A 57,671-nucleotide genomic window follows, 5' to 3' on the forward strand; every position below is an offset into this window, starting at 1 on the left:
GTAACATGGGAATTTGAGCATGCTGATACTCTTCGTAACGATAAATAGCCAGAGCCCAAAAATGTGGAGGTGTCCATATAAAAATAATTAATACCAGCAATAAAGCTTGAGGATCCAATTGATTTGTCACAGCAGTCCAACCCAGCAACGGTGGTGCAGCTCCAGCTAATCCACCGATGACTATGTTTTGGGAGGTGGCTCTTTTTAAGTAACCTGTATAAATACCAGCATAGCCTATGAGGGTAATAAACGTAAGGCACGCAGTGAGTTGATTTACAAATATCACCAAAATTGTCAGCCCAAGAGTACCCATGATTAAAGCAAACCATAAAGCTTGCTTTACAGAAACCTGTCCACTCGCTACAGGTCTTTTTTTGGTTCTGGCCATAATGGCATCAATTCGTTTATCTACCAAATGATTAATTGCAGCCGCACTTCCTGCACACAGTCCAATACCAAGCAGAGAAAAAATCAGCAGCGACATACTAACCCAGCCAGGAGCAGCCAGATACATTCCGACAACTACCGTCAATAACATAAGTAGTACAACTCGAGGTTTGCATAACTCAAGGTAATCACGCCAAGTAGCTGACGAAGATTGAACTACATGCTCAGCGTGCATCATTTTGCCCCTTACGCGTTAAATGCAGCGTACTAAATAAGGTTGCCAGTAATAGCGCAGCAACCCCATTATGGGCTACAGCAACACTAATTGGCAGTAAATAAATTACATTTAAAATTCCTAAAGTAAATTGAACCAATACTAATAAAGACAACACTACAGCTGCGGTTTTAAGATAATTAAAGCTGCTTCTGCATAGAATCAATAAGGAGAGTACCAGAATATAAACTGCGGTTATTATTGCCCCTAATCGGTGGATAAATTGAATTGTTACTCTTACATCATGATCGAGTACCCCTCCTTGATAATTAGCTCCCACTGGCGAAAATAAATTAAATCCTTCTGCGAAATGTAGATCAGGTAACCATTCACCATTACACATAGGGAATCCAATACATGAGATCCCAGCATAATTTGAACTAACCCAACCGCCTAATGCGATTTGCAAGAACACAATAAGCACCCCGATTCGTAACCAAGGACGCCATTGTGATAAATCATGTCCCTTTATTGAGCTAATTTGTAATCGAAAACGACTTAAGCATGCAACGATCAGCATACCGCCTAAAAGGTGTCCCATAACGACTACTGGTAACAACTTCAAGGTTACTGTCCACATCCCCAAAGCAGCTTGAAAGAAAACTAAGATAATTAGTGCAGCGGGCAAATGCCAAGACAAATTGTTACCCTGCAAACGCTTGCGTGCTACATAAAAACCTATAAAAAAAATTAACAAAGCTAAAGAACCAGCAGCATAACGATGAGCCATCTCCGTCCATGCCTTTCTAGATTCGATGGGAATTTGTGGGTATTGAGTTTGTGCAGCCTGCAATTTGTCCGTAGCACTTGGAAGAACCATCTGGCCATAACAACCAGGCCAATCCGGACAACCTAAGCCTGCATCACTCAAGCGCGTATATGCCCCGAGCATAACTACGAATAAAGACAAAAGCACAGCAAATGACACTACATACCGTAATAATTTATTCTGCATTAGATTAATCACTCTTTTCTGTTGTATTGAGCAATAACTTCAAATCTTTGTATACATCATTAGGGTTTACCTGAGATGCATAACTGAGTATTAAATAATTACCTGGATCAGCTATAAATACTTTATTTTCAGGCAAGAAAGCCTCTTTATTAAATTGATCTGCAGATAATTTTGCCACTTTAAAATCTATTTCCTTTAAATAGGCTTGTTGCTTTGGTGATAAGGGAGGTGCTTTATCACTGAGAAGAAGCCATTGATCCACCTGGTATAATTTGCGTCCTAACGCCAGACGAATTCGAGCGAGTATATCGAGCTGCTTCATACACTCTTGATCACAAGCCTCTGAACTCCAAAAGACGATACGCCATTTGGATTTTCCTTCCAAGGCATTCACCATTATTGGTGGATTCAGCAATGTCCCTTTATTAACCCGAGTAGCGCCCAACCAAGAAGGATGCTGGTAAAATAAATAAGCCGCTACGCCGGGGGTGACGAATATTACAACCAACAACACTAAAATATAATATTTACTGGCTTGTTTTTTCATTTTTTTTCTTCAGATTTAAGGCTACAAATATAATAAGTATTACCAATGCCATAGCAAACCACTGCAAAGCATAAGCTAAATGCCGCTGCGGAGGCATGGATACCGTTTCCCATTCACGCACAAATCCATTTGTGTCTTGCTTGTCGAGGCGAATAATAAACGGAGCGACTGATTTTTGCAAAACTTGGCTGATCAATTGATCATCTACACGCTCCAAAATGATCGTATTATTCCCTTTTTCTTCTATAGCCGGCCCTAAAACCCATTGATTTTTACTGGGAAAATAGACTGTTCCTTGTAATTCGATTATTCCTTTGGGGATTTGAATGTTTGGAAGAATTCGCCGTGTCAGTTCACCATGAACCCATCCGCGATCAATTACAATTATAGATCCATCGGACAATTGGAAGGGAGATAAAACATCGTAACCAAATTGATGTTTGTAATGTTGATTATCCAATAAAAATATTTGCGGCAGATAATGACCTTTTAAGGAGAGTCGTTCATATTGCACTGGCAGTTCTTTCTTTACCGCCCAAGGAACTGGGTTTTGCTTCTCTTGGTTTTTTTGTGCCACAATCATTTTTGTTTTTTCATCTGCACGATGGATTTGCCAGAACCCAAGGCGAACGAATAAAGAAAAAACTAGGATTGCCAGAATTGACATCGGCCAGCTTGGGGTGAAACGAAATTTAAAACAGGTTAAACTAGGCATCATTAATTAATTGTTTAAATGTTAGTCATAATTTGACGGCAATTTCGGGAGTATAACAAATGATCACTAAAATTATCATCATCTGTGTAATGATTATCATTGCTGGGTCTTTGGCAAGTGGTCTTATCTTCCTAATTCGAGACCCAGGAAACTCCAAACGTACCGTTAAAGCATTAACGATAAGAATAAGTATTTCAGTAGGTTTATTTATATTTTTATTAATTGCTTTTAAACTGGGTTTAATTAAGCCTCATGGCATTTGATTGGAAGGATAAATTATGCGTATTGTATTAATCAGTTTCCTATTTCTGTGTCAGTGCATCCATGCAGACACCATAAAAAATTACATGAGTATCGCTGATAATATTCCTCAGATGGAAGTTAAAGCAGATCCTCAAGCGCAAGCATGGGCTCGCTCTGCTCGCCATGTCTTAACAATAACGTGCGAAAGTATTGCAGAAACGATGATTCAAGCCAATGAAGTCGCAAAAAATCAAGGAAATCCTATTTTTTGCTTGCCACCAGGGGTACAGCTTAGTGCATTTACGCTTTGTGAATTGATTCAGCAGACATATAAAGAAATCTCAAGCCAGCAAAGTGATAAAGATTCCATGACCGTTTCTCAAGTAGCCTGGTTAGGAGCAAGTAAACACTATCCTTGTCAACAAAATACAGCGGCAAAAAATGAAATGCTTCATGTTTCCGCAGCGCTTGGACAACCCTCCTCACAAAAATAATAAGCCCTTCTTTTTACATGAGTAAGGATTAATTCGCATTGATTTAATCCTTATTCAAAATATTAATTACTAATGTCGCGAATTTCTCTGAGATAACTTAACAAACTGTGCTTTTTTTAACACCCCTCCAAAACTTCTTTCAAAGTTGGACGCCCTAGGGTTTTCATTACTTTTAAATTTTAAAAAAATAATGATATATATCATAAAGATTAGCCAACTTGCTGTACGTGAAAGGATAAAATATGATTCCTCCAAACAAGCCAGAAAATGAGGCGGAACGCTTAGCAACACTTTATAAATTACACATACTCGATACCGAGAAAGAGGAACGTTTCGATAGAGTAACGCGTATTGCATGCAAACTTTTTGAGGTCCCTATTTCGGTCATCTCATTTTTGGAATCTGAGCGTCAATGGATGAAATCCACGCAAGGATTTGACATAAAGGAGGCCAAGAGAAGAACATCATTTTGTGGTCATGTTATTCTTTCTGATGAAATTATGGTGGTCGAAGATGCAACCAAAGATGAACGATTTTATGATAATCCTTTTGTTCTTGGAAAACCAAATTTCAGATTTTATTTAGGCTGTCCTTTAAAAGTCAAAGGCTATAATGTGGGGGTAATTTGTCTAATCGATGACAAACCTCGAGCAAAAAGCGAAGTCGATGAAAATGTGGTTCACGATCTTGCTGAAATGGTGGAAATGGATCTGGAGCAATTACAGATTTCCATAACTGATGAATTAACAGGTTTATCTAATCGGAGGGGATTTTTAAAATTAGCCGGCTACTTATTTGAGAAATGTCAACGTGAAAATCAAATGTTTACCCTATTATTTTTTGATTTAGATAAATTCAAATTAATAAATGATCAATTTGGACATGCGGAAGGTGACAAAGTGTTAAAAATTTTCGCGAATGCTCTTCTCCAAAATTTTCGGTATCATGATGTTATAGGACGTTTAGGCGGTGATGAATTTTGTATATTTTGTTCGGGATTGAACCAAAACGATGTATCTGCAATTATTGACCGCTTAAAAAGCGTTTTAAAATGTGCACAATCCTCTAATTATAAGATTGAATTCAGTGCGGGGAGCATACAATATGATGCCAATAAACATCGAACCCTGAAGGATATGCTTGATCTAGCTGATTCTAAAATGTATGCAACTAAAAAAAGTAAGTGAAGTGGCATCAATGCACATCGATTGTTAAGAATGTTCCTTAATCTTTGGGCAAACTAGCCAAACAAAGGCCAAGATGCCCTTTGATAAATCAACTTAATTAAGCTTCAAGCATGTTAATTATCGCATTATTAATGTCAGGATATACACTAATTACAACAGCAGCTACTAACATAGCTACTCCTACATAACGAAATAGATAAGCGTTCCTGTGGGAAATTAATAAACCCACACCAACTCCAACGCCTAACAATAGAAGAGAGGAAAATAATGTGCCTAGAATAAATAAGGGCAAATTATATACACCCACCCCACCTGAAGTCATCATTTCATTACCTTGGAATATAGTAAACAGAGCAACTAAACCTATGGTTAGAAGTAGTGAGACGCTCGGACGCAAAGAAAGCAACCCCGCACACACAATAAGAGATGCCAGGATACCATACTCTAACAAAGGTATAGACACTCCAGAAAGGTTTAATATCCCACCTAATACCATAGCAACAGCAAATATCAAAGGTATGCTCCACAAAGCTCGTCCACCAATTTGTGCCGCAATTAGCCCCACTGCCAACGTAAATAACATGTGGTCTACCCCATGAATGGGCATACTCAAACCTTGGACAAAAGGTTCATTTCTCATAAATTCAGCATGATGTGCAAACGCTAACGATGGAACACAAAAAACCAAAAAGATGCCAAAAATTGTGCACCATGAACTGCATTTAATTTTCAACATTTCAATTCTCCCTTTCCCCAAAAAAAAAATTTATAATTTAGTATAGTCCATCCGTGAGCATATAATAAAATTAGTGATTGAAGATTATGACAATAATCTTAATTAAGGATTGTATGAATTGTGTACAAATGATTTAAATAGGTCTGCACTTAGTTGATAAAATCTTTTATAAATCCCCTCATCCGTTTTTTAATCATCGAGAAAATTGCTTATGAATAATTAAGTAGACTTTTTCTTTCAAGCCTGGACTCTATTGAGTTGATCCAGGCTAAAAGCAATTGACCTCATATTATTTACTAAATTCTTCAAATGCTTCTAAAGCTTCTGCAGCATACATTAAAGATGGACCCCCACCCATGTAAACTGCCATACCTAAAGTTTCCAAGAACTCTTGGCGTGTTGTTTGTAATTTAATTAAAGCTTGCGCATGAAATCCTATGCAACCATCACATTGTTTCGCAACAGCCAGAGCCATAGCAATTAATTCTTTAGTTTTTTTATCGAGTACACCGTCTTTAGTTGCTGCTTGCGCAAGAGCTGAGAATCCAGACATTACTTCTGGCATTTCTTTACGCATTTTGGCTAATTGAGTACTAATATCTTTGGTAACCTGAGAATATTTATCTGACATTTAAAAAAGCTCCTTTTAGTAATCACTCATTCTCTCTATCATTTTCTTTGTTATTCACCAACAAACAAGTCAATGTTTCGTTTGAGTAATTATTTTATTAATGAATGCCGAAAAGGCACTCTAAGGTCTATTTATATTTCTACCCCAATTGGCGAAATGTAAACAGACCCTAAATTTACCGCATAACTCTGATTAGAAAAAGATTATTGATTAAGAAACAGCTCGATTTAACGTTTCTTTCGCTAAAGTCAGGCGACGCTCAACCTCACCTAACTCTGCTTTTAAATGCAAAATTGCACTGGAATTATGGCTATGTCGAAGGTGCTCCAAAGCTTTACTCATCGCATGTTGTTGCTCTAAAAGCGTATTAATTTCAAATTCAAGATCATTGATCCATTGTTGTCTAGTACTCAACATTTTTATGCCAAAGGAAACGTTTTCTCCTGACTTTTTTTTGCCTTGATGCATTTGACATAAGACAACCAAGATGTTTATTTTTTGTCTAATTCGCTCTGCCAAATATAAAGCACTCCGCTTGTTTTGTTGTTTGGATAATGCATGAATGTCCGCTTTAATTTCTGCGATACAGGCTACACCATTTGCTTCTTTATCTAAACGAAATACCCCTCTGGGTAGGCGATGAATGGAGAAAAAGGAACCCAGCTCGTTAATTTTCCATTCCAATTCAGGTAATCGTGCCATTAACTGGCTCAGCAATTCATTAGATTCTGTAATGTCCATGGTGCTTTGTCCTTACATCTCCCTTCACAGAGGCCAGGAAATTCTGCAAAAATCTTAATCTGGAACAGCCGCATCCAATATTGGTGTTTTTCCTCGCAACCAGGAACTTACAAATGGTGGTGAACACATGAGAATTAAACCACCAATTAATGTCAACTCGTAGCGTGCCATACCACCTACATTAATTCCTTCTGGTGGAATAAAACTCACGGCTAAAGTAGCACATACACCCACAATACCTACACCCGCTACAAATAACATACCTATTATACCGCCAGGAATTGCAAATGGTCGAGGATGGTGGGGCTCAGCAATCCGCAATTTAATTGCTGCGGCAAACATAATAAAATACATCAGCATATACAATTGAGCAGCTAAAGCAGTTAGCAACCAATAAGATCCATTCACACTAGGCATAAATAAGAATAAACCTGACAGAACAGTGACAATGCTGGCCTGAGTGAAGAGCATTACAATCGGTGCACCTTTTTCATTCGTACGTTGGAAATATTCAGGTAAATTACCGTCTTCTGCAGCAACCAATAATCCTTTTGTGGGGGCAATTATCCAGTTACTCACACCACCAAGCCCACCTAAAACCAACATTACAGCGACTACAGGCATCATCCAATACATGTGATAACTGGAAAAAAATGCTTCAAATGCTTGCATAATTCCTGCTACTAAATTGATGTCCTTGCCGGGCAAAACAATTGCAATAGCCAAAGAACCTAGAATTAGGGTACTTAAAATAATTCCTACTGAGTAAATTAATACTTTGGGAAAAGCATGTTGTGGATTATCTACATCATTTGCATGAACGGTAGCGATTTCAATACCACAAAAAGACATGATGATCGCAGTTAAAGAGACCCACATAGACTTATCAGCTAAATGAGGTACGATACTTGGAGTATCAAATTGAATTTGCAACGGATTACCCTGGGTAACCCAAAAAGCCCCAAGGCCAATAATCAACGACATGGGTAATAATAAACCTGCAAGAGAACACAGATTACTGAATACAGCTGAAGATTTCATTCCCCGCAAATTTAATATCGTAGCTCCCCAAAATGAACTAACGATTACTGCCCAAAGAAAATAAGGATTACTTGTCAATGCAGGATTAATTAAATAACCAATAGTGCCTGCGACGAAAGATAATATCGTTGGGTACCAAATTACATTTTCTATCCATTGCAACCAAATGGCTAAAAAACCCATCTTTTTCCCAAACGCTTGTTTAACCCAAATGTAAATCCCTCCTTGTTTGGCCCACCCTGAAGCCAATTCTGCTGAAACCAAAGCAGTTGGGATTAGAAAAAATAAAGCACCTAAAACAAAATAAAAAATTAATTGACTGCCAAATAAGGCCGTAGCAGGCAAATTTCGTATACTATCCACAGAACCAACTGTTATCATAGTCAGACTGAAAATTGTCAGTGAATGTTTTTTCTCGATCATCGCATTCCTTCAGTGCAGTTTTGGGGCGTGCAGAAGCTACATTATATTAAAAATTAGCTTAAGGAACCCTTAATAATCGGGCAATAATTAAACAAAATGTTCCTTGATTTTATTTACTAGCCCATAGATTTTTAGCTTGCTCTGTAAAATAGCATGATTTAATAAGAAAATCTCTGCATTTTTTCCTGTCTTAATGTACCAAATTATTAGCTCAAGCCAGAAAAGCGAACACACTCAATTCCCGTTTTAAAATAAAAAATAAAAAGTTCTAAAATACTTACCACACACCGAGAGATTGAATAAAGAGAAACGACCTAATTAAAACAATAATTATTAACTAATATTAAAATTAGATCATGGATGGGAGAGTTTCATATCCTAGCTTCTCTGTGCTATAGTTCCTATTTTTTTCGGGTAATAGATCATGTTTGAAACCTTAACCGAACGGTTGACCCGCTCCTTCAAAAGTCTACGAGGGCAGAGTCGATTAACTGAAGATAATGTACAACAGGCTCTGCGTGAGGTCAGGATGTCACTGCTGGAAGCAGACGTCGCCTTACCTGTCATTAAAGAATTTATCGAAGAAGTAAAACAAAAAGCTTTAGGACAGACAGTCTTAACTGAGTTAAATCCCGATCAGGCTTTTGTTAAAATCGTTCATGATGAATTAATTCATATCATGGGTGATGAACGTGCTGAGCTTAACTTTAAAACTCAACCCCCAGCTGTATTCCTAATGGCAGGATTACAAGGCTCAGGAAAAACGACCAGTACTGCGAAACTCGCACGATACTTAAAAGAATCTGAAAACAAAAAAGTAATGGTGGCCAGCGTCGACGTTTATCGACCCGCTGCAATACAACAGCTCAAAATATTAGCAGAACAAATAGATGTCACTTTCTTTCCCGCAGAAGCCAACGAGCAACCACTAAGTATTGCTAAAAAAGCGCTTGATACCGCAAAAAAACAATATATGGATGTATTGTTGATTGATACTGCAGGTCGTCTGCACATCGATGCCGACATGATGACGGAAATTAAAGCCTTACATCAAGAAATAAACCCAATTGAAACACTGTTTGTTGTAGACAGCATGACCGGACAAGATGCTGCGAATACAGCAAAAGCCTTTCATGAAGCCTTACCTTTAACAGGAGTCATTCTCACTAAAACAGATGGCGATGCGCGTGGCGGTGCCGCTCTCTCAGTAAAACAAATTACGGGACAACCTATCAAGTTTATTGGTAGTGGTGAAAAAGTAGAAGCTTTGGAGCCATTTCATCCCGAGCGAATTGCCTCCAGAATCCTTGGCATGGGTGATATTCTTACTCTGATTGAAGAAGTCGAACGGAAAGCAGACAAACAAGCGAGTGAAAAACTAGCTAAAAAGTTGAAAAAAGGCAAAAGTTTTGATCTAGAAGACTTCAAACAACAACTGCTGCAAATGAATAATATGGGCGGTATTGCTGGTATGATGAGTAAACTACCCGGCGTCAGTCAAATGATGCCGCAACAAGCAATGAAACAGGTCAGTGACAAAGCTATGGCACAAACTATTGCTATTATCAATTCCATGACCCCAAAAGAACGTCGTATCCCCAAACTTATTGTGGGTTCACGCAAGAAACGAATTGCATTGGGTTCAGGGACACAAATACAAGATGTAAACAAATTATTAAAACAATTTGAACAAATGCAAAAAATGATGAAAAAATTTACAAAACCTGGTGGAATGCAAAAAATGATGCGTGGACTCGGTGGTATGGCAGGATTAAAAGGCATATTACCGGATGATTTTAAATAATTCGCAAGAATTACTTCACATGGTGAATTAATTTTCGTACAATACACGGCATTTTTACGTAACCACTCTAAAGTAGAGGAAAATAATGGTCGTTATACGTTTATCAAGAGGTGGCGCCAAAAAGCGTCCGTTTTATCATATGGTCGTTACTGACAGCCGCAAACGCCGCGATGGTAGTTATATTGAGCGTATTGGTTATTTCAACCCTGTAGCTCGTGGACAAGAAGTGCGTCTGCATATCGATGCAGAAAAATTGAGCCACTGGCAAAAAGTAGGGGCACAGTTATCTGATCGCGTCAGCGCTTTGATAAAAGAATTTAATAAGAAAGGCGAAGCTGCTTAATAAAGTGAATAATCAGGAAAGCTGGATAATAATTGCCCGTTTTGGGCGGCCTCATGGTGTTAAAGGTTTTGTTACGGTTCACTCCTTTACAGAACCTCGTGATAATGTTCTAAAGTATGCAAATTGGCATGCGTTTATTAATAATAAATGGCAACCAATCAAATTGTTGCATGCCGAAGTACAAAATAAATCCATCATAGTCCAAGTTGAAGGTTATCCTGAGCGCGAAGTTGTAGCTCAGCTCACTAATATAGAAATTGCAGTGCAACAGGAACAATTGGCAAAACTGGAACCTGGTGAATATTACTGGCATCAACTTATAGGTATGAATGTGATCAACCAACAAGGAGAATCTTTTGGGAAGGTCATTGAAATAATCCCTACAGGTGCAAATGACGTGCTGGTCGTAGAAGGTACTAAAAGACTGTTAATACCTTACCTGCCTGGAAAATTTGTATTAGATGTGGATTCCACCCAGCAGATAATCACTGTTGATTGGGATATGGATTTTTAAGCGGTGCTTCATTTCGGTGTAATTAGCTTAATACCTGAAATACTTAATGCCTTAAATTACGGTATTACAGGAAGAGCCATTGAGCAAGGCTTAGTTAAAATTGATTGCTGGAACCCAAGAGATTGGTCTTCCAGGCCCTACAGGCAAGTTGATGACAAGCCTTATGGGGGTGGCCCGGGAATGGTAATGATGTATGAGCCCTTGAAAGGGGCCATTATGCAGGCACGTAGTCAAATGCCGAGTCATTGTAAAACGATTTACCTGAGTCCTCAGGGCAAGGTAATTCGACAAAATGACTTGAATCAAGTGGCAAATGACAAACAACCACTGCTCTTTATTGCTGGGCGATATGAAGGAATTGATGAGCGTATTCTTCAAAATTATGTAGATGAAGAATGGTCTCTTGGCGATTTTGTTTTAAGTGGTGGTGAGCTCGCCGCTACGGTGTTTATCGATGCTATTATTCGTTTAATACCGGGGAGCCTAGGGCATCTTGGTTCCGCAGAACAAGATTCATTTATGAATGGTTTACTGGATTGCCCGCATTATACACGACCAGCAACCATTGAAGGATTAGAGGTGCCGCCTGTTTTATTAGGTGGTCACCATAGAGATATAGAACTGTGGCGGCGAAAGCAATCTCTAGGTAAAACCTGGCTTAAACGCCCAGATTTACTTGAAAAAATACAGTTAAGTGAAACAGACAAGCAATTGCTTGCTGAGTTTAAGTATGAACACGGTGATTCCTAAAGGATGAACCAATTTGAGGAGTAGTCCATGACTAATATTATTGACCAACTAAATGCTGAGCAAATGCAAGGCAAGGAAATCCCAGATTTCAATCCTGGTGATACTGTTTTGGTTCAGGTGAAAGTAATTGAAGGTACCCGTGAGCGTTTACAGGCTTTTGAAGGTATTGTTATTGCAAAACGTAATCGTGGTTTAAACTCTGCATTCACTGTTCGTAAGATTTCACACGGTGTTGGTGTTGAGCGTGTATTCCAAACTTACAGTCCGATTGTTGATAGTATTACTGTAAAAAGACGTGGTGATGTTCGTCGCGCCAAACTTTACTATTTACGTAATTTAGCTGGTCGCGCAGCTCGCATCAAAGAAAAGTTACCTGGTAAGAAAGCGGATTAATACTTAATTCCCTGAACACATAATCCCCGTACAGCGGGGATTATTCTTATTGTCTTCATGTTAAGAAAAAAAATCTTAATCATACAGATAGATTTAATCCAAAGTTTTTCTAAAAAGCAAAATTGCTGAAATAACAATCAGAAACATAAACAATAAAATGGGCCAAATATCAGGCCAGAGAATGCTCAAATCGGCGCCTTTCAACATAATATTACGTGTGATTCTTAAAAAATGTGTTAGCGGAATCACTTGGCCGATGTTTTGCGCCCAAAGTGGCATCCCACTAAATGGAAACAAAAATCCAGAAATCATAACTGCAACCAAAATATAAGCATTAGTTGAGGCTACAGCTTGGAATTGAGTCTTGGCGAAGGCAGAAATCGCTAATCCCATTGCTAAACTTCCAATCGAGTAAGGTGCCATTATCGAAAGATAAAGTAAGAAGCTTCCATGAAAAGGCACCGAAAAGACAAAAACCGCAATGATCAGGAGCATAAATAAGATAAGATAGCCCACTATAAAATGGGGGATAACTTTACCTAAAATTATATTTGCTGCGCTTAGTGGTGTAATTAACAGTGTTTCGAAAGTCCCTACCTCATATTCAGCAGTGATTGACATGGCAGTAAGAAGCGTAAGTGTTGTGAACATAAGTACCGAAATTAAACCAGGGACAATATTATATTGTGAAAATCCTTCAGGATTAAATTTAGGGTGTATATCAAATTTAAAAGGTGTTTGCTGGGAAGAAAGATAGTTTAAAGAACCAGACAAATCACGTTCAAACAATTGTGCTGGAAGAGCAACTGCTGCTCGAAATGCATTGGAGATTGCTACTGGGTCAGAAGCGTCCGCTTCAATAAGGACATGAGGTTTTTCTCCTCTTATTAGACTCTTTGAAAAATTGGGAGGAATATTGATAACAAAAAGCCCCTTTCCACTTTGTAAAAAATTCTCTGCTTCTTTTTCATTATGAGCAAGATGATTTAAGGAAAAATATCCTGTATGTTTAAAACCTTCTAATAATGATCGCGTAAAGGTATTACTCTCAGAGGATACAACTGTTGTTGGCAAATATTTGGGATTGGTATTAATCATAAAACCGAATAACAGTATTTGCATGATAGGAACTAAAAATAAAAACAAAAAAGTAGAAATATTTCGTTTGATTTGTATAAACTCTTTTTTAGCAACTGATAGGACACGATAAAATTCTATTTTTATCATCTATGATCTCTGCTCACCGAATGTAGAAAGCCAAACAAATACATCTTCCAATGATGACTCAATTATTCTTCCATTAAAAAATTCATTTTCGATATAAGGCTTTATTACTTCAAACAACTCCTCCTTATTTTTACTACTCACATGGAGGGTATTATGGAATCTTAAAACTTGATCAACTCCCTCAATAGCTTCTAATTGATGGGATAACATTGCAATATTCCTTCCCTTTATTTCCCAAGTAGTCAAATTTACAGAATTTAAAATTTCTTCAATCGTTCCTGACATAAGGGTTTGACCATAACACATGTATGCAATTTTATTACATTTATCCACTTCATCTAAATTGTGTGAACTTAATAAAATAGTAATTCCTTCCTGTGATAATTGATGCATTAATTCCCAAAACTCTCGTCTCGCCTTAGGATCAATATTGGCGGTTGGTTCATCCAATAATAACAATAAAGGATCATGTAATAAGGAAACGGCTAGTGATAAGCGTTGTTTCCAGCCACCAGATAAGGTACCTGCGATCTGATTTTTGTATTGTTCCAAATCAAATTTATGCAAGTATTTTTCGATTTGATTTTTTCTATCAACAACACCATAAACTTCAGAGAAAAACATCATATTTTCGTAAACAGTTAGATCCTTATAGAGACCAAAGTTTTGCGACATATAGCCAACAAGAGCTTTAATCTGACGGGATTCTTTTACAATATCAAACCCTACACACTCACCAGAACCGGAATCAGGAGTAATAAGTCCACACAACATTCTCAAAGAAGTAGTTTTTCCGGCGCCATTTGGTCCCAGGAATCCATATATATCACCATACTCCACTTTAAGATTTAGATTTTTTACCGCCTGATATTTATTGAATTTTTTTGTCAAATTGCTTACATCGATAATATAATTGCTTTTATCCATAAAAATACCTATTAAATAACTCCACCCATACTCAATTATGAAACTGTTGAAGCTTCAGAAGGTTCCCTACTTCTTTCCCGAAATTTTTAAAAGAATTTTTTGTAAAAAAGATGAGCGGGGAATGGTTATGAATTTTTTAACAATCTCAGCTTCTATAACCAATAATTCGCTATCAATTTTTGCAAATGCCGACTCTTTTCTTTTCATATCCGTCATAAATTCAGAATCTCCAAACATTTGGTTTAGACTAATTTCACTAGAGCTACTGTTTTTAAAACTAAGGAGAACTACCTCCCCTTTAAGTAGGTAATAGCATGCATTCGCGACATCCCCTACTTGATACAAGTAGGAACCTCCAGGAACCTTAATATTTTTTGCAGTTTTCACCATCGTCTGTACCTTCTCATGTGAGAAATTGCTAAAGAGATGGTGGGCTCTTATAAACTGAATTAAAAGAAATTCTTCACTTAACTTTTTCAAATTAGGATATTTTATATGGGGTTGTTTCAAAAAACTCAGAAAATCAGGAAGACTGATTTTAAGTAAATGCATAGAGGTTAGTGATTTTACCGTTGCCGTGTGAAGTCCGGTATGTGAAACAAATCCTTCTGAGGATAAACCGATGATATCCCCTTTACTTAACTCAGCAATACGCATAGTTTGCATGGTTCCCAATGAATGGACCGCTCTGACAACCTCAGCGCTTCCTGAAACAATCAGAAAAATACAAGCAATAGGTTCACCTTCAATCACAAGTATTTGCTCTGCTGCAGCAAATTCAGATTTTGCATATCCAATGAGCTGATGCGCATCTTCTCGATTGAGAAGACAAAAAAGAGGATGTTGTTGAATGAAATCCTCATACTGCTCAAAGTTTTTTTTCATAAATTTATCTGTTCTCTCAAGATTGGCACCAAAACTTATTAATCTAACGTTCTTCTAAAAAGTACGATTCCAAAAAAAATAATAATTACTGAAAACACAATTATAGGCCAGGTATCAGGCCATAAAATATCGAACCCTGCCCCTTTCAACATGCTATTTCGGGTGATCCTTAAAAAATGGGTCAATGGAATAATTTGGCTTATTGTTTGCGCCCAGGGAGGTACTCCCGTAAATGGAAATAAAAAGCCAGAAACCATAATTGCGACGAGACCATACGCGTTGGTTAAGCCTACAGCTGCAAATTGTGTCCGCGTAACCGCTGAAATAGCGAGACCTGTGCCCAAACTGGAAATAGAATAAGGCGCTAAAAGTAATAGAAATAAAAAAAAGCTACCATGGAAAGGAATAGAGAAAATGAAATACGCGATTATTAACAATATAAAAAAAAGAAAATACCCTAAAATAAAATAGGGTAGAACTTTCCCAAAAATAATATGTGCGGGTGTTAAGGGGGTTATTAATAATGTTTCGAAGGTTCCTCGCTCAAATTCTGAGTTTATAGATACAGCAGTTAAAACGGTCAACGTTGAAAAGATTAATAATGCAATTAATCCGGGTATGGTATTGTACTGGGATATATTTTCTGGGTTGTATTTAGATTGGATATCGAAAATAAATGGGGCATCCTTAGAAGCTAAATAACTGAGAGAGCCTTGTAGTTCATGTTCAAATACTTTAGACGGTAATTCAGAGGCCGCTCGGAACGCATTTGAAACGGCTACAGGATCGGATGCGTCAGCTTCGATTAATACATGCGGATGTCTTCCCCGAATCAAATCACGGGTAAAATGAGGCGGTATGTTGATAACGAAAAGAACGGAGCCACTAAGTAACAGTCGCTCTGCTTTTTTTTCATCTTCGGTTATTGTTTGAATTGAAAAATAATTTGTATTTTTTAGGCCCTGCAATAAAGCGCGGGTGAACGAGGTATTCTCAGAAGTAATGACCACGGTTGGAAGATGGCGGGGATTGGTGTTAATGATGGCACCAAACAATAATATTTGAACAACTGGAATGATAATTAGCCATGAGAAAATCAAAATATCTCGTCTAATTTGAATAATTTCTTTCTTAGCAACCGACCAGATACGAAGAAATTCATTTTTAATCATTTATCGTCCTTGAATGAGAACTAAAAATACTCATTTTTCTCAAACAGATTTCTGAAATTTTGAAAAAACATCTACAAAAGATAAGATCTATATATTGGTAATCATCTTTACCCCGTGTGTTCTGTGATTTGGTCACCGAATTTAAAAGGGAGGTTAAGCTTTAAATGTTGAGTTATTAATCAAATCGAAGGCCGCGAAACAAATCGCAGAAAAAATGTACGACGATTGTCAACACACCTTATTTTCTTGATATAAATCTTAATCAATTATAGTGTATCGTATCTTAATATTATCCTGACTAACAAGCTATGATCGTGAAGATTTAACAGCTTGTTTAGAACAATATAGACATGTTCATCAACAGAATGTAAGGAACAACTTAACTAATCCCGACTGCGTGACTGATGAATTACTGATAACAGTGCTGTGTTTATTTCTTCGGATACATATTGTCAGAAGTTACTATTTGGTGGTAAGTTTTTTTATTCCTGCCCATTGAATCGATAAATTCGTTTAAGATCAAAATAATATGCAAAAATTCATTCCAAGATGGTTGTTTTTTCTTATGATTTGCGCCCAGCTTTTGGGTTGTAAGGAGAAGAACAATTCATTGCAAGGATATGTTGATGCTGATTATACCTATATATCAAGCAATTTTTCAGGAAATCTTATCAGCCTGGATGCTCGAAAAGGTACTGCAATAAAAAAAGGAGAGCTGTTGTTCACACTGGATGGACAGCCACAGCAATCCCAACTCGAGAAAGCGCAAGCAAATCTTACCCAAGCCTTAGCACAAATCAAAGTAAAACAAGCAGATCTTGACTTTCAAAATAAGTTATTGATTCGATATAAAAAATTACTAAAATCAGGCGGGGTCAGTCTTGAACAACTCGAAGAAGTAAAAAACAATTATCTTAATGCTCAAGCATTATTAATTTCCCAACAGGCATTGGTCGAGTCGTCGAGGGCAGAACTAACCCAAGCGAAATGGAGTGAATCAAACAAAAAGAAATTCTCCTCTATTTCAGGGTACGTTTACGATACTTATTTTACTGTCGGTGAGTTAGTATTATCAGGTCGTCCAGTATTATCTATTGTTACACCTGAAAATCTAAAGGTTATTTTTTATATTCCCGAGCCTTTATTATCTAAATTAAAATTAAAAAATGAAGTCAGCATTAGCTGTGATGGATGTAGTGATACATACCTTGCGACTGTAAGCTATATTTCTTCAAAAACTGAATATACCCCCCCTTACATATTTAGTGAAAGTTCAAGAACAAAATTCGTTTATCGAGTCGAGGCAAAACCCGTTAAAGAAGCATTGAATGATTTACATCCGGGCCAGCCAGTTAGCATCAACTTGATTTATAATCGTTAAAAGCGAAGTATTCGCCATAATGAAGTTAATTCGTTATATAAGAAGATGAAATGCAAAAAATTTATTTATTTTTATGCACAATAATACTTACAAGTTGTAAGGTGGGACCCAATTTTCATTCACCAGATGCCCCCCAAACGCCACACTATAACAATGGGTCTGTGAAAACAAAAACTGTCGGCGCCCCTAGCAGGGCCGGTCGACCGCAACAATTTATCTTTAGAAAAAATATATCCAAATCATGGTGGGAACTATTTCATTCAAAAGAACTAAATTCCTTTATTGAACAAGGATTAAAAAATAATCCATCCATAGCAATGAGCAAAGCCAATTTGCGCAAAGCTCAAGCCAATTTGCTTGCTGAAGCAGGACCTAACTTATTTCCTACTGTGGATACCCAATTTTTAGGAAGTCGTGAAAGAAATAGTCTACTCGCCACGGGCATCAATCTTACTCCGACCCCAGGAACAACGCTCCCATTTTCCTCAGTAAATACTTTTGATCTGTACAATGCCTCAGTTAGTGTGAGGTATAATCTAGACTTATTTGGCGGTAATCAGCGTCAGCTAGAAGCTTTAAAAGCAGCAATAGATTATGAACACTTCGAATTGGAGGCTACTTATTTAACATTAACCGCAAATATAGTTACCACAGGCATCACAATTGCATCCTTGCAAGAACAAGTTAAAACCACAAAAGAACTTATTGAATGTCAAAAAAAACTGGTGAAACTTGAAAATGATAACTACCTTCTTGGCCATACTTCCCGAGTAGACTTACTCAATAGCAAAAATCGACTTAAAGAAACCCAAGCGCAACTTCCTGTCCTCAAAAATGATTTGGCAAAAAAACATAATGCTCTTGCAGTGTTAACAGGCTCATTACCGAGTGAAACAGAACTTTTTGACCTTACGCTGCAAAATATCCAGTTACCCATAGATCTGCCAGTGACTCTTCCCTCACTTTTAGTCAAACAAAGACCGGATATAAAATCCTCTGAGTCATTATTGCATAAAGCAAGTGCTGAAATTGGTGTGGCTACTGCGAATCTCTTCCCCAAATTAAATCTAGGAGCTACTTATGCGTGGTACTCAACTGCACTTAGTACTTTATTCAATCCTGCAAATAATGTATGGAACTACGGCGGACAAATAGCGCAAACCCTTCTTAAAGGTGGGTCGCTACGTGCAAAACGAAAAATCGCAATTGCAGTATATGATTATGAACTCGCAAGGTACAAAAAAGTAGTACTAGATGCATTTCAACAGGTTGCAGATGTATTACATGCTCTGGAGTTCGACGCCGAACTGTTGCGTGAACGGGCAACTTCAGAAATTAATACCCATGAACATTTTAAAATAGTGAGAATGCAATACCAACTCGGTAAAGTGAACTATTTGTCGGTATTAAGAGCAAAAGAGGCTTATCTAAAAATTCATCTTAAAGTAATTCAGGCTGAAACGGCTCGTTATAATGACACAGCAGCGCTTTTTCAATCATTAGGTGGAGGATGGTGGAATAAAGGATAAATATCTAGCGTTTTTTTAATTGGAACTCGTATTCACCACTTTTTCTTCTTACAGTTGGAGAAGTACGCAATTTCGCCAAATTTAATTTCATTAAAATTGAAATATAAAACCACCCCAGATCAAATTCCGTATTTAGATAAGAAAGCTTGGCAGAGGAAGGATTGTGATGGTGATTATTGTGTAATTCCTCTCCATTTAACAAAATCCCTATATGCATTAAATTTCGCGAATTATCCTTAGTATCAAAGTTTCGATACCCACATTTATGAGTAAGGGCGGCAAATGCCCCAAATAATACCGTAGTAATTGCAAAAATATTTATATCCCACATTACCATTCCCCACAAACCAAAGAGCACGATATATAATGATAAAAAAAGTACCAATCCTAGAGATTGAAATTTAGTAAAAAGAAATTGCTCCAGTGCATCGTTATCGGAGATGGTTCCATATTTTTCTATCAGTGATGAAGGATTGCATTGGGCACAAATTTCAAATCCACTCAGGAATAGATTAAATGTCCCCTTATATATTGGACTATGTGGATCAAGTGGTAAATCTGCTTTTTGATGATGTAAGCGATGAATGGAAACCCATTCAGCTCGATTTAGCCCTGTAGCAAGCCAGAGCCAAAATCGGCAAAAATATCTTATTGGCAGTACGAGTTCAACCGACCGATGCGTTTCGCATCGATGTAAATAAATACTAAAGACAACAATGGTTATATGATAAACAATAAAGCAAAATATTAATTTTCCTTCCCACCCCAGGTCCCAAATCCCATAAATAAGTAACTGATTGTTGAAAATAAGACAAAAAAGCAAATAAACAATAAGGAATGACGATACTAATAAAACATCTTTGGATATTATCCTTGGATTTGAAATCTTCATTACAACCTCTCAACCCCTACATGAAACAAATCTGAGTTATACTTATGCCTTTATATTTACATTTTTTTCGCCTAAAGCTTTCATTACTTCAGTACCTGTCTTTAACTCCGGTGGAACTTTGTTAAGATGATGAATTATTTTTACCTTCTCTAAGAAACATAATAAATAATAAGTGATATCTATTTGCCACCAGCGAAATCCTTGGCGTGATGATCGTGGGTAATAGTGATGATTGTTATGCCAACCTTCGCCCAAAGTAATTAAAGCCAGCAGAAAATTATTCCGACTTTCATCTCCTGTCTCAAACGTTTTCGTACCCCATACATGGCAAAGTGAATTGATAGAAAAAGTAGCATGGAAGAGGATAATTGTTGAAATAATCCCCCAAATAACTAACTGTGGGCCATTAGTTTGAAGCTGAGGATAATAATGAGCTAAAAAGCTACCTATAAAATAAAGTATGAATAATAAACAGATAGGGACCACATTATCATAACGATTCAACCAGTATAATTCAGGATATTTTGCAAAATCCTGTATCGCTTTGTAGTCTGTTTTAAAGTTGTCTGAATAAAAAATCCATCCCACATGACTCCACAAAAGACCATGTTGTACTGGAGAATGTGGATCTTGTGATTTCTCTGTATAGCGATGATGATGACGATGATGACTTGCCCACCAAAGCGGTCCTCGTTGTACCGCTGCCGCACCTATTACAGCAAATATAAATTGCCAAAACCGATTAGTTTTAAAGGTCTTATGTGAAAAATAACGATGGTAAAACCCAGTTATTGCAAACATTCTAAAAAAATAAAGGAACATAGCAGTAATTACGGCTGTAATGCTCCACCCAACCCAAAACACTGCTAAACAGCACAAATGAAGAAGTACAAAGATGAAAACACGCGCCCAATGTATCGTACCTTGCTGTAAATGATTCTCTTTAAGACTCGTATCAAACCATCCATGTATGGAGAATATTAACGATTTGAATTTCATTTTTACCTCTGGAAACGAAAATTCGTTATCTATAAGGAATATGAAATAGGTATGAGATTTGATATTTTCTATAAACAGCAAAATAGTTCATATCTAAGATGAACACGCTTTACGTCACTGAAAATATAATCTCAGAGCTACAGCATAAACTTCGCACCCTAACTTAGCTCATATATTTCCATAATGTATATAATTGTAGCAAATATTCATTGGTTAGCATTTGAGTGCAAGTAAAAAGTACAAAAAATTACTGAATCTTAACTAAATTCGCCTTAGGTAAATTAATTCACTGGAAATGATTGCGGGTTTTTATAATAAATCGACAGTTTTTTGGTCATCCAACCATTATCGGGAAATGTCGTTCCCGGTACCTCCCAAACCCCCGTTGCAAAAGCACCAGCTCCCCACAAAATTGCAAAAACATGTGCGTCAACTGCCTTTTTCAATTGCACATTATTATTATGAGCCCAATTAAAATGGTTTAATACCAAACAACGAGTAGCATTTTTTCCAGCACATAAACTATACCCTTTAGGTAAATTAGCAATATCTTGATTAATCCAAGAAGCACTATTGCTTAAATCGGGTTGCAACCTTGAATCGCCGAAAAAATATACAGGAGCAGAGCCTTCTTCATGAGCCTCAAGAAGAGGCTCATCCTGAGTTGGGATATGGGCAGCAGGTATTTGCCATAACATTGCCGGTATGTAGCTTTTTCCTGCTTGCCTTCCTAGACCTTCGCTAATTTGTTTCGACATTGTTAGGAAATTTTGCCAGGCAGCATCATTATAAAACGTTGCCTGATTCATGAGTAAATTTGGGTATTTACTGCTGTAATCATCGGCACCATATCGATCAAAATAAATAAAATCAGGTTTATAGGTACTGGTGAATAACTCAAAACTTTTCAAGTCAGCCAGAACCCTATCCACATAAGGTTTCACAGCAGTTGACCCCCGATGAATCCACCACCCCCCTTCTGGAACTGCCGAAATATTTTCATGTACTCCCAGAGCGACATGAGGTCCAAAATGCTTCGCCATCCAGTTTTGAGCCTGTAACCAACCATTAAAATTATCTGAGAAATCAGGTAGGTCAGGGCTTTGGGTTGCTGAGGTACAAAGAGGCATCACATATTCGTTAACGCATGTGGCAAACGCTTGTCCGGCAGTATAGTTATCCGTTTTAGTTTTAAGCCAAATAAGTAAATCATTTGGGTTGCCGTTAATTAGGACCGGTTTATTATCCCACCCATAAGTGCAAAGAGGTGTTTGAGTAGGAGTGAAGTTAACTTTTTTACTCATCATACAATAAGCGTTGGAAACAGCCTGGGCTACGGGTATGTATAAAGATTTAACTGCTTCGACACGATTTGTATTTCCTAAGTAACCCAGCATATCTGGGTTCAATAAAATAGTGCCATACGTTCCAGTATTGCTATAAGCATTAGATTCTAATGTTTTAGACAAAAACATGAGATTAAAAAAATGCTTTGTTAAATCATCTAAGTTAGTAATGCTATCCGGATTCCAACCACCACTTAGTTGCCAACCGTATTCAACTAAAACAGGATTAACCGCATGACCAGTCTTGGCTTTTATATTTTTAGCCATGTTAATCATGTTCCAAATTTTATAGGGAGTTTCTACTTTTCCAGGATCACCGTCGCCCCCTGAACCATTGTATGTAAATACAGCATCAACACGAATATTTGTCGGCTCTTGCGGAGCACCATTCGTTATAGTTCCCATAGCTAGGTAGTTTGGCCAACCGGAAACAATATAATTGCCTGTATTTTGACCAAAAGAAAAGGAAGATAGGCTCATTGCAAAAACAAACAAAAAGCTCAAACTCATTTTTGTCATTGTATAGCTCCTAAATTATTCATCAGACTCTAAAAACGATGGGGTTACACTATTGCTGATTTTACTGATTGGACTGATGCTTGGAAAAAAACGAATTATACCACAACAGACCATAATGTTCACAAACAACACCTAACAAACAAAAAACAACCAATTTTAATGATCGATATTGCAGATATACTATTGAATTGAAAAATGTCGTTGCGGCTCGACTTAAAACGACGGGTCAGTGTGTCAATCCTTAAAAATAAAGCCCGCAGGAGGCAAAATTACTCACCTATGTCTTCACTCCATAGCGTTCTATTTTGAGCAATGAAGTCTCGCATCATGGTTATACATTCTTTATCTTGTAAAACCTCAAGTTTTATACCATGTGATGTTAATAATGATTCTTCCCCCATAAAGGTTTGATTTTCTCCAATCACAACATGAGGAACTTTATAAAGAAGTATAGCTCCGCTACACATGGGGCAAGGCGAAAGAGTGGTGTATAAAATGGATTGCTCATAAACTTTAGCTTGCTGTCTCCCCGCATTCTCTAATGCATCCATTTCAGCATGTAATATGCTGCTTCCTTTTTGAACCCGTTGATTATGTCCGCGCCCAATGATCTCGCCTTGGTGAACAAGCACGGCACCAATGGGTATTCCTCCCTGAGCGAGGCTTTGACGCGCTTCTTCTATCGCTGCTTCAAGATATCGTTGATGAGGCCCCGACATGGTAATCCCTGCAATGACAGTAATATTAGGAATATTCTCCAGGATTTAATCATTATAAACAAGAATATAATTTTGGAAAAAATAATCTGAGCCTATTGTGCCGCAGTTGTATCAAATCACTTACTTAGTAGCATTTATGATACATTAACCGTAGAGCAGGAAGAGAAAAAAATCCATCACCATCGAATAAATCGAAAACGCAAAATTTGTTGGCCAAAACCGGAAGGACACAGGGAATAATATAACTCAATAGATTGAGCATCACATAACCCTTTTCAAGCCTTGTTTGCGGGATTAACGAAGCCTACATCCGAGATGGATCTCAAAGAAGTAGGCAGAAAGAAATTCACATTAAGAGATTGTGCATGAGCCGCTATTGTTTGGCAAACAAACTGGTGCGCGGTTGACTACTTTCGTTCGTGTAGGAGCAGGTGTTGGCGTTGGTTGAAAGAAGTGTGGCTGATATTCCGCGGCGGTCGGTAAGGGTTGGGATTTTCCTTCCATTTCTTGTTGACTCACATGATTGCTTGTTGCATTCGAAACAGGAGTGCTGTGTAATTGCCTATCGGCTTTTTTTGGGGCAGGTTTAGCTGTTTTATCTTCGGTATTAGTCGATGCAGGCTTCACGGAAGGAAAATTATTTACAAGGCTTCGATTAAAAATAAACGGTTTCTGAAAAATTGTCCATTCCGCATGTTCAGTAATGTGCTTTAATGCATATAAATGTATTTCATCATTTATTTCTTTATAATGGGCAAAAAACTCAGTCCGGGAATAACACGTATATTCGTTACTTTCCTTACGTGCCTGTGCAAAAACATTATTGAGGTCTTCCTCACTTTTAAAAACCCTATTCTTGTATTTATACTCCCAACTGCCAGGATGGGTATTTGAAGATATTGTTTCATTTCCAACACCTTCAGGAAATGATATTTGTTTAACGTAATCTGTATTTTGAAAGAACCGTTGCAGCTCTTCTTCAACCAGCGCATAACCCTTCATTACCAGCCTATAACGAAATCCAGAAATATTAGGGAGTGTTAAAATCGTGTACAAGTCGGGATTTGAAAATTCTTCTTTTGTTTGGCCTACGGCTTTCTTCCAAACAACATCACTCGAAGCAATGTTCTGCCAATCTTTACAGACTAACTCTAAATTTGCTAAATCTCTTGGGCCTAAAAATGTCATTATATGCTCTACAATCTCTGCGGGTATCTCGGGTAACTGATCTTCAGATTTCTCTTGCATGATGGTCCTCTTTATGGTGTTGATTAACAATTGCCATATGATACATGATTAATATTAAGTCAAAATTAACAGGTAATGGCCTCCCCTCCCCAAAATAACCAGTGCAAAATTTGTTAAAAAATACTCAAAAGCAAGGTAATCAGTGGTGCTGTAGCACCAAGTAAAGAATGACTTAGGTTAAAAATACAGTAAAACCACTTGCTCGCTTTTCTAGTGGTAATAGTTCAAGCGTGCTTTTAATACATTTCCAATAAAAATAGAGATAATAATCATCGAAACACTGAAAGCAGGAGTAAGGTACCTGCAGCAATATTTTCTTATCCATGCTAGTTGCTGACCAATACCTCACTTATTGCCCATAAGTCACTGTGAAGCTCTATAATGCTCATCTCTTAAAATCTCGATAAACCTAATTTAGAGTGTGGAGATTTTCACAAGCGAATTCTTTATATAACAGAATTTTCAGCAAGCCAGGTTGTAAAGGCTTGTCTCTAAGTCAAAAGTTGAAAATCTTGGGGGAAAGTCATATTGAATACATAGAATTAAAATGACCCTAAAAAATGCGCAGCATAGACGCCTATGTTAGCATTTTTCAGAGCCAAACAGTATTTGGTCAGTTACATCTATTGAAAATGGAGGGCTAAACTAGTTTGGTTCATTTTGCTTCACCACATCAACATCTGCAGATGCATAAAAGAGCTTAAGTTCTTTTATTTTTTGCTTATTTTTAAAAAGTCATCCCCACCCGTTGAGCTAATTCATCCTGGGCTTTTGGTGTTTCTGCTACCTTCGCTTTGCGAAGTTCTCCAACAGCTGGATAAGAAAAGAGAATGCCTGAATCATGACCAGGTAATAATACAGTCATAGAACATACCGCATCCTCAACCTTACCAAAATAATTACCCAATGCTTCACTTCCCACTGCTTTATAACGAAGTGAATGCATTGCATCTGAATAGTCCTTAGTATCCTTCGGATTTGCTGTGGAGAGATATTCTTTTGTTGGCCAAAACAAAGGATAAAAATCAAAATATCCCTGCGTTAGTATAAGATTGCCCTCCCTGCTCTTAGGACCTCTATAATAATCCAAGAGAGGCTGTACCACAGCACGAACATCTTCTGCAAGAAATGGTGATCGAAAATCGGATATGACGACCGTAACATCGTTTTGGAGCAAATCAGTAATTGGCTCTTTGATTATCGCAGCCACTGAACTATCAAAACTCATCCTTAAATATTTTTTATCGTCAGTATTAACACTAGCTGCCTTCACATGTTGAGTACGACCTGTTACACGGACTATTAATTCTAATTCCTCTTCATCTGCCACATGATATGTATCAGTACACTTTGATTTCAACAAATTAAAGTCATCTTGATTAGAATTCTGTGGATTAAGTTTACAAATATGAAAATCCTTAGGTGATGCATAATAAAGGTCGCCATTGTACAAAATAACGGCATTTTTATTTTCTAATACTTTGTCCATTCCGTTCTTAAAATTGAATTTTGTTGGATCAACAGACACTTTAAGAAGTCCGCAAGGAAAATCACCTGGATAACATATATCAATATTTATAATTAAGTGTTTGCTCTCTGAATCAAAGACGATATTTTGGGCATAGGAATCACTTGGAGTAGGTCCGGATCCAATGGTGATAATAACTTGCTTAACATCGGCTCCAACATTGTTTAAATATCCCAATAATTGAGCTTTATTCTCCATATCTACTTTATCTTCTCGAGTGAATCTATACATATCGACACCTGTAAATTAGTTAATATTTTTAGAGGATGATTAATGCCCCCTGATGGGGCGCTATTGTACATTATAAGAACAATAATTCCAACAAAAATATTATATGAACAACAAAAGATCACACTTTATTGAAGCACAAACCGAACTTCATTTAGCAGGTTTTGTATTTTTTGTGATCAAAGATTTACGTACAGTCAACTCAAGTTTCATAAGAATTCTTTATCCGATGAGATGCTACATTTTTAAATTGGAATCAGGCGAATCAATCGAGTTAAAGATTATAGCTTCCCCGGAAATTACTTCACTAAGCGACTTCTCACCTGAGACGATATTAAAAAAGCTAATCCCTATGCTGGTTATTTTTCTCCAAGTATGTTCCAGGGTGGAAGGAGGAGCGATTCTGTCTAACTGCTCTATTTCTCCTTTTCCAGGATGCAATTCACGAAGTGAGTTAACGTAGGTTGCAATAACTTTAGATACTTCAGGTGTTAGTTCCGTTTGTTCATATAAATAGCTGAGAAAACGTTTTGCCAAACTCAATCGTGTAGCATAAAGTTCATCATCTTTTATTTTTATACGTTGTAAATGCAAAATATAATCTTCAAGGAGATATCTTGGTTGCGTAATCGCGTGAATTTTTTGAAATGCATCGGCTGACTCTTTTTCGTCAATATCTTCTACCCACTTATAAAAGCGAGTCTGCATCTCTTCTAATAATTCTTCATACATAAATGGATTCAACTGGTTTAGATTTTTTTCAATAAACTCCTTTATTTCGTCTCGTGGAGTTTCTTTTTTGGGGAGTTCAATTTTCTCCCATTTAAGGTTCTGAAAAACCATACATACAAATAAAGCAAACGTAATTGATTTGAGTGAATAGTCTAATTTTCCTTGCAAAGGCTTAGCTTCCAATTCATATACTGCTTGTAAGAGAGCTAACTTTTGAGCGTCTACTTCTAAATAACCATTATGCAACCATTCAAAGATCAAAAAATTGACTGTGTCATCTGCATCTAAGAGTTTATATTTTTGAGAAATAAAATCGGTCCAACCTAAAAATAGTAAATATTTTCCTTCGCGCAGGGCTTTAATATATTCCGAACTGGATGAGAGCATGACGATCCTTGACTGCTTTTTTAGAATATTATCCTATACTTAAAAAACATAAACATGCAAATGGTGCACACTATGAAAAGGAAATGGTATGTAGCTATTGCTGTATCTCTCTTGCCCTTTAGTTTCGCTTTCGCAAATTGCGATTTAACCCAGTTTCGCTGGGAATGTGACTTGCCGGTGAAAGTTAAACCCAGGCCAGGAGCGACCTCCCTCGTCTACTGTGGTAACTCCTATGGTTACCTCACCAAACAGGAATACGATATACTAGCCCGCTACCAACGTGCGAATGTTAATATGGTTTTGGATATTAATGGCGAATACATAGACAGCCCTTGTATCGGAGCACAGAGATAGTAAAATAGCTCAGATTAACTCCTTCATTTAGGAATGACAGCCTGGGCGCGCGCAGCAAAACCCAGGTTTTCCTGAAGCTAACTTTCCCGGGTTCCACTGCGCGGCACCCCAGGCTACACGTATATTATTTAGATGATCATTGAACTCGATGGTATTCCAATAGAAATATCAAGAAAAAAAATTAAAAATATGAATCTACGCATTTACCCCCCTGACGGCTTAGTTAAAGTAAGTGTTCCTCTTCGATTCAGTGAACAACTTATAAGACAAAGTCTTGAATCTAAAAGTGCATGGATTCATAAACAAAGAGAGAGAATTCGTAACCGTGCTGTTTTGGAAGCATGTACTTTTGAAACAGGATCAACAATAGTATTTAGAGGAAACAAATATTTATTAATCATCGAAGAACATTATGGTCCTGCACAAATTAAAATCCAAAATGAATTGATCTACTGTTATACCCAACCCAACAGCACTCCCACTCAAATACAAACCCTGATTGAGGGGTGGTATAAGCAGCAAATGCAAAGATTATTGCCTGAGCTCATTCATCGTTGGGAAGCTATTGTTGGAGTTAAAGTAGCTGAGTGGGGGATCCGAAAAATGAAAACACGTTGGGGTTCCTGCAATACCAGAGCAGCACGTATTTGGTTAAATCTTAATCTTATTAAAAAACCACCGATTTGTCTTGAATATGTTCTTGTTCATGAGTTAGTTCATCTGTTAGAACCTAGTCATAATCAACGATTTTATGGGTTAATGAGTAAATTTATGCCACAATGGCGCGAATATGAATATCACCTTGAGGGGCGTATACTTTGATTGATACCGAACAACTGATCAATGACCTTTGTAAGCAAGGATTTTGTATTATTGATGGCTTTCTTGAGCAAACGCAATGCCAATCATTACGCACAACCGCCCAAAAATTATACGAACAGGGATTATTTCGTGGTGCCAAAATTGGTCTGAAACTTGGATCACATAAAAATGAGTCCGTTCGTACTGATGAAATTTTGTGGCTGGAAGAGAATGAAACCGATCCAGCAATCCAATTCTTTTTAAAACGAATGAAACAATTGGCTCAAATATTAAACCAGTCCTTGTTTTTAGGGATACATGAATTTGAAACGCACTTCGCTGCATATCAACCCGGTACTTATTATAAAAAACATGTGGATCAATTCGCGGCCCAAAAAACCCGCAAAATATCATGCGTATATTATTTAAATCCGCACTGGACCCCTGATTTTGGAGGTGAGTTAAAATTGTACAATACAGAGGATCAATTAATTCAGAATGTGTTGCCATTAGAGAATCGCTTCATATGTTTCAACAGTGAATTGCCCCATGAAGTATGTGTTACTCATCAACCTCGATACAGCATTACTGGCTGGATGAAAACACCTGCCCACTTTATATTAACCAAAGGTGCATTCTCCAATTTCCAAAAAACGGGATGAAGAAAGTGATTAGATAGATAATTAGAATCTAACCTTGTTCGTGAAACAAGATTATTGTGTATAATGATATTTTCATTCTCATTTGATCTTCTATGCATGCCTTAGACATTAAACAATTATTCAAAACCTATGCTAATGGGGTACAAGCATTAAAAGGCATTGATTTAACCATAAATAAGGGTGATTTTTTTGCTTTACTAGGTGCCAACGGTGCTGGAAAGTCGACAACCATTGGTCTAATTACATCTTTACTCAATAAAACCTCAGGTAGTATCAGTATCCATGGTTATGATTTGGAAAAAGAGCCTGCGAAAGCCAAATCCTGTTTGGGTCTTGTCCCCCAAGAAATCAATCTAAATATTTTTGAAAATTGCGAACAAATTCTTCTAAATCAAGCAGGATACTACGGGATTTCACGAAAGAATGCGCAACCTCGAGTTGAAACTCTTTTGCAACAATTAGGTCTTTGGGAAAAAAGAAACTCCATAACACGACACTTATCTGGAGGAATGAAACGTCGACTCATGATTGCCAGGGCTTTAGTACATCAGCCCAAAGTACTCATTCTAGATGAGCCTACCGCAGGAGTAGACATAGAAATTAGACATAGTATGTGGGAGTTTCTCACCCGAACTAATGCAGAAGGCACAACGATTATCCTCACCACCCACTATCTAGAAGAAGCAGAGCAATTATGTAAAAATATTGCCATCATAAATGAAGGGGAAATTATAAAAAATACCTCGATGAAAGCTTTACTTCAAACCTTGCGCCATCAAACGTTTATTTTCAATACAGAAATTCGTATCGATACTCTACCCGACTTATTTCCCTTTAAGCCCACATTGGTTGATAGTACTACAATAGAACTTCGGGTGGACAATAATTTGAATTTAAACGATGCATTTGCTCTGTTCACCAAAAATGGAATAAAAATTCATAGTATGCGAAATAAAACCAATCGCTTGGAAGAACTCTTTTTGGATCTTATAAAAAATGGCCATTAAACAACAAGTTGTTGCATTATATACTTTGGTGAGGCGCGAGTTGGTTCGTATGTTTCGTATAGCAAGCCAAGTATTTTTACCCCCTGTGATTACAACTACGCTTTACTTTCTCATTTTTGGTAGCTTAATCGGCCCCCGTATCGGCTCCATCCAAGGAGTCAGTTATCCGATGTTTATTGCTCCTGGATTGATCATGATGTCCGTTATTGTTAACTCTTACGGGAATGTATCTTCCTCTCTTTACAGCGTTCGCTTTCAAAAAAGTATCGAAGAAATGCTTGTGAGTCCGATGCGTAACAGCCTCTTGCTCCTCGGCTATGTCTTGGGTGGGGTATTTAGAGGCTTAATTGTCGCAATATTGGTTTACATCATTGCAAGTTTTTTCTTAACCATTGAATTAAGTCACTTACCAATGACCTTACTTGTTGTATTGCTGGTGTCTGCTGTATTTTCATTAGCCGGTTTCACCAATGCGATGGTGGCGCGAAATTTTGATGATATTATGATTGTTCCAACATTTATACTCACGCCGCTCACCTATTTAGGTGGTGTATTTTATAGTATCAATATGCTGCCAGAATTTTGGCAGAAGATATCTCTGCTAAATCCTATTTTGTATATGGTTAATGCATTGCGACAAGCAATGATTGGCCAAAGCGAGGTGGATATCTCTTTAGCAATGGGAATTATTTGCCTCATGTTGGTGTTACTCACCTTTCTCAACATGTTTTTATTAAAAAGAGGGGTCGGGTTTCGCGAATAATTATGGATGTCCACCTAACAGCCTAGATGAGCGAAGCGTTATCCGATTTTTAGTTGATGCCCGTCCCTTTTATTTAGACTTAAAACCCAAAGCCTGTAAACGTTGTTCCACTGAAGGGTGGGTTGCAAAAGCATTACTTAACGATTTCACAGGATCAATATCGGATGGATCAAAAAGATAGGAAGCCTGCCTCACCTGCTCATGGGGTGTATTCCCATATTCCGCTGAATACTGTTCAGCGTGTTGTTGATGATCATCATTAATTTTGAGCAATGCCCGGGCTAAAGGTTCGTTATCCCGCATTAACTCCACACAGCCCGCATCAGCCATATATTCACGGGTTCGACTTAAGAATAGAGTTAATAAAATAGTAAGTAACGGTAACACATAACGAAGAATTATAATCACCATTAACAAACGGTTGTCCTCCCGTTTACCATCACGCTTAAAGACTGCGGAATAAAATAGGATATCTATTACGATCAAAAGAATATTACTCAAAATTGCAACGGTTAGCGTTAATTTAATATCATAGTGACGAATGTGACTTAGTTCATGGGCCATTACTGCTTGTAATTCTGCCCTGTCCAGTTTTTCCATTAAACCGCGAGTAATGGCAACCATTGCTGATCGTTCACTATACCCGCTCGCGAAAGCATTCATATAATCCGCTTCGATAATAAAAACTTTAGGCATGTACTGCAAACCTGCAGCAACTTTCATTTCTTCAACTACATTATACAGTTGTTGTTCTCGTAAATCCCGAGCAGTTTGTGGGGTAATTTCATGATATTCCGTACCTAATAACATAATTCGATCATAAAATGCATAAGTTATTAATAATGACACCACGGCAATACCAACCATTATAAGAGTGGCGTAGGGAATCACGCGCAGATGGATCAACGCGTTAAAGCATTGCTGCAAAGTCACTTGGGGATAGGTAGATTGCAAAATAAATAAATCAGCAATGAAGCCCACACCAAAAAAAATTGCAACAAAAAAAGTAATAACTCCATAGGTTTTACGTTGATTCAACCGTATTTGTTCGCGCCAATTTCCTACGCCACCATGATAGTCTTCAAGTTCCATATTCTAGACTCAAAATTTTACGGTATAGTCTTCTTTAGCTTGAATCTGCTCTTCAGGAAGTCCCCAATAAACAAAATCTTTATCTAGAGCGGAAGGAAAAAAAGATACCACCATAGATTCAAAGAAGGATTTCTTTTTAGCATTATAACGCTCTATGCCATCATTATAAGCCTGCTTGGAATATGCTAATTTATTTTCAGTATTAACAATTTCTTCCTGCAATTGCATGACATTTTGACTTGCTTTCAGATCAGGGTAATTTTCAAATACCACATTGAGCCCAGATGCAATTTGAGAAATTTGATTTTCCGCAGCAATACGGCCCTCTTCATCTCCCACAGCTTTAGCAGCTTGCGCCTGATTACGTAAAGCAACTACATCCTTTAATGTAGTTTTTTCGTAATCCATATATTTCTTTACCGCTTCAATGAGCGATTCAAAAACTTTAAATCGGCGGTCCAACTGGATATCTATTTGCTTTTTGTCGTTATTAATCGCCTCGATTAAGTGAATTAAGGTGTTATAAACACTAATAGCCCATAAGAATAAAAGTACTACAATAATAATAAGGGCAATCAAAAATGTACTCATTTTTCATCCTATGTAAAATTTTCTACAATTTAGTTATAGATCGAAAACACCAAAAAAAATAGTGAAATGACTGAGTAATTTTTTGCAAAGCCAAAACATACGAGTACAGTTAATGAATAAAAGTCAAATTGGATGGTGTGTCCACTTCTTAGCATATTATCTGTGTTGGATAGCTTGTTTCTATTTTGCAGCACAAAATAATGTATTGCTCGGAACAATAATTGGTCTTCTGATTATTGCGGTGCAAATCGCCTGGCAATCAATTAATCGATTACCTTATTTAAATGCTCTTTATTTTGCACTTCTTATCGGAGTAATTGGCTCACTGACGGATACCATTTGGCTGCATCAAAATTTTATTTACTTTAAAGCAAATCCCTTTAGCTCTTATTTTACAGCCCCATGGATGATTTGTATTTGGTTAAGTTTTGGATTAAATCTTATTATTCTTAATGAAAAATTTACTCGTTACTATCTCATTTGGTTCCTACTCATTCTTTTTATGATGCCTTTTGCTTATAAAATTGGCGAAACCTGTAATATCGTTGTGATCGAAAAAAGTTATCCCTTTTATTTTTTTGTAGGAATTACTTGGGCCTTCCTCTTACCTGCTAGCTTTTATTTATATCATTATTTAAATAAACCCAACATTGTGAACTCATGACCTCAAGCTGTACCATCATCGCGCATCCAAAATAGGCTTCAAAAATTGTCCTGTATAAGAACGTTCACATGCTGCAACTTGCTCAGGTGTTCCAGTTGCCACAATGCGGCCCCCTTTGCTTCCCCCCTCAGGTCCAAGATCAATAATCCAATCTGCAGTCTTAATCACATCCAGATTATGTTCAATAATCACCACCGTATTCCCTTGCTCCCGTAAACGAAATAATACAGCTAATAACTGCTTGGTATCGTGAAAATGTAATCCGGTAGTCGGTTCATCAAGGATATAGAGGGTACTTCCAGTATCCCGTTTCGACAATTCCCGAGATAATTTAATTCTCTGAGCTTCCCCACCAGAAAGTGTGGTGGCACTTTGTCCCAATTTAATATAGGACAAACCAACATCCATCAAGGTCTGACACTTTCTGGCCAATACAGGAATGGCTGCAAAAAATTGACTTGCATCCTCAACAGTCATTTCTAAGACTTCATGAATGTTTTTGCCTTTATACTGAATATCAAGAGTTTCTCGATTATAACGTTTTCCCTTGCACACATCGCATGATACATAAATATCAGGTAAAAAGTGCATTTCAACTTTAATCAAACCATCTCCCTGACACGCTTCACAACGCCCACCGCGAACGTTAAAACTAAACCGTCCGGGCTGATACCCTCTTGCTCGAGATTCCGGAGTTGCTGCAAATAACTCCCGAATATGAGTAAAGATACCTGTATACGTAGCTGGATTAGAACGCGGGGTCCTCCCAATCGGACTTTGGTCAATATCAATTACTTTATCGCATAAATTCAAACCCAAAATTTCTTTGGCTGATCCTGGAGTAAATAAACTTGCTCTATTTAACAGATTGGCCGCACTCGGATATAAAGTATCATTTATCAGACTTGATTTTCCCGATCCTGAAACTCCAGTAATACATGTAAGTAACCCTAAGGGAATACTAACATCGACATCAACTAAGTTGTTGCAAACCACTCCTTTGAGATGAATCATTTTTTCGGAGTTAACGGGCAAGCGTCTAGTAGGAATTGCAATGGATTGCTTTCCAGATAAATATTGACCTGTTAAGGACGCTGGTGCTTCCATAATTTCTTGTGGTGTACCCCTTGCAACAATTTCACCACCATGTACCCCAGCCCCTGGACCTATATCCAAGACAAAATCAGCACTGCGGATTGCATCCTCATCATGCTCGACCACAATAACCGTGTTTCCAAGATTTCGTAGGTGCATTAAGGTCTTTAATAATCGGTCATTATCTCTTTGGTGCAATCCAATTGAAGGTTCGTCCAAAATATACATCACCCCAACCAATCCAGAACCAATCTGGCTGGCTAAACGAATGCGTTGCGCCTCTCCCCCGGATAAGGTTTCAGCACTGCGAGCTAATGAAAGGTAATCCAAGCCGACATTGACCAGGAATCCTAATCGCTCCACAATCTCTTTATTAATTTTGGCTGCAATTTCACCTTTATATCCTGTCATCCGCAGATCTTTAAAAAATGCATAAGCTTTTTCGATCGAATACGCCGTAATTTCGGACAGATTTTTATCATCAATAAATACATGCCGTGCTTCTTCACGTAATCGTGCACCATGGCAACTCTGGCATGGACGAGAAGATAAATACTTTGCAAGCTCCTCACGTATCATTCCTGACTCAGATTCACGATAACGACGTTGCATATTAGGAATAATCCCTTCAAAAGAGTGCCGTTTTACGGTATATCCCCCATTAGGACGATGATAATGAAAATCTATCACCTCGCGTCCACTACCATACAAAACAATCTGGCGAATCTCTTCGGACAAATCACAAAATGCAGTTTGGACATCAAAACGATAATGCCCAGCCAGCGACTCAAGCATTGAGAAATAATAAGTCGTTTTTTTATCCCAGCCGCGTATAGCACCTTCAGCCAAACTGGCCGTTTGATCGTGCACAACCCGTTCCGGATCAAAAAACTGATCAACCCCTAATCCATCACATGCAGGGCAAGCACCCACTGGATTATTAAATGAAAAAAGTCTAGGTTCTAACTCACTGAGACTGTATCCACATTCAGGACATGCAAATTTAGAAGAAAAAACAAGATCATCAAATTGATTATCCATTGAAGCCACTATGACGAGGCCTTCTGCTAAATTTAACGCATTTTCAAAGGATTCACTTAAGCGCTGAGCGATATCGGGTCTCACCTTAAAACGATCTATTACGACTTCAATCGTATGTTTCGTTCGTAAACCCAGCTTAGGAGGAGAGTCCAACTCATATAATTCTCCATCAATACGAGCACGTACATAACCTTGAGCTTGCAATTGTTGTAACAGCTGAACCTGCTCACCTTTTCGCTCACGCACTACTGGAGCCAAAATCATTACTTTACTGTCAGTGGGTAAAGCCAAAACATGATCGACCATTTGGCTAATGGTTTGTGCATGCAGACTAACATGATGCGTCGGACAACGGGGCTCCCCCACCCGAGCGTAGAGTAGCCGCAAATAATCATATATTTCGGTAATAGTTCCTACTGTAGAACGAGGGTTATGGGAAGTGGCTTTTTGCTCAATGGAAATCGCCGGTGATAAGCCCTCTATCGAATCGACATCGGGCTTCTCCATCATAGACAAAAATTGACGTGCATAAGCAGATAAAGACTCAACATAACGACGTTGCCCTTCTGCATATAAGGTATCAAAAGCTAAAGAGGATTTCCCGGAACCTGATAAACCCGTAATTACAATTAATTTATCACGAGGTAAATCCAAGTCGAGGTTTTTTAAGTTGTGGGTTCTTGCACCACGTATGGTGATAGTATGCATAAAACTCGGTAATTTGGTTTAAAAAAGTTATGGTTTAGTTTTTAAATTTTTCGGTTACAAACTATACAATTATACGTCAAAAAGGCGTGTACAGCATCAAAAACCGCAATTTTATAGTACACATTTTTTATTTACAGATTATACTACAATAAAAAAATTTAAGTTCTTCATTTTAAAAAAGGATTTTAAATATGGAAGCTCTTTTGCCAAGGATCTTATTATGGCTCATACTTTTCATATCGCCCTTGACTCTTTATGCACAAAATAAGGAGGAAATTAGTCAATGGGTCAAACAAATCCTATTGAATACTTTATCCCTAGATTACACCTATAAAGCAAGTGATGATTCAGAGTTACGTAAAAATTATACTGCCAATGCCTGGGATGCTTTATCCAATTTCTTAGGCAATTATTTGGATGTCATTCGCGAGAACCAACTTACACTCCATCCTATCTTTATTACAGAACCTTACGTCGTAGAACAAGGTATGGCTCTGGGAGTCCATTTTTGGCGCGTGAATGAAGTTGTTTCAATTCCTGAATTAAAAGTTACAATTTCATTTTCGTTAATAGTGATTGAAGCCAATCCTCAACCCGATGGAGGTGGGCGTTTACTCATCCAGAGCATGGATATGATTAAAAAGGACAATTCATGAAGCTATTAACTCGTTTTAAACTGTTTCTCTGGAAATTTAGCCATTTTAAAGTTCGCATGATCGGTTATTTAAAACCCCGGTTACTCCAATTGACCGATAATGAAATTATTATTTGCTTGCCTTTAAATCGACGGAGTCGTAACCATTTAAATTCAATGTACTTTGGTGCATTGTGTGTCGGGGCTGACTTAGCTGGGGGTTTACATGGTTTTTATCATGCGGCGCAAAAACAGCTTAAAGTTTCTCTTGTTTTTAAATCATTTCAAGCACAATTTTTACATCGTCCAGAATCGGATGTCTATTTTATTTGTCGTGAAGGGGCAAAAGTCAAAGCCATGATAGAAGAAGCGAAACAAACGGGAGCACGTATTACTCAGCCCATTCAGATTAAAGCCTATACAGATTTCCCTGACCTTAAAGAGTCTGTTGCAGAATTTGTTTTAGAATTGTCATTAAAAGTACGTCCCTAATTAATCTGTTTTTTTTAATAGTAAGGACACGAGTAATCATTGATTTATCTCCTAGAACAGACGAAAATATTACCAAACTGTGATATTATTAGTTTCGACTTATATACTAACAGTCAATACTTTATGAATTCATTAGGCTATCTGTAATGATATTTGAAGAATATGTAAAATTATTAGAGTCATTCAAACAAAACCAGATTTCTAAGGTACTGGAACAAATTGACACTAAAATTTTTGAAATTCTCTACAGCAAGCATGTTAGTCCTCGAATAATTCCTTATTTTCCTCGCTACGAACTTTGTTTCATGTCCGATGAAACCGTATTAGAACCCGGAAAGTTATATATTAGAGAACTCAAAGGAAAAATTGCTTATTCAGTTCTCACTCCAGACAACCAAACCATCAAAGATGCTGTTTTGGAAGAACTGGATGCGCCATCCCCTTTTAAATACACCATCGCTCCCATGAGCAGGGTGGTAAAACCGCAAGCAGGTTTTTTTTATGTCCGCATGGTTGCAACGGGTCTTGAATATACGGTCATAGACCCCACTGGTAAATTAATAGTTGATGTAATTAAAAAAGAAGAATTAAAAATTAATTTAGGCTCAAATTTTACCCCTAAAGATCTAGAGCCCTTTATGCCTGAAATTCTTAACATTACATCAAAAAGAAATCATACGCTTCCTTTTACCCTGGATACTTTAAGAGCGCGAGTACTGTCAGCGACTTCGAGAAGAGGCCATACGAAGTGGGCTCCCTTTACTAATTATTCTCTTGATCCGGATAATATTTCCCAAATTAAGAAACTAATCAACGCTCTTCATTATGGACGCCTGACTTTTTTAGATTTGGAAAATATCGATGTCAGAGACGTAAAACGAAGTTTTACGGATCTGAAATTACTCTACGGTAAAACAGTAGATCTGGCTTATGAAGCCAGTTACTTACTCACTCATTTAGATGTTGACCTAAGAGATATGTTTCAGGAAGAACTTTCTCTTATTCTGCCTTTATTCAGTCAAATACAAGTTTTTGCAGAAAAATATGCTCACGAGAACCAATCAATCGTAAAAGCACTCGATCCCTTGCCTTTAGCGTACAAAGCAGGGACCGTGGCAGGAATTGCTGTAGATCAAATGCGTCCAGCCGGGGGGGATGTAGATTATAACTTCCTTGCTCAATTCAGTGCAGTGTTGCCGAGCTATATCGATACATTAACCAACTACATAAAACAATTTTCCTCTGAAATTAAAGAGTCCGAAGAAAAACTAAATAAAGAAAAACTGGACGAATTACAAAATGCAGCACTTAATCTATTAAATGAGATCGAAAATTTAAAGGGAAACAGCATTTTTGTTTCACTTAAATTTTTAAATTACATTCATATCATTCGCAATGTAATTACTTTATCTATGAGCTCGTTAGAACAAATAGGCGAACTCAGTGAATCTTCCCAAGACGTTCTGCGTGATAAATTAGCCCAACTTAAATACAACGTATTACCTGGTTTATTTAGTTTGGTTGATAAAATTGAAGACAATGCCATGCTTAAGCCAGGGACTTTGTCTGTTCCTTTAATGGAAAAAGTCAAAGCTCTTTATGAACAACTTCTTTATCTCCCTAAGAAAGCAATTGATTTTAAAACCAAAGGAGAAGAGTTACTTGAGATAGAAGATTACCGATTTATCGAATTAAGATTGGAAATGGTCTATAAAAGGATTGATAAAGCCAACAAAGCCTTATACAAAATTCAAAAAGCCCAGGATGCCTGTAAGAGTTTTTTTGAACTGCTAAATAATCCTGCTTATCAAAACCTTCGTTTATACCAACTCCCTCCTGAGATAAAGCAAGTCCTTATAAAACACTATAAGCTTCTTAAGCCTTATATGAATCAACTCGATATTGATTTAAATGAACTCATCATCTCGAAACTCACAGGACCTGAAAAAGAAGAGTGGTCCTCATATATAGGAAAGCCTTTACGTTTTGTAAGAAGACAACTGCCAGCAGACCATGTAAGTTTTGTTTTGGCAAAAAAAGACGCGTTGACCGATTTAATTACTAAAGATGAAAACAGCCAACTCTTTCATATTAATTTAAATAAAGACTTAGTTGATTCAGTACTTAAGAAAGCGAATTTAGCTTTATTCCCTTTTAGAGAAAAAACAAATGTATACTCTCTCGATGAATCAATACCATTACAGGTCGAACAAGAAAAGGATAAGAAATCCAGGCTCTCAAAAGCAGAGTTTCAACGAGTCCAAGATGCTTATTTGCGTTTTGCACATATCATTAAACAACAAATAAAAGCAAAGCCTGAATGCTATGAAAAAACTCTAGATTTAAGCTTATTAAATGATAACTTAAAAGAAGAATGCCAACAGTTATTTAAAGTATTTCAACCTTACTTAACTTCAATCATTTTGCCTGAATTTAATGACACAGAAAAAAAGAAAGTATTTCAACCTTATTTAAGTTCAATTATCACTTCTGAAGTTAAACGATCGGCAAAAAATCTTGACCGCTATTTAACGGCTTTATTTGCAAAACAGCCGGTCAAAGATATTCCATCTACGGAACTTTTTCTAGGACTCGATAAAAATATTCAAACCTTCTTCGATCATATTAATTTCGAATGGTTCAACAAAAATGAGTTTCAAAAAATCCTGACAGCATACTCTCGTTTTGCTCAGATAATAAAAAAACAGATCGAGGAAAAACCACAACTTTACGGTAATAACTTATTATTAACAAGCCTGGATGAGAGCGATAAAGAGCAGTGTCGGGAGTTATATGCAATCTTCCAACCGTTTTTCAAATTTGCCATTCCACCACATCTTCGAGAATCCGCTCAAAGTTTTGAGAATTTCTTAACTGCTTTACTAGCAAATAAACCCGTAGAAATTTTAGAAGCTCCCCCTCCATCTTTATTTCTACAATTAGACAAGCACGTCCAAGATGTTTTTGCTAAATGGCAAGATAAAAATCAATTATATTATGATTTTGCAAAAGGAAGATTTCTTGAAGAAAAAGAATCAACAGCACTGAGAAGCAAACGTGCTGAAGATGAAAAACTGCATTTTAAAACTGTTGATGGCGATAATTTACTGCAAAATCCTGAGCAACTCAGTGCGGACCAGGCGCTTGAAGTCTATCAATGGTATCGAAATAAGCACACCAAATTCCTGGTAGTTCAAAATGCTTATATTCAATTTATCACTTTGCTTAGAAAGGAAATCCGTACCAAGCCACAGATTAAAGGAAATATGTTACTCCTAAATCGTCTTGATCCCAAAGTAATCGATCAATGCCGTAATTTATATAACATTTTCCAACCCTTCTTTATTTGTGCCGCACCTCCTGAAATGAAAAAGGACGTTCTTAAGTTTGATAAGTATTTGATTGCAATCTTATCGAATAAAAAGGTCGCGATGAAGAAAGCACCATCCGTTAGAATGTTCTTGGATTTCGATATGCAATTTCAAGAATTCTTTGCAGGCATTACTAATAAATGGAATCAAAAAACCCAATGGTTTTATAATTTAGCACAGAAAAAATTCACTCTTGAAAACAATATAGCAGAACTTAAACCTTACCCCAAAACGGGCAGAGAACACTACGTCATTCAGCATACTAATTATTCCAAGTGCATTCATGAATTTAGACTATCCTTGCTTGGGGTAACTCAAATATTTAATACAGCAATGCGAGATGCATTAACCCCTCATGCTTCCGAAAAATCAAAGCCGAAGGTGATAGATATTTCACCCACAGGGATATTGAGTCAAGCGATGCAAACTGTTTTTCCCCCATCTTCACTGCCCTTCCCGGAGATGGAGGATAAAAACCAGAGATTAGCTCAAAGCCGACAAGTTTGTGCTTTAAAAGACATATTTAACAGTTTATTCCATTTAGAAGGAATTGTTCTTGAGTTAGAAAATTTAAATAATCAAAGTGCTAAAAGCCGATATGTTTATTATTTATTACAAGCTTACGGCCATCTCAACGAAATCATTAAGTCATCAAAGCGGTTGGCTGCTGATCCACATTTAGGATTTATAGCTCGTGATTTACTTGCTAAAGCACAAGATCTTTATGCAACGTTCCAAGAGCACTCTGATGCCTACCAGGTAAGTCCCGATCAGGTACCCTATGGATCAACAACCGTACAATACAATCCCCTCTGGTATGTTTTAAATGCCTTTTATATTAGCCCAAAGCATATTCGCGCTTTAAAAAATACCAATTTCTTAACCACCGAAGAACTTAATGAACTTCATCTGCGAGCCAGAAAAGCAACTTCATTTATAGAAGGTCTCATCAATAATTCCAACTCATATTTTAAACTGTTCCTGCAAACTCCTCGTATGATTTACCTGTACCAGGAACTTACTACCAAACTCAATGAATTTACCAGTACTTCTCACGATGGAATTATGGATAATCTAGAGAAGATACAATCTACAGTAATCACCCCAATGCTTCTTGAAGCAGATCTCTGGGAAGACCGATTAGGATTCGCTCCAGGAACACTATCAGGCCCATTAAGACAAATAACTAATGAATTCTTTAAGGGTCTGTTACATCCAATGGATTTAAAATCCAAAACACGTATTGCTTTGGTGTGTGATGAAGAACCGCTGAACCAAAGGACTAACATAACCAGAAAAAAGATCACCAATGTAACCAAATTTCTAAAAAAAATAGATAAAGAATATCAAGATATAGAAAATCTATATCATTGGTATCGTATAGTTACTACCCCAATTGAAGCCTTTGACCTGAATTCCCCATCCCTTTCTAAAGAAGATTTGGATAAAGCGAAAATCGAGTTGCATGCTGCTTATAAAAAAGCACTTCCAAAACTGGCCAAACTAAAGTTGGATAAGAAAGTTGAGATTGCGCCAAGCCAATATCCAGAAGATCATAAACTTGATGAACTTTGTAATTTCGGACTAAAAGCTTATGACCCTCATTTTACCGAAGTCGAGGCGTTAATTGTTGCAAGCCATCATTATTATCTTGGTCTAAAAGCAACACATCGAATGCGATTAGATACCTTAAATGAGAAATTATGTTATCTTCAGAGTTTAGTTCCAATCCAGAAAGATGAGAAGCTGACTTTTATTGAACAATATACTACAGAAACGTTTGATAAAAACCTAGAAGCCATGTGCAACGATCAGATTGGTTTACAATATACTGATACGGAATACAGGGAAGAACTTAAGGCTTATTTACTTAAACTAAAAACCGAAATCATTACTCAGTCAAAAACTGCTGAAGATATTGAGCTAAGCATCAAAAAATTGTTGCGAACTGAAGTCAATAAATTTGAGAAAAAGTACTGTGTGGACTATTGTCAGCTTGATGAAGTACTGGTGGCTTTGGCTCAATTTAAAATTTATTTCAAAGAGTCCCGGATTGCGATTAAAAAGGGAAGCTCTTTATTCGAAAGTAAAGAGACTTTAAATCAAAAATCAAAACGTATTAATGATTTAAATAAAATCGCTACGAATACCAACTTAGAAATTCCTGAGCGTTTACGACAAATAAGTTCTCAAGTAGTTAAAGATCCTAATTTTGAACGAGTTATCCTGTCCCATCAACATGCCAATACCTTTAGTTTTACCTACTTAAAAATGTGTCTGATCTCACTTTTGGAAGCATTACATTTATATACTCCAACCCGACAGAAACTTCTTAACCAGATCAATGATGCTGTAAAAAGGCCTCCTGAAATGGCAGAATTGACTAAGCGTTTTGGGCTATTTTCTTCATCACAAACCACTAAAGAAATTGAAGCAAAACGATATGAAGCACCCGCTATGCCAGTTAACCTTCCCTAATCTCACTTGCAAATTAATTTTTTACTAAAATTATCATCCTAAAGATTCTTCCTCATCTAAATGTTCAACTGAAACTTTTTTTGAATGATCCTCTGCCAACCAAAGATACATTGAAGGAACCACAAAAAGAGTAAACAAAGTACCAATTGATATACCCATTGCGATAACTAAACCAATGTTATATCGACTTGCAGCACCGGCACCTGTTGCAAAAATTAAAGGGATGACTCCTAAAACCATGGCCGAGGTGGTCATTAGGATAGGACGCAAACGTATTGCCGCAGCCGCTTTAATCGCATCTAATTTTCTTTGTCCATTGGCTTGTAAATCATTGGCAAATTGTACAATTAAAATTCCATGCTTACTGATAAGGCCAATTAAGGTAACCAAACCCACTTCGCTATAAATATTAAGGCTCGCTTCCCCTATCCCTAAACTCACAAAAATCATCGCCCCACATATCGACATGGGCACACTAATCAGAACAATAAATGGATCACGGAAACTTTCAAATAAAGCGGCTAATGATAAAAAGATAATAATAAGCGCGAAGAAAAAAGTGATGATCAGATTAGCACCTTCTTGAATAAATTGTCGTGATTGAGATGCATAATCTATGTAATATCCCTGCGGTAAAACTTCTTTGGCAATATTTTCAAAAGTTTCCAATGCCTTACCCATTGATACACCGGGAAAAGCCACGGCTGAAATTGTTGCTGAATTGAGTTGTTGAAAATGATTTAACGATTCAGGGACAATTTGACGTTGCAAACTAGCCACAGTAGAAAGCGGGATTGAGTCTCCGGAGGCAGTTTTAATATAATAATTTAATATTTGATCCGCATTTAAACGATTGTCCCTCATCACTTGGGGAATCACTTGATAGGAACGGCCTGTATAATTAAAATAGTTTATATATCCCTCACTGAGCGCCGCTCCGAACACATTCCCAATGTCTTGCATGGTTAAACCAAACTGAGAAATTTTATCGCGATCTAATTTAATCTTTGTTTGAAGTTGATCGATTTTAAGATCCGGATTAATGTAAGCAAAAATACCTGAAGCATAAGCTTTCTCCAAAATTTGTTGTAGAACCTCGTTTAACTTATCGAAGCTTTCAGTCGTATTTATAACAAATTGAATTGGAAGTCCGCTTCCTCCCCCTGGTAATGAAGGGAGTTGAAATGCAGCCACTTTAGCACCGGTAATTTTATCGAGCTCTTGTTGTACTAATGGTTGGATCTGGTTCGATGTTCGTTGACGTTGATCCCAAGGTTTCAAAACCATCCCAATAATGGAGGTATTTAGACCTTGAAATCCATCGACTTGAAAAACGTGATCCGTTTCAGGATATTTTTTAAAAATTTCATTTACCGCATTGGCATAAAGCTGTGTTTGAGCTAACGATGAATTGGCTGAAGCCGTAACCTGGGCAATGATAATTCCCAAATCTTCTTGTGGCGCCAACTCAGAATCTGAAGTAATAAAAAGAAAATAATTACTGAAAAGGATGATCACTGCAAAGACAATAACTACTGGAAGATGATTTAATGTGGCTGATAAAACTCGCTCATAAGATTTCTCAAGTTTTGTGAAGAGATTATCAATGTAGGTCATCAAGCGCCCTTTAGTATTCCCCTCTCCTATTTTAAGAAATTTAGAACACATCATTGGAGATAAAGTTAATGCAATTACAGCAGAAATAGTAACTGCGCCTGCCAGTGAAAATGCAAACTCTGTGAATAAAGCGCCAGTCAACCCACCCATAAATCCTACCGGCAAATAAACTGCAATTAAAACTACTGTAATTGCAATAATTGGATTTGCTAATTCTCGTGCTCCCAATAAAGCCGCCTTATACCTTGTCTTTCCTTCCTCGATATGACGTTGCACGTTTTCTACCACAATAATCGCATCATCAACTACTAAGCCTATTGCAAGTACTAAAGCTAATAAGGTGAGCAGGTTAATTGAATACCCAAGAATGAGCATAATCCAAAAGGCACCAACTAGGGATAGGGGAATAGTAACCATTGGAATTACAACAGACCGAATCGAACCAAGAAAGATAAAAATAACCGCAGTGACGATAAAAAATGCTTCTAATAAAGACAAGATGACTTCATGGATGGAGGAATTAACGAATAAGCTTGCATCGTATACGATTTTTCCTTGTAATCCTTGAGGTAATTGCTCCTGAATTATCGGAAATACTTTTTTAATATCATCAATTACTGTTAAAAGGTTTGCTGAGGGTGCCACCACGATACCAATGTATACTGCTGTCCTCCCATCAAAACTGACCGACGAATTATAATTTTGTGCTCCTAGGTCCACTTTGGCCACATCTTCCAAACGAATGATTGCTCCATTTTGAGCTTTAATTACCATCTTCTTGAATTGATTGACATCATTTAAATCAGTACTCGCAGTTAGGTTTTGAACGAACATTTGACCATCAGTTCGACCTACTGCGGAAATAAAATCATTATTTGCAAGAGCAGTACCGATTTCAGCAGCAGAAATGCCATAGCCGGCCAACTTTACCGGATCCAGCCAGGCACGCAAAGCAAAAGTTTGATCCCCCAGAATTGCTGCATTTTGTACGCCATTAACTGCCTGGAGTTTAGGTTGCACCACACGAATTAAATAATCGGTAATTTTATTGATTGGTAATTCATCACTGTAAAACCCTATATACATAGAATCAATGGTTTGCCCCACCGACACAGTAATCACTGGTTGCTGTGAATTTTTAGGGAGCTGATTCAGTACTGCATTCACTTTGGTAGTGATATCGGACAACGCTTTTAGAGGGTCATAATTCAATAAAAGATTTACTGTAATCGTGCTGGTGCTCGGAGAACTAACAGAGGTCATATAATCAATACCATTAGCTTGGGCAATAGAGTTCTCTAATGGGGTAGTGATAAACCCAGCAATCACATCAGGGTCAGCTCCAGTATAGGCTGTGGTTACAGTGACAATGGCATTTTGGGTAAATGGATACTGCATAATAGGCAATGAATTAATAGAGCGTAAGCCCATTGCTAAAAGCATCAAACTAATCACTGTAGCCAGTACAGGTCTTTTAATAAAAATATCCGTAAACCGCATTCTTACAATCCTTGATTATTTTTCTTCTCTTAGTTCATCGTTCGTCTGGATGAACGTAGGCTAGATAACTCATTAGGCTTTATTCCCGTTATTTTTCACGTACCTTTGGGGATGCTTCATTACTTGGCTGTATTTTATTGTTTATGATGATTTGGCTGCCGTTCTTAAGCTTTAATTGGCCACTGGTCACAACAACATCTCCTGGATGTAACCCTTTTAAAATGGCAATCTGATCCCCTCGGGTGTCTCCCACAGTCACGAAAATTTGTTTTACAACAAGAATTGGTTGATTATTTTTGTCTTTTTTACCACTGTCTTTGACCAGAAACACAATATCCCCATAAGGATTAAAGGTAATCGCCGATTGCGGTAAGGTGAGATAGTTTTGTTTCTCACCGGTGAGAACCTCGACTCGAGTAAACATACCCGGTTTCAATTTCAAATCAGGATTAGGGAGTGTCGCCTCTACTCGAACATTCCGCGTAGCACTATCTACAATAGGCTCGATGGTAGTAATTTTTCCTTGAAAAATTTTATCCGGAAATGTATCAGTCACCACTTTGACTGTTTGTCCAAATTCTAATTTCCCTAAGACTTGTTGGGGTAAATAAAAATCCACATAAATTGGATCTAAGGACTGTAGTGTAGTCACAGCATCCCCTACATTAAGATACTGTCCTGGGTTAATGTTATTAATACCTAATTGACCAGAAAAAGGAGCACGTATTGTCTTTTTTTCTACTGTAGCGGTTTGTTGTGCAACTTGAGCCTGTAAATTCTTCAGATTCCACTCGTCAGCATCTACGGTTTGTTTACTTACTGCATGCACCATATATTGGGCCTTATCGCGTTTATAGGTAATTTTTGCCAATTCAACTTGTGCCTGTAATGAGTGCAATAGTCCCAGTTCAGTACCCGCATTCAATTGTACCAAAACTGTGCCTTCTTTGACCGTTGACCCTGGAGTGAAATAAATCGTTTGTACCATACCTGCAAGTTCTGTAGTGACATTCACACCAAGACGAGCTCGTATACTTCCTACTGCCTTCAAGGCGGGCTGCCACAATGAAGGCTCAACTTTCATCGTAGACACTGTAACTGGAGGGGATTTCATTTGCAGAAAAAATTGGTTTCTCATGTAATTACCAAACGCCTTCCAGCCAAAAATCAGTCCAAAAAGAACCCCCAAGGAAATCAACATAATGATCATTTGTTTTTTCAAAAAAATTTCTTTCATCATAGACACTCTTTGACACACCAAGGTTTATGCCACCAGCCACCACCTAAGGCCTGGAATAAGGCGGCTGTATCACTATAACGCACAGCCTGGGCTTGAATACGACTAATCCGCGTCTGTTGGTACTGCTGTTGTGCGTTTAATAAATTAATGTAACTAACGCCACCTAAACGATATTGTTTTATAGTAAGATTTAATGCAGCGCGCGCTGCATTTTCAGCCCTTATCTGTGCTTGCAAAGTACGCGCATCAGTTTCTATCCCTCTTAAAACATCTGCTACATTTTGAAAAGCTTGCAATATCGTTTGTTTGTATTGAGCTGCCGTTTGTTGATACGCAGCGATTGCGGAACGTCGTTGCGCCCATAAAGCGCCACCATGAAACAGGGGTTGCATTACCTGGCCCGTTAGAGCCCAGACCTCATTTTTTTTAGTAAAAAGACGTGAAAATGAGGTATTAAGCCATCCCTCATTAGCGCTAATGGTAAATTGCGGGAATAGATTGGCTGTTGCCACTCCAATTTGAGCACAAGCTTGATGAAGTAATGCTTCAGAGGCACGCACATCAGGACGCTGACGAACAAGATTTGAAGGCAAGCTTACAGGCAACTCTGTAGGTAATTTTAAACGGTCCAACCGAACCATGGGTAAAGGAACCTCTGGGAAAGTGCCTACGAGCGTAGATAAAGCATGTTTGGCCTGGGATAAGCTTTTTTGGAGTGGGGGCAAAGTTGCTTTTGTTTGTTCCAGTAATGTTTCTTGGGTCAATACATTTTCTCTGGAAACAGCACCTAAACGATACTGGTTATTTAAAACATTAAGAAGCCCCTGTTCTGCTTTGATCAAATCAACTGTTGCTTCAATTTGTGCTTGGTAGGATGCAACTGCTACTGCAGTGGTAACGATATTAGAAGTCAGGGTCAAATAAGTAGCAATTACTTGAAATTGCTGGTAATCAACCTGAGCTTTTAATGCTTCAATTTGACGACGGGCCCCCCCAAAAACATCTAGGGTGTAGGATAAATTAAATGAAGTATAAACCAGATTAAACGTAAGACTGTCACCTGGAATACCAATTTGCACCCCCGAATATCGCTGCCTTTGTACCATCTGAGATGCATCTATTGAGGGCCACATTGAATTGCCAATTTGAACTTTAAGATTTTCCTGGGCTTCCCGCAAAGCTGCTGAAGCAGAAGCTAAATTGGGACTATTCGTTAGTCCCATATGAATTAATTGATTAATCTCAGGTGAATGGTAAAGTTCCCACCATAGAATAGGAATATCTTTATTGGTAAGAAATGTTTGTGCTTGGCCCCCTGCACCAGAAGTACTTACAGTTTTTTGGGGTAAGGGCTTTTCGGTATATTTTTGGACCTTTGGTGGTTTTGGTGTATGAAAATTAGGACCAACCATACAAGAAGTTTGCAATACTGTACTTAATGAAATCAGTATAAAAACTTTTATATGTCGTCTCAAATCAAACACTAACCACAATCCTTTGCCAAGCATCCAATGAATATTGATTAATTTATCATGGATCCGAGTGGGTTGACAGTTTTAGTGAATAGAATTGCTAATTTATTTGAATAAAAAATAATCACAACGTATAATGTGAGCCACTTTATTGGTCTCTTTTCAAAATCCTATAAGTGGAGTAATGAAGGAATTAAAATATGCCTGCTGTAAAAATCACAGGGATGGGATGTTATTTACCCAGAAACAAAGTTCTTTCCACAGAATTAGATGTACAACTTAATTTACCCCCAGGTAGTGTACAAAAAAAATCGGGGCTAATTTCGCGGTACTTTGCTTCACCGGATGAGACAACTTCTTATATGGGAGCACAAGCAGCATTAATTGCCATCGAGCAAGCAAATATTCCATTAACCGATATTGATGCCATCATCAGTGCCTGCGGCGTAGGTGAACAAGCAATTCCTTGTACTGCAGCATTAATCCAAAAACAATTGGGATTAGAGCAATCAGGAACAGCCTGTTTTGATGTAAATAGTACGTGTTTAAGTTTTATTAGTGCTCTTGATATCGCATCGTATTTAATCGAGGGGGATCGATACAAACGTATTCTAATTATTTCTAGTGATATTGCTTCGGCAGGGTTGAATTGGCAAGATATGGAAACCTGTACCATTTTCGGTGATGGCGCCGCTGCCTGTGTTCTTGAAAAAAGCAATGGAACTAATCGAATCCTCTCATCACATCTTGAAACGCATAGTATTGGTTCTACGTTTTGTCAATTAGAGGCCGGGGGAACGCGTTTACCTGCTAAAAATCCCCTCCAGCATATCGAACAAAGTCTATTTTATATGGAAGGTAAAAAAGTATTTAAATTAGCTTCCAAATTATTAGAAAATCTCATGGAAAATCTTTTTAGAAAAACCAATCTTAATATGAATGATATTAATTGGTTTGTCCCGCACCAGGCAAGTCTGCTCGCGATGCATCACGTGCAGAAAAGATTACACATTCCCCCTGAAAAATTCGTTTCTATTTATCCGTATCATGGAAATCAAATTGCAGCATCCATACCAACTGCACTATATTCTTTAATACATAGCAAAAAGTTACAGCGTGGGCAATTAGTGTTACTAATGGGGACTGGAGCAGGCCTAGCAGCTGGCGGGATCATCTTGGAGTACTAATATGGTTTGTGTTGTGACAGGAGCAACGGGCTGTCTAGGGTTGAATTTGACTCAACGATTGATTCAAGATGGGCATGAGGTAATTGCCTTAGGACGCAATGAGCGGCTTGGCAAAATCATTGCGCAATCTGGTGCCCAATTTATAACGGTCGATTTGCTTAATCGAGAAAAGTTAAAAAAAATAACTCAAAATGCTCGCAGTATTTTTCATTGTGCGGCTCTTTCTAGTCCCTGGGGTCGTTACAAAGATTTTTATAATGCCAATGTGTTAGGCACGCAACATATAATTGAAGCAACGTCCCCAAATACACGGTTAGTTCATGTTTCATCGCCCAGTATTTATTTTAATTTCACAGAACAACATGATATTAAAGAAGATGCACCCTTACCTACAAAACCAGCCAATTATTATATACAAACCAAATTACTAGCTGAAGCGCTCATAGATAAGGCCTTTCAAGAAAAAAGGCTTAATGTGATTACGATACGTCCACGTGCAATTTTTGGTCCTTATGATCGTTCCATTTTACCGCGTATCCTTCAAAACGAAAAAAAAGGGATCCTGCCTATTATTGGAAAGGGAACCAATGTGATTGACATTACTTATGTTGAAAATGTGGTGGAGAGTTTGATTTTAGCTGCACAAGCAAAGCAGCAATTTTGCGGTAACAAATACAATATAACTAATAATGAACCGCGAACGTTAATAACTATTTTATCGGAACTTTTTAGAGCTTTACAAAAGCCATTTATACCCAAATTTATCCCTTACCCTATTGCAAAAATATATGCTACATGTATGGAACAACTCTATAGTTTACCCTTTATTCAAAAAGAACCACGTTTAACTCGATACAGTGCAGCTGTTTTATGTATGGGACAAACATTAAATATTGAAGCGGCCCAAAAGGATTTAGGTTATCAATCAAAGATTACCATTAATCAAGGAATTGAACGTTTTACAGAGTGGTATCAAAGATTATGATAGAGTATCAATTATTTGAAGTTGGTTTTTGCAAACATTGTGCGCGAATGACCTTAAAGAATGCTCCTTGGAAACTTAAGGAATACCCTGCCTTATGTGCTCTAATCAAACATCCAACACAAGGGTATATTTTATTCGATACGGGGTACAGCGACCGATTTTACAAATTAACCCAAAAATTTCCTTTTTCCCTTTACAGACATTTAACGCCAGTACGATTAAAAAAATCACTTAAGGAGCAATTAGCGGAAAATAATATTAATGCTTCAGAGATTAAAGGGATTGTGATCTCACATTTCCATGCAGACCATATTGGTGGGTTAATAGATTTTCCAAATGCACAATTTTTCTGTCATCCTGATGCAATAAACGATATCCATCATAAAAAAGGGATAAAAGCATTAATACAGGGATTCTTACCTGGATTACTCCCTAAAGACTTTTATGAACGTCTGGTTTTATTAAAAGACGAGGTCGAGCTGCATCCTGGCTTATTACCCTTTACAACTGGATTTGATCTCTTTAATGATGAACAGCTCATTGCCATCCCCTTACCCGGACACGCTAAGGGACAAATAGGTTTATACCTTAAAGCAACGCAGGAAACTTTTTTTATTGCAGACAGTTGTTGGCATCAAGAAACCTTTAAAGAATTGATTTTTCCAAGTAATCTTACTTATTTAATCCACGATAATAAGGAAGCATATCAACAAACCATCCATAAATTACACCAACTTTTTAAAAATAATAATAGAATGGATATAATTCCCTCTCATTGTCCGCACCTACGCGAGCGCCTTGCAGGGAATCTAACATGATACTCAGGCTTTTATATTATTATTTTAAAACCCACTCTCTGCGAAAGCGATTTAAATCACGAGCCCAACTGTTGGCTTATCAGCAAAAGCAATTCAAAAAGCTCATTAAAACAACCTTATATAAATCTCCTTTTTATCAACCCTATTTGGATAAACCTTTTAATGAATGGCCCATCATTAATAAAAAAATAATGATGGAACATTTTGATGAAATAAATACGAGGAATATAAAGAAAAACCAAGCATTGGCATTGGCTTTAAACGCAGAAAGTACTCGGGATTTTTCTCTCTTAATCAATGGGGTTGCCGTTGGACTTTCTTCTGGGACTTCAGGAAATCGCGGTTTATTTCTTGTCGATAAAAAAGAGAGGGATGCCTGGGCGGGTATTCTATTGGCTAAAGCCTTGCCTCATGGCTTAAAAAGAAAGGAGCGCATTGCTTTTTTTCTTAGGGCAAATAGTAAACTCTATACTACCCTCAGCAAGAGCAAAAAGATTCAATTTCATTTTTTTGATTTACTCGAAAATTTCGAAACTCATATCGATCGTCTAAATGAAATACAACCTACCATTGTATCAGCACCCAGCTCCGTATTACTGGCTTTAGTAAAGGAAAAACAACATTTATCCATTACCCCTGAAAAAATATTTGCTGTAGCTGAAGTTTTGGAACAACGTGATGAAGCACTTATCAGTAGTGCTTTTAATTGCCAGGTCTCGCAAGTCTATCAATGCACCGAAGGATTTTTGGCCATTAGTGACAAAAACAGTAATCATTTATTGATGAATGAAGAATATTTAATTATTGAAAAAGAATGGCTGGATGAAAAACGCTTTGTACCGGTAATTACGGATTTAATGCGAACCACTCAACCCATTATTCGCTATCGTTTAGATGACGTACTTATTGAAGAGCAATCAAATGGTGTATTCACCCGGTTAGCAAGTATTGAAGGCCGAGAAGGTGATATTTGTTATGCTACCCAGAATGATAAAGTATTCCCCCTCTTTGCCGATATCATCCGCCAGAAAATGGCATCTTTTGCTTTTGATTTCGAAGATTACACCATCCAACAACAAGCTTTAGATCAATTTACAATTCAAATCACCCCTGATTTATCCGATAAGGAGGCATTAATCCGTCATCTAAATGAACTATTTCATTCGCAAAATTATGATATTCCTAAATGGCAATGGCAGCCGTTTATAAAAAAAGAGCTTGGTTCGAAAAACCGTAGAATCCAAGCACTACCTGAAATCGTATCCTTTCTATAACGCCTCATAGAAAAAGTTCTCGAAGGATTAAACTTCAGAATTTACTCCGTAAAATGATGTTTTTTAAACAGGTAGAACTCCCCCTAGGGGGAGTCGAAAGAAATTATCGTGCTGCTCTTTGAATATCTTTACCCACATGGGATACGTCTTTGCCAAAACCATGAACAGTACCACAAGAACTTAATGCTCCAAGTGTTGCAAGACAAACGCCAATTATCATTATTTTTTTCAGAATGTTCATCTTTTTTCCCCTATTTTTATTTTTAATATGATTTCTTCTGTTTATTATTTTAGACCATATTTTTAGAACTTAGAAATTAATCAATGATTTTTAACTGATAATATCCTTAATGTTTTTTTTAAAAATATTGATGCAGTATTTGATTCTTTGCCAGTGAAAAGATATAAATTGTGATTTTACTCCATTAATTGCTCTCATTTTGAATGTTCTCCCTCCGATCAGCTAGCGTGTCAACTTTTGCGAATTTTCGGTAGTAGTCGGCACCTCCATCTGTGTCACTTTATGGAATCATAGAGAGGCATTGCATTAAAACTATTAGGTGGAACAGATAACTGCTTATATCCTTTAGTACAACAATCACTCGATCAGTTAATTCATTGGAAATATCTGGGACTCTAAGCATTCGGGGTTCTCTATGGTACGATCATCAAGCAAGGCTTTATCCTTGCTTCAGACTGCGCCTGGAGTTTAATACTCCCTTCTGGCATGATTTGTCTTGCTCAGCCAACCTATTTACGCTCCTGCGTAAGGATTGCAGCAGAGTGATTGTTTTTGAGCCAATACTTCCCTATAATCGCCCTCGGCTCTAAATAATAAATAATAAAAAAGGTGTTCTGAAATGAAAAAATGGATTCTACTGGCAACAACCAGCTTAATGATGATGAATGCTCATGCAGATAAATCTTGGTGTGGATATAAAGATTATTTCCGTTTAAGCGATACGTCCCATCCTGGTATCTATGTGGTTAGCGGGTTTAATGATGCAGATGTGATGCTTCATATAATTGGACCACGTAGTTTTGAGATTTTAGACGGCTTTGCCTGTCGTTCTGGTTATGCTCATGTTACTGTTGCGTATGACTCAGATAATTGGTGTGTTCTTGATATTAAAGACGGTCCATTAATGAATCATCCAGTTGTTAGTGCTTCTTGTAATGGAATTCGCTATATTGATACTGTATACGATGGCATGGGCAGTTACTCATATACAATTAATCTGGATTAATTATTATTCTTGTGATGAAGAAATAAGGGAAGAGCTTAAAGTTATCTAAGTCTGTGGGCTCTTTCCTTCCAGTTTCAATATACCAATTGTTTCATACCGTTCTATCTTATTTTTTCTTGCCCATATCTATAGACCAACCACCGCCTAAGGCTTTAATCAACTGAATACTTGCAATTTGACGGCGAGTGTGGATATTAACTAATGCAAGTTTTGATTGTAGTGCAGTATTTTCAGCGACCACAACTTGCAGGAACGTAACCAACCCTCCTTTGTATCGGTATACTTCTTGATCCCAAGCACGTTTTGCTGCACGAGCTGCGACTTTTTGACTTCGATATTCCTGATCGAGCTGGTGAATCGCAATCAGATTATCTTCCACTTCTTGGAATGCAGTTAACACAGTTTGCCGATAAGTAGCAACTGTCTCAAAATACTGGGCTTTGGCTTGATTTAATAACCCGCGTAATCGACCCCCATCAAAAATGGTTACTTGTGCTACAGGCTGCGTTAAAGTCAATAAACTCAACGGCCCCAAGGACCAAAAAAGACTAGGTTTTGAAATGAGATTCGCAAGACTTTTGCTTTGGAAACCCATACTACCAGTTAGGTCAATCACTGGGAAAAAAGCAGCTCGGGCAACACCAATTTTTGCATTTGCCGCTTGGACTCGTGCTTCAGCAGCAACAATATCAGGTCTTCTCTCTAGAAGGGTTGAAGGGACATTAGGAGCAATTTCCAAAAAAATCTTAGGGGATGGAGCTGGTGGTAAAGAAAAATTACTAGGTATTTCCCCAATCAATACTGCGATGGCATGTTCAAGTTGAGCTCGCTGTAATCGCATGTCTGCTGCCATGGTTTTTGCATTTTCAAGTTGGGTTTCTGCTTCATCCACATCGGGTATGGGTGCAGCACCACCTCGATAACGATTTTTTGTTAAATAAAGAGCTTTTTGATATGCAATAACGGTAGTATCCAAGATACGCTGTGCCTCATCACTCCCTCTTAACGCAAAATAATTATTCGCAAGTTCTGCTTGTAAACTCAAACGAACAGAAGCGGCATCAGCCGCACTTGCCGTGGCATTACGTTCACTTGCAATGACCGAATTACGAACACTACCCCATGCGTCAAGCTCATAAGAAAGGAACCCCCCAACTAAAAATTGGTTAAATACAGGAGTAGATACTGGATTCGCTACCGTTCGTGAATTTTGCTGGCGATCCGCATTGAATAATCCCTGGAGAGTGGGGAAAAAATATGACCTCGCTACTTGGACCAATGAAATTGCTTCTTGAAAGTGAGCATAAGCCAATTTTAAATTCTGGTTGGCTACATTCAGTTGGCTTTCTAAATTATTTAAAACAGGATCATTAAAGGCTTGCCACCAAGCCTCGGGAGATACAATTTGAGGTGTCGATTTAATTTCAACCCATTTTCCTGGCTCCTTAAAATGTTCAGGCATAGGCATCATGGGGCGATGGTATGTTGGAGCGAAAGAACAACCCATTAATGCAAAAATAAGTGCACCAGCACCAAACAATTTTTTCATGAAACAACTCGCACAGATTCACCATTCCTAATGGCATCAGGAGGATTAAGCACAACTCGATCACCTGGCAATACTCCTGTAGCAATTTCAACTGTTGCGCCGAAATCTCGTCGAAGCGTAACTGATTTTAAGACAATTTTATTATCTTTATTCAAAGTCGCAACTTGTAATCCTTGAGCCTGAAACAGCAAAGTATTGACAGGAAGGATCACCGTTTTCGGAGGAATATCTAAAGTAAACCAAACTTCAGTATACCCACCTGGCAATAATTCCTTATTTTTATTGGGTGAAATAAATTGAGCAAGCAAAGTACGCGTATTAGGATCAATGGCTTGCGCTGTTTCAAACAATTTGGCGGAAAAGACTTGCTTCGGGTGCTCTGCAAAATGGAGATCTACCGTCATATTAGGTTTAATTCGTGAAGAGTAATACTGAGGAATTTTGACATAAATTCTCAATGGACTTGTTTGGGCAATACGAAATAGAGGTTTCGCTGTTGAACTGCTCCCAGCGTTAATTAAATCACCAATATCGGTAGCACGATCCGTGATAACCCCATCAAAAGGAGCGATTACACGTTCAAAACCGACTAATTCTTGTAATCGTTGCAAATTAGCTTTAGCAGCAAACATCGCAGCCTCTAAGGCCGCAGCTGTACTTACTTTTTCATCAGTCTCTTGTTGAGATACAGATTCTGTTTTTACTAAATGAAGCCAACGTTTTGCTGTAATCTGGGCCAATTGATTGTTTGCTATTGCAGTCTTCAAATCGGCCCTCGCTTGACGTTCCTGCGCATCAACCTCTGGTGTTTCAATGACCGCAAGCAAATCACCTTTTTTAACGTGACTGCCAATATCTACATACCATTTTTTTATATAACCATTAGTTCGTGCATAAATAGGTGACTCGTGCCAAGCTTGAACATTACCGGGTAAAATAATTTTATCAACCCCCTTTTCTTGTTGGGCTGTCATCACTCGTACTACAGGAACCGCATCCGCAAGAGTCTCATTACGTAAATGAATTGCTGCATAAATACGTAAAACTATTATCACTGAAAGGATGAATAAAAAAACGGTTATTGCAATAATAAGCCTTCTGTGTTTATGGTCCTGTACATATGATCGAATGG

Annotated in this window: 52 protein-coding genes (2 of these 52 only partly in view); 24 read left to right on the forward strand and 28 right to left on the reverse strand. The window is 37.6% G+C overall.

Features of this window, described 5'->3' with window-relative positions; genetic code table 11:
• The 4 genes in view from cyoE to ACWTE2_RS33130 are tightly spaced (at most 4 nt apart) and all read right to left on the reverse strand, a layout consistent with a single transcriptional unit that may run on beyond the window.
• On the reverse strand, positions 1 to 622 hold the 5' portion of the coding sequence (gene cyoE / locus ACWTE2_RS33115) for a heme o synthase (protein ID WP_454786161.1). 266 nt of this gene lie to the left of the window's left edge; the window shows 622 of its 888 coding nt (coding positions 1–622); its start codon is at positions 620 to 622; its stop codon lies off the left edge, out of view.
• A complete protein-coding gene (locus tag ACWTE2_RS33120; protein ID WP_454786095.1) occupies positions 612 to 1,616 on the reverse strand; it encodes a COX15/CtaA family protein in 1,005 nt (334 codons plus the stop codon). Before ACWTE2_RS33120 ends, cyoE begins: the two co-directional genes overlap by 11 nt.
• A 4-nt stretch (positions 1,617 to 1,620) precedes the next feature.
• Positions 1,621 to 2,163 (reverse strand): hypothetical protein, encoded by a 543-nt coding sequence (locus tag ACWTE2_RS33125; RefSeq protein ID WP_454786096.1) that lies wholly within the window; start codon positions 2,161 to 2,163, stop codon positions 1,621 to 1,623.
• Positions 2,144 to 2,878 (reverse strand): SURF1 family protein, encoded by a 735-nt coding sequence (locus ACWTE2_RS33130; protein ID WP_454786162.1) that lies wholly within the window; start codon positions 2,876 to 2,878, stop codon positions 2,144 to 2,146. Before ACWTE2_RS33130 ends, ACWTE2_RS33125 begins: the two co-directional genes overlap by 20 nt.
• A gap of 59 nt (positions 2,879 to 2,937) precedes the next feature.
• Between ACWTE2_RS33130 and ACWTE2_RS33135 the strand changes: the two genes are divergently transcribed.
• The 3 genes from ACWTE2_RS33135 (at position 2,938) to ACWTE2_RS33145 (ending at position 4,802) form a co-directional block, all read left to right on the forward strand.
• A complete protein-coding gene (locus tag ACWTE2_RS33135) occupies positions 2,938 to 3,141 on the forward strand; it encodes a twin transmembrane helix small protein (protein ID WP_454786097.1) in 204 nt (67 codons plus the stop codon).
• 15 nt (positions 3,142 to 3,156) lie between these two features.
• On the forward strand, positions 3,157 to 3,615 hold the full coding sequence (locus ACWTE2_RS33140; protein WP_182391577.1) for a phosphatase: 459 nt from the start codon (positions 3,157 to 3,159) through the stop codon (positions 3,613 to 3,615).
• Positions 3,616 to 3,857: 242 nt separating this feature from the next.
• Positions 3,858 to 4,802 carry a sensor domain-containing diguanylate cyclase gene (locus tag ACWTE2_RS33145; RefSeq protein ID WP_454786098.1) on the forward strand — a complete coding sequence of 315 codons (945 nt, stop codon included), beginning with the start codon at positions 3,858 to 3,860 and terminating at the stop codon, positions 4,800 to 4,802.
• Positions 4,803 to 4,899: 97 nt separating this feature from the next.
• Here the strand turns inward: ACWTE2_RS33145 and ACWTE2_RS33150 are convergent, their stop codons facing one another.
• The 4 genes from ACWTE2_RS33150 to ACWTE2_RS33165 all read right to left on the reverse strand — a co-directional run bounded on the left by ACWTE2_RS33150 (position 4,900) and on the right by ACWTE2_RS33165 (position 8,374).
• Positions 4,900 to 5,538 (reverse strand): HupE/UreJ family protein, encoded by a 639-nt coding sequence (locus ACWTE2_RS33150; protein ID WP_454786099.1) that lies wholly within the window; start codon positions 5,536 to 5,538, stop codon positions 4,900 to 4,902.
• Between the two features lie 289 nt (positions 5,539 to 5,827).
• Positions 5,828 to 6,169: a carboxymuconolactone decarboxylase family protein gene (locus ACWTE2_RS33155; RefSeq protein WP_182391580.1), complete on the reverse strand. Its 342-nt coding sequence runs from the start codon at positions 6,167 to 6,169 to the stop codon at positions 5,828 to 5,830.
• Between the two features lie 210 nt (positions 6,170 to 6,379).
• Complete coding sequence (locus ACWTE2_RS33160; protein ID WP_454786100.1) at positions 6,380 to 6,910, reverse strand: hypothetical protein; 531 nt, start codon at positions 6,908 to 6,910, stop codon at positions 6,380 to 6,382.
• Positions 6,911 to 6,964: 54 nt separating this feature from the next.
• Positions 6,965 to 8,374, reverse strand: coding sequence for an amino acid permease (locus ACWTE2_RS33165; protein WP_182391582.1), 1,410 nt, complete (start codon positions 8,372 to 8,374; stop codon positions 6,965 to 6,967).
• 424 nt (positions 8,375 to 8,798) lie between these two features.
• Here ACWTE2_RS33165 and ffh point away from each other — a divergent pair, with 424 nt between their 5' ends.
• The 5 genes from ffh (at position 8,799) to rplS (ending at position 12,178) form a co-directional block, all read left to right on the forward strand.
• A complete protein-coding gene (ffh, locus tag ACWTE2_RS33170; protein WP_182391583.1) occupies positions 8,799 to 10,178 on the forward strand; it encodes a signal recognition particle protein in 1,380 nt (459 codons plus the stop codon).
• 85 nt (positions 10,179 to 10,263) lie between these two features.
• A complete protein-coding gene (gene rpsP / locus ACWTE2_RS33175; protein ID WP_182391584.1) occupies positions 10,264 to 10,521 on the forward strand; it encodes a 30S ribosomal protein S16 in 258 nt (85 codons plus the stop codon).
• Between the two features lie 4 nt (positions 10,522 to 10,525).
• Positions 10,526 to 11,035 carry a ribosome maturation factor RimM gene (gene rimM, locus ACWTE2_RS33180; protein WP_182391585.1) on the forward strand — a complete coding sequence of 170 codons (510 nt, stop codon included), beginning with the start codon at positions 10,526 to 10,528 and terminating at the stop codon, positions 11,033 to 11,035.
• 3 nt (positions 11,036 to 11,038) lie between these two features.
• Entirely contained in the window at positions 11,039 to 11,785 is a 747-nt protein-coding gene (trmD, locus tag ACWTE2_RS33185) for a tRNA (guanosine(37)-N1)-methyltransferase TrmD (RefSeq protein WP_182391586.1), read from the forward strand.
• A gap of 27 nt (positions 11,786 to 11,812) precedes the next feature.
• Positions 11,813 to 12,178: a 50S ribosomal protein L19 gene (gene rplS, locus ACWTE2_RS33190; RefSeq protein WP_182391587.1), complete on the forward strand. Its 366-nt coding sequence runs from the start codon at positions 11,813 to 11,815 to the stop codon at positions 12,176 to 12,178.
• A gap of 93 nt (positions 12,179 to 12,271) precedes the next feature.
• Here rplS and ACWTE2_RS33195 read toward each other — a convergent pair whose 3' ends face one another.
• The 4 genes from ACWTE2_RS33195 to ACWTE2_RS33210 form a co-directional block, all read right to left on the reverse strand.
• Entirely contained in the window at positions 12,272 to 13,405 is a 1,134-nt protein-coding gene (locus ACWTE2_RS33195) for an ABC transporter permease (protein WP_454786101.1), read from the reverse strand.
• The gene (locus ACWTE2_RS33200) at positions 13,406 to 14,332 is read right to left on the reverse strand and encodes an ABC transporter ATP-binding protein (RefSeq protein WP_454786102.1); all 927 of its coding nucleotides are present in this window, start codon (positions 14,330 to 14,332) and stop codon (positions 13,406 to 13,408) included.
• 66 nt (positions 14,333 to 14,398) lie between these two features.
• Complete coding sequence (locus ACWTE2_RS33205) at positions 14,399 to 15,217, reverse strand: cyclic nucleotide-binding domain-containing protein (RefSeq protein ID WP_454786103.1); 819 nt, start codon at positions 15,215 to 15,217, stop codon at positions 14,399 to 14,401.
• Between the two features lie 38 nt (positions 15,218 to 15,255).
• A complete protein-coding gene (locus ACWTE2_RS33210; protein WP_454786104.1) occupies positions 15,256 to 16,389 on the reverse strand; it encodes an ABC transporter permease in 1,134 nt (377 codons plus the stop codon).
• A 529-nt stretch (positions 16,390 to 16,918) separates the two neighbouring features.
• Between ACWTE2_RS33210 and ACWTE2_RS33215 the strand changes: the two genes are divergently transcribed.
• Together ACWTE2_RS33215 and ACWTE2_RS33220 are read left to right on the forward strand one after the other, a co-directional pair.
• The gene (locus ACWTE2_RS33215) at positions 16,919 to 17,770 is read left to right on the forward strand and encodes an HlyD family secretion protein (protein ID WP_454786105.1); all 852 of its coding nucleotides are present in this window, start codon (positions 16,919 to 16,921) and stop codon (positions 17,768 to 17,770) included.
• A 50-nt stretch (positions 17,771 to 17,820) separates the two neighbouring features.
• Entirely contained in the window at positions 17,821 to 19,299 is a 1,479-nt protein-coding gene (locus tag ACWTE2_RS33220; RefSeq protein ID WP_454786106.1) for an efflux transporter outer membrane subunit, read from the forward strand.
• A gap of 4 nt (positions 19,300 to 19,303) precedes the next feature.
• On the opposite strand, the gene ACWTE2_RS33225 is transcribed toward ACWTE2_RS33220, so the two are convergent.
• From ACWTE2_RS33225 to ACWTE2_RS33255, 7 genes are all read right to left on the reverse strand, one after another.
• Complete coding sequence (locus ACWTE2_RS33225) at positions 19,304 to 20,191, reverse strand: acyl-CoA desaturase (RefSeq protein WP_454786107.1); 888 nt, start codon at positions 20,189 to 20,191, stop codon at positions 19,304 to 19,306.
• A gap of 42 nt (positions 20,192 to 20,233) precedes the next feature.
• On the reverse strand, positions 20,234 to 21,190 hold the full coding sequence (locus ACWTE2_RS33230) for an acyl-CoA desaturase (RefSeq protein WP_454786108.1): 957 nt from the start codon (positions 21,188 to 21,190) through the stop codon (positions 20,234 to 20,236).
• A gap of 281 nt (positions 21,191 to 21,471) precedes the next feature.
• Positions 21,472 to 23,055 (reverse strand): hypothetical protein, encoded by a 1,584-nt coding sequence (locus tag ACWTE2_RS33235; protein WP_454786109.1) that lies wholly within the window; start codon positions 23,053 to 23,055, stop codon positions 21,472 to 21,474.
• Between the two features lie 269 nt (positions 23,056 to 23,324).
• Positions 23,325 to 23,774, reverse strand: a complete 450-nt coding sequence (locus ACWTE2_RS33240) for a nucleoside deaminase (RefSeq protein ID WP_454786110.1) — start codon at positions 23,772 to 23,774, stop codon at positions 23,325 to 23,327.
• Positions 23,775 to 24,125: 351 nt separating this feature from the next.
• The gene (locus ACWTE2_RS33245) at positions 24,126 to 25,022 is read right to left on the reverse strand and encodes an F-box protein (protein ID WP_454786111.1); all 897 of its coding nucleotides are present in this window, start codon (positions 25,020 to 25,022) and stop codon (positions 24,126 to 24,128) included.
• 727 nt (positions 25,023 to 25,749) lie between these two features.
• A complete protein-coding gene (locus tag ACWTE2_RS33250; protein ID WP_454786112.1) occupies positions 25,750 to 26,781 on the reverse strand; it encodes a hypothetical protein in 1,032 nt (343 codons plus the stop codon).
• A 234-nt stretch (positions 26,782 to 27,015) separates the two neighbouring features.
• On the reverse strand, positions 27,016 to 27,897 hold the full coding sequence (locus tag ACWTE2_RS33255) for a helical bundle domain-containing protein (RefSeq protein ID WP_454786113.1): 882 nt from the start codon (positions 27,895 to 27,897) through the stop codon (positions 27,016 to 27,018).
• Positions 27,898 to 27,969: 72 nt separating this feature from the next.
• Here ACWTE2_RS33255 and ACWTE2_RS33260 point away from each other — a divergent pair, with 72 nt between their 5' ends.
• The 5 genes from ACWTE2_RS33260 to ACWTE2_RS33280 all read left to right on the forward strand — a co-directional run bounded on the left by ACWTE2_RS33260 (position 27,970) and on the right by ACWTE2_RS33280 (position 31,484).
• Positions 27,970 to 28,251, forward strand: coding sequence for a hypothetical protein (locus ACWTE2_RS33260; protein ID WP_454786114.1), 282 nt, complete (start codon positions 27,970 to 27,972; stop codon positions 28,249 to 28,251).
• Between the two features lie 132 nt (positions 28,252 to 28,383).
• Positions 28,384 to 29,073, forward strand: coding sequence for a M48 family metallopeptidase (locus ACWTE2_RS33265; protein ID WP_454786115.1), 690 nt, complete (start codon positions 28,384 to 28,386; stop codon positions 29,071 to 29,073).
• Positions 29,070 to 29,714 (forward strand): 2OG-Fe(II) oxygenase, encoded by a 645-nt coding sequence (locus ACWTE2_RS33270; protein WP_454786116.1) that lies wholly within the window; start codon positions 29,070 to 29,072, stop codon positions 29,712 to 29,714. The genes ACWTE2_RS33265 and ACWTE2_RS33270 overlap by 4 nt, the downstream gene beginning before the upstream one ends.
• Positions 29,715 to 29,806: 92 nt before the next feature.
• A complete protein-coding gene (locus ACWTE2_RS33275) occupies positions 29,807 to 30,721 on the forward strand; it encodes an ABC transporter ATP-binding protein (RefSeq protein WP_454786117.1) in 915 nt (304 codons plus the stop codon).
• Positions 30,711 to 31,484 (forward strand): ABC transporter permease, encoded by a 774-nt coding sequence (locus ACWTE2_RS33280; protein WP_454786118.1) that lies wholly within the window; start codon positions 30,711 to 30,713, stop codon positions 31,482 to 31,484. Before ACWTE2_RS33275 ends, ACWTE2_RS33280 begins: the two co-directional genes overlap by 11 nt.
• Before the next feature lie 69 nt (positions 31,485 to 31,553).
• Here ACWTE2_RS33280 and htpX read toward each other — a convergent pair whose 3' ends face one another.
• The gene (htpX, locus tag ACWTE2_RS33285) at positions 31,554 to 32,576 is read right to left on the reverse strand and encodes a zinc metalloprotease HtpX (protein ID WP_454786119.1); all 1,023 of its coding nucleotides are present in this window, start codon (positions 32,574 to 32,576) and stop codon (positions 31,554 to 31,556) included.
• A gap of 9 nt (positions 32,577 to 32,585) precedes the next feature.
• Positions 32,586 to 33,167 (reverse strand): LemA family protein, encoded by a 582-nt coding sequence (locus ACWTE2_RS33290; protein WP_182391607.1) that lies wholly within the window; start codon positions 33,165 to 33,167, stop codon positions 32,586 to 32,588.
• A gap of 112 nt (positions 33,168 to 33,279) precedes the next feature.
• Here ACWTE2_RS33290 and ACWTE2_RS33295 point away from each other — a divergent pair, with 112 nt between their 5' ends.
• Entirely contained in the window at positions 33,280 to 33,831 is a 552-nt protein-coding gene (locus tag ACWTE2_RS33295; RefSeq protein WP_454786120.1) for a DUF2878 family protein, read from the forward strand.
• A gap of 15 nt (positions 33,832 to 33,846) precedes the next feature.
• On the opposite strand, the gene uvrA is transcribed toward ACWTE2_RS33295, so the two are convergent.
• Positions 33,847 to 36,675 (reverse strand): excinuclease ABC subunit UvrA, encoded by a 2,829-nt coding sequence (gene uvrA / locus ACWTE2_RS33300; RefSeq protein WP_454786121.1) that lies wholly within the window; start codon positions 36,673 to 36,675, stop codon positions 33,847 to 33,849.
• A 191-nt stretch (positions 36,676 to 36,866) separates the two neighbouring features.
• On the opposite strand from uvrA, the gene ACWTE2_RS33305 reads away from it, so the two are divergent.
• From ACWTE2_RS33305 to ACWTE2_RS33315, 3 genes are all read left to right on the forward strand, one after another.
• Positions 36,867 to 37,331, forward strand: coding sequence for a hypothetical protein (locus ACWTE2_RS33305; RefSeq protein ID WP_454786122.1), 465 nt, complete (start codon positions 36,867 to 36,869; stop codon positions 37,329 to 37,331).
• Entirely contained in the window at positions 37,328 to 37,801 is a 474-nt protein-coding gene (locus tag ACWTE2_RS33310) for a hotdog family protein (RefSeq protein WP_182391611.1), read from the forward strand. Before ACWTE2_RS33305 ends, ACWTE2_RS33310 begins: the two co-directional genes overlap by 4 nt.
• 146 nt (positions 37,802 to 37,947) lie before the next feature.
• Entirely contained in the window at positions 37,948 to 43,650 is a 5,703-nt protein-coding gene (locus ACWTE2_RS33315) for an SdhA (RefSeq protein ID WP_454786123.1), read from the forward strand.
• Between the two features lie 33 nt (positions 43,651 to 43,683).
• Here ACWTE2_RS33315 and ACWTE2_RS33320 read toward each other — a convergent pair whose 3' ends face one another.
• From ACWTE2_RS33320 to ACWTE2_RS33330, 3 genes are all read right to left on the reverse strand, one after another.
• A complete protein-coding gene (locus ACWTE2_RS33320; protein WP_454786124.1) occupies positions 43,684 to 46,767 on the reverse strand; it encodes an efflux RND transporter permease subunit in 3,084 nt (1,027 codons plus the stop codon).
• Between the two features lie 88 nt (positions 46,768 to 46,855).
• Entirely contained in the window at positions 46,856 to 48,004 is a 1,149-nt protein-coding gene (locus ACWTE2_RS33325) for an efflux RND transporter periplasmic adaptor subunit (protein ID WP_454786163.1), read from the reverse strand.
• Positions 48,004 to 49,491: an efflux transporter outer membrane subunit gene (locus ACWTE2_RS33330; RefSeq protein WP_454786125.1), complete on the reverse strand. Its 1,488-nt coding sequence runs from the start codon at positions 49,489 to 49,491 to the stop codon at positions 48,004 to 48,006. The genes ACWTE2_RS33325 and ACWTE2_RS33330 overlap by 1 nt, the downstream gene beginning before the upstream one ends.
• A gap of 188 nt (positions 49,492 to 49,679) precedes the next feature.
• Here ACWTE2_RS33330 and ACWTE2_RS33335 point away from each other — a divergent pair, with 188 nt between their 5' ends.
• The 4 genes from ACWTE2_RS33335 to ACWTE2_RS33350 are packed head-to-tail and all read left to right on the forward strand — an operon-like array spanning position 49,680 to position 53,743.
• A complete protein-coding gene (locus tag ACWTE2_RS33335) occupies positions 49,680 to 50,666 on the forward strand; it encodes a beta-ketoacyl-ACP synthase III (protein ID WP_454786126.1) in 987 nt (328 codons plus the stop codon).
• A gap of 1 nt (position 50,667) precedes the next feature.
• Complete coding sequence (locus ACWTE2_RS33340) at positions 50,668 to 51,651, forward strand: NAD-dependent epimerase/dehydratase family protein (RefSeq protein ID WP_454786127.1); 984 nt, start codon at positions 50,668 to 50,670, stop codon at positions 51,649 to 51,651.
• On the forward strand, positions 51,648 to 52,469 hold the full coding sequence (locus ACWTE2_RS33345) for an MBL fold metallo-hydrolase (protein ID WP_454786128.1): 822 nt from the start codon (positions 51,648 to 51,650) through the stop codon (positions 52,467 to 52,469). The genes ACWTE2_RS33340 and ACWTE2_RS33345 overlap by 4 nt, the downstream gene beginning before the upstream one ends.
• Positions 52,466 to 53,743: a F390 synthetase-related protein gene (locus ACWTE2_RS33350; protein WP_454786129.1), complete on the forward strand. Its 1,278-nt coding sequence runs from the start codon at positions 52,466 to 52,468 to the stop codon at positions 53,741 to 53,743. The genes ACWTE2_RS33345 and ACWTE2_RS33350 overlap by 4 nt, the downstream gene beginning before the upstream one ends.
• Before the next feature lie 103 nt (positions 53,744 to 53,846).
• Here ACWTE2_RS33350 and ACWTE2_RS33355 read toward each other — a convergent pair whose 3' ends face one another.
• Positions 53,847 to 53,984, reverse strand: a complete 138-nt coding sequence (locus ACWTE2_RS33355; protein WP_182391619.1) for an entericidin A/B family lipoprotein — start codon at positions 53,982 to 53,984, stop codon at positions 53,847 to 53,849.
• Positions 53,985 to 54,603: 619 nt separating this feature from the next.
• On the opposite strand from ACWTE2_RS33355, the gene ACWTE2_RS33360 reads away from it, so the two are divergent.
• Positions 54,604 to 54,990 carry a hypothetical protein gene (locus tag ACWTE2_RS33360; RefSeq protein ID WP_454786130.1) on the forward strand — a complete coding sequence of 129 codons (387 nt, stop codon included), beginning with the start codon at positions 54,604 to 54,606 and terminating at the stop codon, positions 54,988 to 54,990.
• A gap of 106 nt (positions 54,991 to 55,096) precedes the next feature.
• Here ACWTE2_RS33360 and ACWTE2_RS33365 read toward each other — a convergent pair whose 3' ends face one another.
• The gene (locus tag ACWTE2_RS33365) at positions 55,097 to 56,539 is read right to left on the reverse strand and encodes an efflux transporter outer membrane subunit (RefSeq protein WP_454786131.1); all 1,443 of its coding nucleotides are present in this window, start codon (positions 56,537 to 56,539) and stop codon (positions 55,097 to 55,099) included.
• Positions 56,536 to 57,671 carry the 3' portion of an efflux RND transporter periplasmic adaptor subunit gene (locus ACWTE2_RS33370; protein ID WP_454786132.1) on the reverse strand. 10 nt of this gene lie beyond the right edge of the window, so the window shows 1,136 of its 1,146 coding nt (coding positions 11–1,146); its start codon lies beyond the right edge, outside the window — the gene reads right to left on this strand; it ends in the stop codon at positions 56,536 to 56,538. The genes ACWTE2_RS33365 and ACWTE2_RS33370 overlap by 4 nt, the downstream gene beginning before the upstream one ends.

This window comes from Legionella nigrisilvae, from assembly GCF_977063395.2.

What these genes read in the sequence shown, in the direction of transcription:
- ACWTE2_RS33120 (WP_454786095.1), bottom strand. Translation starts at nt 1,616, where the DNA reads ATGCAGAATAAATTATTACGGTATGTAGTGTCATTTGCTGTGCTTTTG.
- ACWTE2_RS33125 (WP_454786096.1), bottom strand. Translation starts at nt 2,163, where the DNA reads ATGAAAAAACAAGCCAGTAAATATTATATTTTAGTGTTGTTGGTTGTA.
- ACWTE2_RS33130 (WP_454786162.1), bottom strand. Translation starts at nt 2,878, where the DNA reads ATGCCTAGTTTAACCTGTTTTAAATTTCGTTTCACCCCAAGCTGGCCG.
- ACWTE2_RS33135 (WP_454786097.1), top strand. Translation starts at nt 2,938, where the DNA reads ATGATCACTAAAATTATCATCATCTGTGTAATGATTATCATTGCTGGG.
- ACWTE2_RS33140 (WP_182391577.1), top strand. Translation starts at nt 3,157, where the DNA reads ATGCGTATTGTATTAATCAGTTTCCTATTTCTGTGTCAGTGCATCCAT.
- ACWTE2_RS33145 (WP_454786098.1), top strand. Translation starts at nt 3,858, where the DNA reads ATGATTCCTCCAAACAAGCCAGAAAATGAGGCGGAACGCTTAGCAACA.
- ACWTE2_RS33150 (WP_454786099.1), bottom strand. Translation starts at nt 5,538, where the DNA reads ATGTTGAAAATTAAATGCAGTTCATGGTGCACAATTTTTGGCATCTTT.
- ACWTE2_RS33155 (WP_182391580.1), bottom strand. Translation starts at nt 6,169, where the DNA reads ATGTCAGATAAATATTCTCAGGTTACCAAAGATATTAGTACTCAATTA.
- ACWTE2_RS33160 (WP_454786100.1), bottom strand. Translation starts at nt 6,910, where the DNA reads ATGGACATTACAGAATCTAATGAATTGCTGAGCCAGTTAATGGCACGA.
- ACWTE2_RS33165 (WP_182391582.1), bottom strand. Translation starts at nt 8,374, where the DNA reads ATGATCGAGAAAAAACATTCACTGACAATTTTCAGTCTGACTATGATA.
- ffh (WP_182391583.1), top strand. Translation starts at nt 8,799, where the DNA reads ATGTTTGAAACCTTAACCGAACGGTTGACCCGCTCCTTCAAAAGTCTA.
- rpsP (WP_182391584.1), top strand. Translation starts at nt 10,264, where the DNA reads ATGGTCGTTATACGTTTATCAAGAGGTGGCGCCAAAAAGCGTCCGTTT.
- rplS (WP_182391587.1), top strand. Translation starts at nt 11,813, where the DNA reads ATGACTAATATTATTGACCAACTAAATGCTGAGCAAATGCAAGGCAAG.
- ACWTE2_RS33195 (WP_454786101.1), bottom strand. Translation starts at nt 13,405, where the DNA reads ATGATAAAAATAGAATTTTATCGTGTCCTATCAGTTGCTAAAAAAGAG.
- ACWTE2_RS33200 (WP_454786102.1), bottom strand. Translation starts at nt 14,332, where the DNA reads ATGGATAAAAGCAATTATATTATCGATGTAAGCAATTTGACAAAAAAA.
- ACWTE2_RS33205 (WP_454786103.1), bottom strand. Translation starts at nt 15,217, where the DNA reads ATGAAAAAAAACTTTGAGCAGTATGAGGATTTCATTCAACAACATCCT.
- ACWTE2_RS33210 (WP_454786104.1), bottom strand. Translation starts at nt 16,389, where the DNA reads ATGATTAAAAATGAATTTCTTCGTATCTGGTCGGTTGCTAAGAAAGAA.
- ACWTE2_RS33215 (WP_454786105.1), top strand. Translation starts at nt 16,919, where the DNA reads ATGCAAAAATTCATTCCAAGATGGTTGTTTTTTCTTATGATTTGCGCC.
- ACWTE2_RS33220 (WP_454786106.1), top strand. Translation starts at nt 17,821, where the DNA reads ATGCAAAAAATTTATTTATTTTTATGCACAATAATACTTACAAGTTGT.
- ACWTE2_RS33225 (WP_454786107.1), bottom strand. Translation starts at nt 20,191, where the DNA reads ATGAAGATTTCAAATCCAAGGATAATATCCAAAGATGTTTTATTAGTA.
- ACWTE2_RS33230 (WP_454786108.1), bottom strand. Translation starts at nt 21,190, where the DNA reads ATGAAATTCAAATCGTTAATATTCTCCATACATGGATGGTTTGATACG.
- ACWTE2_RS33235 (WP_454786109.1), bottom strand. Translation starts at nt 23,055, where the DNA reads ATGACAAAAATGAGTTTGAGCTTTTTGTTTGTTTTTGCAATGAGCCTA.
- ACWTE2_RS33240 (WP_454786110.1), bottom strand. Translation starts at nt 23,774, where the DNA reads ATGTCGGGGCCTCATCAACGATATCTTGAAGCAGCGATAGAAGAAGCG.
- ACWTE2_RS33245 (WP_454786111.1), bottom strand. Translation starts at nt 25,022, where the DNA reads ATGCAAGAGAAATCTGAAGATCAGTTACCCGAGATACCCGCAGAGATT.
- ACWTE2_RS33250 (WP_454786112.1), bottom strand. Translation starts at nt 26,781, where the DNA reads ATGTATAGATTCACTCGAGAAGATAAAGTAGATATGGAGAATAAAGCT.
- ACWTE2_RS33255 (WP_454786113.1), bottom strand. Translation starts at nt 27,897, where the DNA reads ATGCTCTCATCCAGTTCGGAATATATTAAAGCCCTGCGCGAAGGAAAA.
- ACWTE2_RS33260 (WP_454786114.1), top strand. Translation starts at nt 27,970, where the DNA reads ATGAAAAGGAAATGGTATGTAGCTATTGCTGTATCTCTCTTGCCCTTT.
- ACWTE2_RS33265 (WP_454786115.1), top strand. Translation starts at nt 28,384, where the DNA reads ATGATCATTGAACTCGATGGTATTCCAATAGAAATATCAAGAAAAAAA.
- ACWTE2_RS33275 (WP_454786117.1), top strand. Translation starts at nt 29,807, where the DNA reads ATGCATGCCTTAGACATTAAACAATTATTCAAAACCTATGCTAATGGG.
- ACWTE2_RS33280 (WP_454786118.1), top strand. Translation starts at nt 30,711, where the DNA reads ATGGCCATTAAACAACAAGTTGTTGCATTATATACTTTGGTGAGGCGC.
- htpX (WP_454786119.1), bottom strand. Translation starts at nt 32,576, where the DNA reads ATGGAACTTGAAGACTATCATGGTGGCGTAGGAAATTGGCGCGAACAA.
- ACWTE2_RS33290 (WP_182391607.1), bottom strand. Translation starts at nt 33,167, where the DNA reads ATGAGTACATTTTTGATTGCCCTTATTATTATTGTAGTACTTTTATTC.
- ACWTE2_RS33295 (WP_454786120.1), top strand. Translation starts at nt 33,280, where the DNA reads ATGAATAAAAGTCAAATTGGATGGTGTGTCCACTTCTTAGCATATTAT.
- uvrA (WP_454786121.1), bottom strand. Translation starts at nt 36,675, where the DNA reads ATGCATACTATCACCATACGTGGTGCAAGAACCCACAACTTAAAAAAC.
- ACWTE2_RS33305 (WP_454786122.1), top strand. Translation starts at nt 36,867, where the DNA reads ATGGAAGCTCTTTTGCCAAGGATCTTATTATGGCTCATACTTTTCATA.
- ACWTE2_RS33310 (WP_182391611.1), top strand. Translation starts at nt 37,328, where the DNA reads ATGAAGCTATTAACTCGTTTTAAACTGTTTCTCTGGAAATTTAGCCAT.
- ACWTE2_RS33315 (WP_454786123.1), top strand. Translation starts at nt 37,948, where the DNA reads ATGATATTTGAAGAATATGTAAAATTATTAGAGTCATTCAAACAAAAC.
- ACWTE2_RS33320 (WP_454786124.1), bottom strand. Translation starts at nt 46,767, where the DNA reads ATGCGGTTTACGGATATTTTTATTAAAAGACCTGTACTGGCTACAGTG.
- ACWTE2_RS33325 (WP_454786163.1), bottom strand. Translation starts at nt 48,004, where the DNA reads ATGAAAGAAATTTTTTTGAAAAAACAAATGATCATTATGTTGATTTCC.
- ACWTE2_RS33335 (WP_454786126.1), top strand. Translation starts at nt 49,680, where the DNA reads ATGCCTGCTGTAAAAATCACAGGGATGGGATGTTATTTACCCAGAAAC.
- ACWTE2_RS33340 (WP_454786127.1), top strand. Translation starts at nt 50,668, where the DNA reads ATGGTTTGTGTTGTGACAGGAGCAACGGGCTGTCTAGGGTTGAATTTG.
- ACWTE2_RS33345 (WP_454786128.1), top strand. Translation starts at nt 51,648, where the DNA reads ATGATAGAGTATCAATTATTTGAAGTTGGTTTTTGCAAACATTGTGCG.
- ACWTE2_RS33350 (WP_454786129.1), top strand. Translation starts at nt 52,466, where the DNA reads ATGATACTCAGGCTTTTATATTATTATTTTAAAACCCACTCTCTGCGA.
- ACWTE2_RS33355 (WP_182391619.1), bottom strand. Translation starts at nt 53,984, where the DNA reads ATGAACATTCTGAAAAAAATAATGATAATTGGCGTTTGTCTTGCAACA.
- ACWTE2_RS33360 (WP_454786130.1), top strand. Translation starts at nt 54,604, where the DNA reads ATGAAAAAATGGATTCTACTGGCAACAACCAGCTTAATGATGATGAAT.
- ACWTE2_RS33365 (WP_454786131.1), bottom strand. Translation starts at nt 56,539, where the DNA reads ATGAAAAAATTGTTTGGTGCTGGTGCACTTATTTTTGCATTAATGGGT.